We start from the raw sequence: 57,671 nt of genomic DNA, 5'->3' as shown, positions 1-57,671 counted from the left end.
GAGCAGCGCGGTGCCTCCACCGGGCGCGCGAAGGAGATTGCTTCGCGGACGGTCAACAAGGAGCGGGCCAGGTCGGGGGAGTCGAAGACGGCCAGCAAGACGTCCACTCAGGACAAGAAGTCCGCATCCCAACGCGGCGGCGAGCGTTCCCACAGCGGCGCGCAAGGACCCACAAGGGACCAGCTATACGAGGAGGCAAAGAAGCGCAACATCGACGGACGCTCCTCGATGAACAAGCAGCAGCTGCGCAAAGCCCTGGGCCGCTGACCTCCGGCGTGCCAGCGGCTGCGAGGCCGCGGCAGTAGGAACGCACATCAGCTCGCAGCCGGCGAGGGCTGTCAGCCCTGCGAACCCGTGCGCTGGCCTCGCTCGCCGGTCTCACACAGAACCGGGATGAGCCGCTCCAGGCGCTCAGCCTCCATTCTTCGAGATCTGCCTTGAGCATCCAGGTAGGGCGGGCCGAGACCGCTTGACCATCACCCAGGCGGTCCGCGGGCCGGGCACGGAGCCCCTGGACTCCGTGCCCTTGTCCTTCATCCCACCGCGGCCGCTCAGCCGCACCCCGCGGGTGGTTCCCTTGGCGCCTGGGACGAAACGTGTCAGCAGTCGAAGCCGGGTCCCGCACCGGCGCTGTGGCGTTTCACTGGTTGGGTTCGGCCGAGCTGATGTCGCCCAGCGCGGAGCCGGGGTCGCGCTCGATGGCCAGGTCTCCGAGGGAGACGATGCCCACCGGGTGCCCGTTTTCGACGACCGGCAGCCGGCGCACCGCTTGTTCCCTCATCAGCTGCACCGCGCGGTCAATTTCGTCGTCGGGGGAGACGGCGGCCAGGTCGGCGCTGCATGCCTCCGACACGGTGGTGGCCTCGACGCTCTTGCCCTCGGCAAGGACCCGCACCACCAGGTCCCGGTCAGTGACCAGACCGCGCAGCTGATCGTCCTCGACGACCAGGACCGCTCCGATGTCTTCCTCACGCATACGCCGGGCCACCTCGGCCACCGACGTCTGCGGTCCCACCGCGGCAGGAGTACCTGTCATGATCTCGCGAACCTGCTGAGCCATCACTCCTCCTTCGTAGGGCAAGGCAATCCAGCCCGCGCGAGCGAGCCCACTGGTTCATGTACTCCCACCACGCAATCCACGCGTTCCGGTATGAATCCCGGACTCAGCGAGAGGAGCCCAGCATGAAGTGCCGCGGCGAGCGGAGGAAGGAGACGGGCCCCGCTCCCGATGGAGGGAGACGGGGCCTTCAGCACGGGAGAGAACGAGGGGAGCTACCGCTCCCGTGCCCGGCAGCTGGCACATTGTGGCGTACGCCGAATGGCTGATTCGCAAAATCAGCGGTTCGGACAAACAATGGTGCTGCGAGGCGAGGGCACCTTTTCTGTGTGCCCGGTCATCCGCCCCCTCTCCTCACCGTTTCCGTCCTGGGCACCGTACTGCGGGACGCCACTGGACTCGAAGGGGAGCAGCAGGTCCGACTGGGCGTCGAGTTCGAAGACCCCCGTGGCGCCGACCGGGGACGTCAGGGCCACCACCGAGGAGTCGTGGCGCACGGTGATGTCGCGGAAGGTGCCGTCGCGCCCGGTGGTGACCCGGGAGATGCCGCCTGAGCGGAGCGTGGCGCGGATGCCCCGGTCCGGCGCCACGAGGGCAACGACGCTGGTGTGCACCTGACGGATCAGGCGCAGGTAGTGGCCCGGGAAGGCGGCGTCGAAGAGGGACATGGGGGTGGCGAAGGTGAGGGTGCCGCTCTCGCGGAGGCCAAGGAACTCCACCGGCATCAGGCGGGCCAGGGAGAACGTCTGGGAGAGGTTGAGGCGGCGCCGCTCGGAGCTGAGGGCGTAGCTGTCGAGGCGGGTCAGGTCTTCGGCGAGCTGCTCGGCGCCCGCGAGGCCGCGCCGGTCGGGGCCGGTGGCCTGCGCGGGGGACTGCCAGTAGTCGCCGCGGATCAGCGCCTGTGCCGGTTCGGCGCGCTCGAAGGCGAGCTGGGCCTGGGCGAGGCGGGCGGTGGCGGTGGCCTGTTGCAGGAAGTAGCGGTAGACGCCGCCGAGTGTGGTGCTCAGCCACAGGTACAGGTCGGCGTTGGTGAACTGGTTGCCCAGGAAGGTGAGGGTCGCCACCGCCTGCTTGTGCTGGAGCGTGGCGATGGCCTCTTCCTGCACGGCGATGGTCACGTGGTCCTGGGCGGTCACCACCTGCGCGGCGGCGACCAGGGAGTGCTGACCGGTGGCGACCAGCTGGCGCCGCCACTCGTCGCGGCGCTGCTCGATCCCGGCGTTCAGCTGGTTGGCCTGCAGCTGTGACTCGACGTCGTTCTGCCACGCCTGCAGGCCGCCCTTGGCGATCACGCCCGCCGAAATGCCGATGGCCAGGCTGCCGCCCCCGCTGAAGAAGATGTCCGAGAGGCTGGCGGCGTTGGAGGCAGCCTGGGCGATGCTGATGGCGGTGTCCACCGCGGCGATGCCGTCCCTGATCTTGCGCGCCGTCGGCAGGTTGACCAGCAAACTTCGAAGCGCAGGAGGCGTCATGGCGCCGGGCCATCCGGCTGGGCGAGTACTTGGAGGCGGCCCGAGCGCACGCGGCCGCCCTCCCCGCCGGAACCGAAAGGATCCAGGCTGAGGAATGGATCCAATGGGCTATGGGGCACTTGGCCCGCGTCAGCCTTCTCGCTCAAGAACTCCGGCTTCCGCAGGTCCCGGAGCCACGCTCGGAGGACTTGAAACCGTTCCTCCGAGGATGGAGCCCCTACGGACCCAATGGCTACTGACGTGCATCATCTGCTGACATAGGGCTGCGGCCCCGAACCCAGGTGCACCTGGGTTCGGGGCCGCAGCTGTTGAAGGCAGGGTCACGAGGTCGCTGGAGCGGCCGAGGGCTTGGTGGTGGCGGCGGGCAACGGAGGTGCTGCCGAGGAGGAGGCCAGCGGGGGTGAAGTGGGGCGGGGGGGAGGTGGCGCTCCAGGGCGGGGAGGTAGTTCCAGCGCAGGCCAGGGTGGGCGGAGTGCGCGTAATGGTAGAGATCGCCGTAGGGCAGCCAGGTTGCCGTGGGGGTAGAGGCGTAGGCAGCGTCTGGCCTCGACCCAGGCGGGTGGGCCGCTGCGGGGGTCGGGGTCGAACCAGGTGCGCTCGTTGATCAGGCTGAGCCAGGCGAGCTGCGGGTGGAGCGCCAGGCGGGAGATGAGGGCGCCGAAGATCAGGGCGGGCCAGCCGCCGACCAGGTAGGCGGCGCCCAGTAGGAGAACGACCGCGCTCGTTCTGTGCCAGGTGCTGGAGTGTTCGCGCAGGTTGGCGATGATGCTGATCACCGTCTCCTTGATGCCGCGCGGGGTGAGCGGGTGGACCAGAGCGGTGGTGAACTGGCGGCGTGTGGCGCCGGGGCGGATTCCGGCTTGGTGCAGCTCGTCGAGGTTGGGGTCGGTGCGCGAGGAGCGGTCGCGCGCTCGGCCCGGGTGACGTGGTGGCGGTAGGTGTAGACATCGCCGCCGAGGTCCGAACAAGGTCCACGCAGCACTCCGCGCCCCCATCGAGCGCACGATCTCGCGGATCAAGCAGTGGCGGATCCTCCGCCATGCCCGGATCAGCCCGAACAGAGTCTCGTCAGTCTCCGCTGCCCTTCTCATCCTCATGATCTACACGCGAAAAAGGCTCCCGGACCGCGCCTGGGGAAACTGCTCTTGTAAAAAAGTGGCGGTGTTTCCTTACGAGGGGGGTATGGAGTTCGCCTCGTAAGGGGGGTCATCATACGACGCACGTAATGACGGACTTGGAGATTCCACGAAGCCAGGTGTGGACGCCGCCGAAGCTAAGGTTCGGCAATGCGAGAGCTGGATTGACCGCATCCTCTCGCTCGACGTAGCCGTGGTATGCATCAAAGGCCCGGCATTCTCACTTTGGAGGAGATGGGTATGCGTCGCATTACCGCCGTTGCAAACGTAGTGGCCGCTACTTCGGTCTTGATGGCCGGGAGTGTGGCTCCAGCAAGTGCAATAGACGATTCCGTTGCCGCTTATGATCGTTACGTCCTGGACTCACACCAGGACGGGTACGGCGGTATCTACGCGGGATTTCCTGATGTTCCCGGCGATGGCCTTATTAAGGGGGCGACGGTGACCGACTACTGCAACAGGGTCGGGTTCAGTAGCGGCGCGGGTCAGTGCCATCTGGAGTCATTCCACGAGACGGAACGCACTCACTGGGAGGAAGACTACAGGCAAATCGCCAGCGGAAAGCCGCTAACAAACTGCAATGAAAAGGCTGTGGACAATCCCTCCGTCTCATGGTCGCACACGCAGACGGCCACCCATACCGCCGGGGGGAGTATCTCCCTCGCCAAGTCCATCGGATTCACATCCGGTATCCCCCTCTTCAGCGTTTCGTCATCCATGACCCTGACGGTCACTGCGACGTACAGTTACGCCTGGGGAGAGTCAACCACGAAGAGCGACACGTACCCCGTGCAAATCAGCCCAGGATATGAAGGCTGGTTGGATTACGCCGGGTTCCACGGCACCGCACACGGAGTGGCGACCGTGACGATCGAACCCAATGGAGACCCGAACAATCCGGCGACCGAGCTCGGCCACGGGAGCACCTTCAAGGTGATCACGGACATCACGGGTGATCTCCCTAAACCGCCGAAGAACCAAGAGGAGGCGGTGAATGCCCAGCCGGTTTACGACAGGCTTGTCACAGGGCACAGGCGCCTGAGCAATGATGAGCTCAGGGTGGCGTGCCCCGACTGGCAAAAGGATCTCTCCGGTAATCTTCTGGAGTGGGACGAGCCCGCTAATTCCTGGGTACGGCGCTACGACAATCCCGTCCACGTCGACTTCATCGTCTGAAGCAGTCAGACGCGGGCCATCGTTCCACGATGGCCCGCGTCGCGTTGTGGTCGGCGGCTCGATTCTCACGAAGAAACCATGCAGCAATAGGCTCTGCCACAAATCCGTCCCTACGTCATTCAATCGTCCCCTCGACCCACCCCATAGCCTTTTCGATCTTCTTGTTGTTCAGCTCCTCGTGCCCATCGATGCAGCCCTCGTAGCGCCGGTGAATGACCTCCGGCGAGTTCCCCGCGCGGCGGGCGCCGGCCAGGTGTCCACGCTGGGCATCAGGTCAGCGAGGGCGTGCGAGCGGGATTTGAGACGCGGGCCACGCACGAACAGGGTGACGGTGCCGGGCAGCATGAGCGCCTGATGCACCATCGGGTGCCCGAGCGTGTAGCTGGCCCCGGGCCGCTCTATGGCGACGATGCTGGGCAGAAGGTCGGCCTGGCCGAACTCGCCCTCACCGCAGTCCGTACGGCGGCGCACGACGTGCACGTAGCCGCCCGTCAGGATCCGTGTGACGAAGTTGTACGAGTGGTTGTGCGGGACCTCTTGGTTGACGCGGCGCGGGTTCATGTTCAGCCGAACTTCGAAGCCCCGCTTGGGCGCCTGGTAGTGCGCGAGGCGGTCGAGAAGCAGGGTGACCCGGCTTCCCGCGAGCCGGGCAGGGTCGTGTTCAATCTCGTGGACCAGGCGGGTGAGCAGTCCCCGGTCGGCGTCCAGTCCCTGCAGCAAGGCGCTGCCCTCCCGGTGTGTGCTGCGCACATCGGGGACGTTCATCGGCGGCCACGCATCCAGCCATGCCGGCCAGTCACTCGTGCCGCGGCCGCGGACCTCGGTGCTCTCCAATGCGTGGGCGAGCCTCTTGCGTGTGTCTCGTACTGCTGACCGACGCTCCTCCGCACTCGGCAGTACGCCCGTGTCCTTGAGGCGGCCGTCGGTCACGATCAGCTGGACACCGTCCGCGCTGCTCTGCAGCGTGCACAGCGTCCCGGCATGGGCAGCGAACGCGGTCTCGGGCGGGAAGCTGCGCACGTACTGCGGGCTTCGGCTGTCGACGTCCTGCTGATGCCGGTACGCCTCGAGCTCGATGCTCCCGGCCAGAGTGAGGACCACCGCGGTGTCCAACATCGGTCGGGGCCCGGCATGACCACGCCCGGCCAGACGGGCATAGAGGGTCAGCCCGTCGGAGGTGGGTCCTTCGACCTGCAGATACGTGTGGCCGTCCGCGGCGGAGGACGTCGTGGAGCCGTCAGCAGTGCTGGGGCTGTCGAGCAGGTCGAGGATGCGTTTGGCCAACGACCGTGCCCATCCGTCAATGTCTGCCGCCGCGATCGTAGGGACGTCGCGCGGGTCAGTTCCCTGGCGCAACAGCGCGGGGACGAAATCGGGGATCACAACTTCTCTTCGGTAGGGCGCCATTCGTGTGCGGCGCAGCAGTTCGACGGAAGGCCCCTCGCACGCCGAGGGGATAGACGACGCGCGAGGGGGTCGTACGCCGTCGGGCGGGCCGGCCGAGGCAACGGCCCACCCGAGGCTGTCTTCAGGTCCCGCGGGCTATCGCCATTGGGCAGCCGTGATAACGGTTGCGACGGTGAGGGCAAAGACGGTCATGCGCAGGATGTTTTGGGCTGACATCAGGCCTCCGGGGGCAGGGGTTCGGCGTCAGGCTGGCCGGAGAGGGTGCCTGTGGTCACCGTGGGATCCGCGAAAGGGTGAGGCACGCTGGGGCTGCCGTACCCGTAGAAGCGGGCGCTTGCTTCTCGAGACGGCCGGGCGGGAGGGCACTCGCCCCATTCGACGATCCACCGCTCGGATACGAGACGGATGCGCAGGAGAGGGAAGCCGGGCCGAGCGAGGAGCAGGTCACGTACTGCCAGCGCGACAGGCGCGGTGCCAGCGTCGAAATATCCGCCCCGTCGGGGGCCGCCGACAGGAACGGCAAGGAGCGGGGCCCGGTGGATGCGCACCGCCACGCTGCGGTCGAGCAGACTGGCGTCCGACAGGCGAGAGGCAACGAATTCGAAGTCGTACGCCTCGCCTGGGGGCAGCAACGCAATGCTCAGGGGCGTTGTCGCGGCGCTCACTGCTCGTCGTCCTCGTCGAGGGCTTCAAGCACGTCTTGCGTGACCAGGGCGAGGCGTCGAAGGTGCCCTCGGGCCTGCGCCCCGTCCGTGGGCGGTTCCTCTGCCCGTAACGCTTGCGCACGCGCAACGAGGGCCGTGACGTCCTCGCTGGGCGGGTCGTCGCGTCGTTCGAGCGCAAGGTCGACCAGCTGCTGAATGATGCCGCGTAGCTTCTGCGTCTGCGCTTCGACCTCGGGCGCGTCCGGTCGCGCGCGCTCGCCGAGGACATCCTCGAGGGCGTCGTAGGCATCATCGAGGGGCAGCCCAGCACGGAGCAGTTCCACGATGCGCTCAAGAACGGCGTCGTCACGGGACCACACGCGGGCGGGCTTCCTGCTGGTCCCGTCGAGTGTGCGCCGGACAGAGGGCTCCTGAGCCGTGGTGGGGGGCATGCGGGGGGTCTCCATGAGTGGGTGGGCTGCGATGGGGAGGCGGCGCTAGCGAGTCGGTGACTCGACGTTCTCCGGCGGCTGAATGAGGGAGACCCACACGTCCTTGCCGGTTGGGTTGGGCGAGACACCGAAGCCGTCGGCGACAGCGCGCACCAGGAGCAAGCCACGACCGCTCTCGTCGATGTCCTCGGGGCTGAGTAGGGCCGGCTGTCGAGGGTCGTTGTCACGAACGTTGATGCAGATGCCGTCAGGGATCCGCTGTACGAGCAGGCCTGCGCTCCGTCGGCCGCTCCGATCCCCTGCGGTGTGCTCGCAGACGTTGGCCAGCAACTCGTTCACGGCAAGGAGGGCCCGGTCGGTGAGCGTGTCCAAGCCGTCGCCCCACAGCTGAAGGTGTCTGGCCACGATGTGCCGAACCGGGGCGATGGCGCTCGGCGTCGCGTCGAGAGTCATCTCCAACTGCCCCGGAATACTGACCGTTAGTGCATGGGCGGCAGCCGCGGGGGCTTCGGCGAGTTGATTCATCGCAGTTCCGTTCGTTCGTCCAGAACCCCGTGTACGAGGCCTAGTTGCGGTGTGTACTGGTCCCTTCCCGTTCAGCAACTATTGAGGCAGTGCGGAGAGCGAACGTGCAGTGTCTGATGCCGACATCTCCACTAATCGGCATCATGGAGTCAAAGAGGGGCGAAGGAATGCCGCAGCCGGAGAAGCAGCTCAACCCGGGGGAATCCCCCGGAGCCTGGTTCGGCAGCGAGCTGCGTCATCGCCGGAAGCTGGACGGCCTGTCAGCTCGGCAGCTGGGCCGGTTAGTTCAGGTCAGCGACGATGTGATCCTGGCGATCGAGAAGGGGAAGTATCCGAGCTGTCAGCAGCCGCTCGCCGCACAGCTCGACGAGGTCTTGGATACGGGCGGCGTCTTCGCGCGGGCCTGGCCGATGGTGTTTGGCGATGCCGATAAGAAGCGGCGCGATGCCGATAAGCCGGCTGCTCCACCGGAGGAACGAAGTGTTCAGGTCACTCAAGGCCGCATCCTGGGAGGAGATGCACCGCCACCTCTGACCGGGAGTCCTGCGCCCGTGGACCGTCGCCAATTCCTCCAGGCCAGCAGCCTCGCTGCCTTCGTCCCCATAGACCTTGTCCAACTCGTTTCACCGTCCACTCCCGCTCAGCAGCCCGACACGATCAGGCCGCTCGACATAGACCAGGTCCTCGGTGTCGCGTCGAGCATCAGCCGCTGGGACAACTCGTACGGCGGCGGCGGGATGGTCCGGGACGTCTCCAGCCGCGCCATGCAGTGGGCCGCCGGCCTGCTGTATGCGGACTGCCCCGACGTCCTGCGCCCAGACCTGTTCGCGGCCGTCTCCCGCCTCGGGATCGTCGTCGGCGCAAGCGCGTTCGACGCGTACGCCCACGATGACGCCCGGCGGACGTGGAAGTTCGCTGCCGAGTGCGCGGAGGAGGCAGGCGACTGGCACCTCCGCGCCAAGACGTACTCCTTCCTGGCGCGACAGGCCGTGTGGGTGGGCGAGCCGGACGAGGGCCTGACCCACGCGGAGAAGGGCTTGGTCCGTTCCGACCGGCTGACGCCCACCGAGCGGGCGATGCTCCACACTGCGCGTGCCCGGGCGTTCGCCAGGATGAGGAACGTGCGGGACACCTTGGCCGCCGTGGGGCAGGCGGACGAAGCGTTCGCCGATCGAAACGCTGCCGAAGACCCGCAGTGGATGGCCTACTACGACGACGCGCAGCATGCCGGCGATACCGCTCACGCCCTCTTTGATCTGGCGGTCTTTGCCGGCCAGGACCCCGGGAAGGCGGGAGAGCGATTCTGGGCGGCCGTTCAGGGGCACGACCCGGCATTCGCGCGATCTCGTGCGATCTCAAGGACCAAGTTGGCGTCCCTGATGATGGCCACGGGGGATCCGCGTCAGGCCGCCGTGATCGGCCATGACGCCCTGGACGAGGTGGGGCGCCTGACCTCGCGGCGCGCGGTTGATGACCTGCGCCAGCTCGGGCGGTTCGCCGGCGCCCACGCCAAGCTCAGCGACGCCATTGACCTGCGGGAGCGGATCGCCGCTACCGTGCGGGCATGACGACGTCTGCAACCGCACCCGCTCTCCTCGCTCTACAGCAGGCGTGTGCCACCGTCGGCCTCGACCCGAGTACGGCCGTCCCCGTTCGGATCGCCGAGAACCAGATATGGCGCCTGCCGGGAGGTGTGATCGTACGCATTGCCCGGCCGGGCCAAGCTGCGGCGGCCCGCCGCGAAGTCCGGGTAGCTCAGTGGCTCGCCGCAAGTGGCGTCCGCGCCGTACGGCCGATCGATGTACAGCAGCCAGTTGAGGCTGACGGGCGACCGGTCACGTTCTGGGGAGAGCTGCCCGCGCACGAGCACGGCACCGAAACTGACGTGGCACTGCTGCTCAGGCAGCTCCACGCCCTGCCGAAACCGGACTTCGACCTCGGGTACCTCGATCCTTTCGTCCGCGTCGGTGAGCGTCTGCAGGCGGCCACGACGCTGAACGAGGACGATCGACGCTGGCTCCACGAGCTTCACCAAGGCCTCGCAGTGGCATGGGAGAAGCGGCCGGCTGGGCTGCCGGAGTGCGTGATCCACGGCGACGGATGGCCTGGGAACCTGGTCCGCACGGCCACCGGCCGGGTGATGATGGACCTCGAGCGGATGTCCGTCGGCCCGCCGGAATGGGACCTGGTCTCGACCGCCGTGCGCATGACGACGACAGGCGCCGTCCCCCGGGAGCAGTACGCCACGTTCTGCGACGCTTACGGCATCGACGTCACCACATGGCCCGGCTACCGCACCCTCGCCGGAGCCCGGGAACTACGCATGGTCACCTACGCTGCTCAGCACGCCGCGAGCAACCCGGAGTGGGCAGCACAGGCCCAACACCGAGTGGACTGCTTGCGCGGCCGCCGCGGTCCCCGACCTTGGAACTGGAAAGGGATCATGTAGTCCGGCGCGAGCCTTCTCGTCAAACGCGCGGACGTACGGGCCGCGAGCGACGCCCCAGCGGCGCCAGGCGCCCGGCGGCAGGGTTCGGCGTCGGCGATGTACCGGTCGAGGATGGGTTGCATCAACTTGCGGCCCGCCCGCAGGTGGTTTCGGCGCGATGCATGCGGCTTCCTCGGCGGTCTGTCCTTGAAGGGCGGCGGCGGAGGTTAGATTGAGGTCCGCAGGTCTCGCGAGCCATCGCCTTCCAGGCGGTGCTCTCATCCCGCAGCAGCGTGCGGCGTCGCATCACAGCGGCCGGTGCTCCGCATCGAACAGTTCTCCATCGGACCCGCGGTGCGGCAGCATCTGCGCCGGGTCGGCCTCGTCCGCCTCGACCATGCGCCACGGCTAATACTCCAGCCGGACTTCTTCATTCGTGCTGGTCAACGGCTTGGGCGTGGGGCGGTCTTTGCCGGGCCGTCCCACGAACGTGTGGCCGCGCTGCGTGTAGTGGCAACGCGTACTGGATGAGACCGCGTTCCTCAAGAAGGGGAAGATGTCGGCCGGGGTCGCCGCGCAGACGCCGGGATAACGGGAACACGGAGAACTGCCAGGTAGCAGTGTTCGCGTGTACGCGAACGAGCATGGACGGGCCTTGATCGACCGCGAGTTGTACCTCGGTAAGCACAGGGCCGGCGACATTGCGCGCTGTGAGAGTGCCGGGGTGTCCGCCGACCGCCGCAAAGAAGTGGTCACCAAGCCCGAGCTGGGCAGACGCATGGTCGAGCGGGCGCGCGGGCGAAGGTGCCGTTCGGGTGGGTGGCCGCCGACAGTGTCTACGGGCAAGACCGCAAGCTGCGGGCCGCACTCGAACGCCGCCGGGCCGGCTACTGATGGCGGTGGGCTGCGACGAGACCGTGCAGACCCCGGACACCAAGCCAAGCCCATGAGGGTTGACCTGCTGGTCTCCCGGTTGCCGCTGCTCTTTGAGCGCCGCTCGTGCGGCCACGGCGCGAAGGGCGAGCGGTACTACGACTGGGCCATGGCCGAGGTGGCCTGGCCGTCCGAGGCCGGGGTCCGCGTCGGGGTTGGACGCACCTGATGCTGGTCCGCCGCTCCATCAGCGACCGAGCAAGTTGGCCTACTGCGCCGTGCATGCCCGCCCCTCCACCATGTTGACCACGTTGGTGCAGGTCGCAGGGCTGCAGTGGTCGGTCGAAGACTGTTTTGAGACCGCGAAAACCGACTGCGGCCTGGACCAGTACGAGGTCCGCGGCTGGGACCAGTGGCATCGCCATGTCACCTCGTCCGTAGCGGCTTTAGCGTTCCTGTCGGTCACCGCCGCCCGAACCGCACACGCAGCCGAGGTGCGTGAGCAGGATGCCCCGGACCTGGATGCCCACCCCGTCATAGCGGCGCCGTCCCCGCAGCTGTCGGGGTGACCGGGCGTCTGATCGACTACACCGCCGAGAGGATCCGCCGACTCCTCCGCGAGGCCGCCTGGCACGTTCACCACACTCCTGCTCTCGTCTTCGCCCAGTCCGCATGGCGCAGAATCCACCAAACCATCAGCAAACGGACCTGCTACGAGCAACGCCGCCAGCAAGCTCTCGCATCACCCCTGTAGTACATGTGGCGAGCCGTACGGGTTGGGAAAGTTGTGAAGCGACCCTTGGCCCGTATGGCTCTCGCGCATCGTTTCTGCACGGGCGTCTCATGGGATCAACTCGGCAGGATCATCGCAGAATTGGCGGGACCATCGCCCTCGCTCAGACCCACCAGGGCTTCACGCAGACCCGGTGCACAGGCGGCCGGGACATCGACGGTCTCGTCGATGTAGCGCCAAGCAGTCGTGGCGGACACGCCGAAGCCCGCCGCCAGGTGGGGCGCGGCGTCTCGTTCTTACGCGGATCGGGAGGTGGCCTGTAAGCCTCCGTGCGGAGGACCAGCCCGGTCCTCTTGAGCGCGTTGAGCGCGCCGGTGTGGTTGGCGTGCGCCGGCAATTTCCTGCCGAACGGGCCGTTCGGGGTGTTCGGCTGAGCACGGGTCCTGGTAGCAGGACTCACGCCCGCTCAGTCTTTGGGAGCGGTTGTACACACCGGGACACGGTGCTGGTTATGGCGTTGGCCCGCCGTGACCACGGGCTGTCGGCAGCCTGGTTGCATCGATAGTCTCATTCGAGCGGTGTCAGAGGTGGTTGGGCGTAGTCGCGCTTCATGAGCGCGGTGGGGCCGTCTTCCAGTACACACTGGTCGATGATGGGGAGGCACCCTGATTCAGGGTTGCCCCAGCGGCTGGTGATGTTGAGCCAGGATAGAGATCCCTTGTACGAGCCGAGCGGCTGCCACTGGTATGGAACGAGCGCCGCTGCTGTGTCCCACATCATGCCTTGGTCGGTGTCGTCGGCAAGGTCTCCGCCTTGGGGCAGTTCGTGGTAGACGTGCCTGCCCGGCGTTGCGTATAGCTCGTGGGATCCGCGGCCTGCGTATGCGACCGGCTGCCAGTTGTGGAGCTCGACGTTCTTGTCTCCATAGAAGTACTGCGTGCCTCCCGAGTGTGAGCTCAGGAAGAGCTGGTGGGGCAGGTTGTCGACGAATCGGATGGCGGCGTGGCCCCAGTCGCCGACATGGTTACCGAATCTCTTGGTTCCGCCGATGCAGCCCGCCGGTGAATCCCATCCGACACACACTTCCTTGCCCTGGTTGTAGGGGTAGAACATCCAGTAGAAGATGTCTGTGATGGTGGTGGGGGCACCGTCCTGGGTGCGGTTGAGGATCTGTGCGTAGGCGGGGACGTCGCGCTCGTAGGGGCGCTGTCCGTAAAGGAACCTGGGGTCAGTGCACGAGTCGCATCCGAGCGGCTGTTTGGTGACCAGGTAGCCGTCTTCCTCCCGGACGTGAGGGAGGAAGTCCTCGACGTCAGCAGGAAAGTACTGCTCGTCGGAGTCCAGCCATATGCGGGGGGCCATGGCGCGGGCAGTCTTGGGGGTGACAGGGGTCGCGGAGAATGCCGGTATGTCGGTCATGGTCTTGTTGAGGACCCGGTACAGGCCGGCGTTTCCGGGCTGTTCGTGCGAAGTGCGCGCGACGAAGCCGGAGACGATCAGACCGTGGGCATCGATGGGAGCGGCCTCCCAGATGCTGACGTCCATCTCCGCTCCCGAGCCTTCATCGTCCCACACCTTTCGAGGCGTTCCCGGCGCGGTATAGACCGTCTTGATGCAGCGGACCACGTCGGTGGACGGCTTGCTGTAGCCGTGGGCCGCAACGCCGCCTAGGCATGTGTAGCCGGGAGGCGCAATCGGTTGCCACAGCGATCCGTCCTGGTCTCCGCCTGAGCCGTGGTCGCTCCATATCAGTTGGTAGTCGGTCGGGGGCTCCAATGCGTCTTTGGGACCCTTGACGACGAACGCGTTCGCGGGCGCTCGGTCGTGGACGTTCATAGCGACGTCGCCCAGGGAGTGGTAGCCGGGCATGTTGCCCAGGTCCGGCCGCCAGACGGCGACATCATCGTCGGCGCCGGTTCCCGAGTCGTCATAGATCTTCGTGAAGGAGCCGATGGTGCGGACGCTCAAGGGTTCGGGAGCAGGTGAAGGCTTCGCCGGAGCCGGTGAAGGGTTTCTCATGTTTGCCGAGGTTGCTACCGGGGCCGTCACGGCGAGGGTGCCCACTGACACCAGAGTGCCCGTCACTGCCGTGAGAAGGAGGCGGGTTGACCATTTGGACACGTATTTGACCTCTCGTTCGCACTATGGACGACGTCCGGCCGCTGGTCGCAGACTCGTTGATACGCCGGATGCTTGGGCGGTAGAGCGCGGACCGCTTTCTGTCGCACCGTCAGGGTCAGCCATACTTCGGCCCAGGTGTATGGCCCTGTGAGGTTGGGCCCGGCCCTGCGGCAGGCCAAGGCTTCCCATGGGCCGATTACATCCCCCCTTCATCTCCTCGCATATCGTGGTCAGGCGGTGACCCGGGCGCGGAGGATCATATTCCGGTCTAGCGGCGACGGGTATTTCAGTGGAGCCCGCGACGCGCCACGCACCACCTGCTGCGGCAGCACTCAACTACGCAGGCCGGAGGGGCACCTGAGGACAGAAGCATTCCCCTCAACTGCTCGGCCTGCACCTGCCGTTGCGTAAAGTTCCGCGGGAGTAATTTACGTCACGTAAAGCGGACTTCCCAGTTCCGCCCCGAGGGCTGCCCCTGTAAGGAACGAGCCGTATATGTTACACGCTCGCAGCATGATTCTGGGCTACGTTTCTGAGCCAATTCCCCATAGCGGAACGGATAGATGCACTCATGCCTGTTCGCTCTAACGTGTTTATCTCGGCACTTGGTGCGGTCGTCATCACGGTGACGACGGCCCCCTTCGCCGATGCGTCCTCGACGGCTCTCCCTTCCAGCCCCGATTCTTCGTCAGTTGACCTGCCGGGCAGGTCGGACGTTCCCTACGAGATCTGGCAGAAGGACGTTCAGGAGGTCGCGCATCGGGCAAGTGCCTATCTGCACGCGCGCACGCGGAGCCTCAAACCGAGTGAGCGTGCTGCGATAGTCCTGGACATTGACAACTCTGCCCTGGAGACCGCCTACGCGGACGAACTACCGATCCCGCCGGTCCAGGCTGTCTTGCAGGTCGTGGTGGCAGCCCGCTCGAACGGCGTCAAGATTTTCTTCGTCACGGCCCGTACGGAGATCGCGGATGCAGCGACGAAGGCTAATCTGCGGCATGCCGGATACCCTGTCGACGGCCTCTACAGCCGACCGGTTACGAAGGCTCTCGAGAGCCCGGCCGAGTTCAAGACGGCCAAACGCAAGGAGATTGAGCGGGACGGGTACACGATCGTCGCGAATATCGGAAACACGGTGACGGACCTAGTCGGCGGCCACGCGGAGCGGGCGTTCAAGCTGCCTGATTACGACGGCAAGCTCTGGTGACGCCGGTCACTGCAGAATCCGGCTCGGCACGGGAGTCGTCCGCTGCGAGCAGCCACGGCGGCAGGTGGAGCGGAGTTGCACCGGTGCCGGGGGTTTTCGCTTTCCGTGCACCCCCGTGCAGGTCATCATCGAAGCCGGCACCAACTCGTCGTGACCGCCGCGCGACCTGCTCCGGGCAACAAGGCCGCAGGTCGGGCGGAACTCCGGCCTGGCCGAGCAGTGTGAAGACTGTCACGTGCTTGGCGAATCTCGCCGGCTTCTTCACCGAGGGCGGGGACAGGTGCGGCCACCTCCCCGTAGGTGCGGGAGGAGCCCAGCGAGACCGACAATTTTCCGCCGTTACGTTCTTCGCGGTCCTGCAAGAGGGCCGCTGGCCTCCGGGCCCGGCATGACTGTGTCCCCCTCGCCAGCCGCTCCCGCGTCCATCCCCGCGCCTGACGAAAGGCGCGCTCCTGCTGTGCCAACGCCTGGGCGCGGGCACTTTCTTGACAGCTCGCTGCCGGTCGACCTGCCATTTGGCGGCGATCCTAACTTCCATTTGAATGGAACCGCGAATCGGCGTGATCTGAAACGAAGCAAGTTCCCCGCGCTGGCCGTCTATCCATCATCCGGATTGCACAACACCTGGCCGGCGCCCCGCCTCTGCCTGTGCCACGAAAGAAGCGATCGTGACGCTCTCCAGACAGGTAGCTACACGCCGCGCCGCACGGCCAGCAGCATCTGGCATGGGTCATGTCTGGCCGGCCACCGACCACACCTGTGATTCGTCCGGTGCCGGTGGCTCGTCGCCGAACCGCCACGGCATACAGGTCAGTTGCTCCAGATGCGTATCCGGCGGGGCGTCTTCGTGGGGGAGCGGGGTTGGAAGGCGGCGCGAACGGCCCTGGGATGGCCGCCCCAGCAGCCCTTCCTTCGGGATGCTGTCGCCGCCTGGCTGAACGTCCCGATCCCGGGCTGGCGCACGGACACCGGCCGCGGCAAGGACCGGATGGCCGGGCACTTCGTCCATGCCCGTAACCCCGTCGGCCGCTACCAGCGCGAGAACGGCGATGAGTATGTCGAGATCCGGTCGGTGGGGGAGTGGTTCGACACCACCGGCGCTACCCCTGCCGTCGTCCGCGACGCGTTCGTCCTGCTGTGGAAGGCGCTGCGCGCCCACTGGCCCGATGCGGTCCTGATGGGCTCGCCCTCGCAGACCGGCCGTGACCTGTGGACCCGCACGATCCCCCACCAAGGGCCAGTTCGCCGACGGCTACCTCGCCTCCCGCGCGGTGTGCGCCCTGCTCCTGTACGGCATCGGCTCCTTCGCCCAACGCCCCCGCATGGTCACCGGCACCACCCCCCGCACCATGGAGCGGGACGTTCCGCCCGACGCCGAAATCATCGGCTTCGACAACGACACCATCACCTGGCAGCGGCCCGCCGGCTTCACCCGCGACCCCAACGCCCACCCCGAATGGGCCGCCAGCATCTGGTCCGGCGCCCGCGCCGCCCTCCTCTCCCAGCGCATGCGCGAGGACACCACCCACGTCGGCGCCCTGCACGCCCCGCCCAAAACCGTCGTTGCTTTCCGCACCGACGCCGTCTACCTCACCCAGCCCCACAACTGGCCCTACCACGGCCAGCCCGGCGACTACCTCCGCAAAGGCCAGCTGAACGGGCCGGTACCCGCACCTACCACCGAAGACGAACTCCTCGCCCTGCGCGACAGGGGCCGCGCCGTCCTCCAATCCGCCCGCACCACCGGGCAGGCGTGATGCCGGCGTCCGCGCAACCGCCGCCCCGCAGCACGCCAGTTGAACGAGGCCGCACGCCTCGCCGACCAGCTCCAGGCCTCACGAAGCGGGACATCGCCCGCATCATCAACCGCGAAGCCTCGCTGGTCTCCCAGTTCTACACGCGCGGCAAAGGAAGCCGCGTTCGTCCCCGCCCTCACCCACGTCCTCGCCGCCGTACAGACCGCAGGCATCACCGACCCCGCCGAACTCGCCGCGATCGCCGCCCCACGCATCACCCGCCGCACCACCGCCTCCGGCGCCCGAGCACGCGTACGCACCAAAGCCGTCCTCATCACCCCCACGGGCACCGGCACCGGCACCGGTCGCGCCGGAGTCCAAGCCATCGCCTCCGGCTCCGCCCGCCTGCGGCCCCTGATCGCCGAAGCCGCCCGGCAAGGACTGCGCCTGGCGTTCACCCTCCGCATGCCGAAGACCGGCCGGCTACATTCTCGCCTCCGGCAGCCGCACTGACTCACCCGGCAGCCGCCGAGACGTCATCCAGCGCGCCGACCACACCGAGGAACGCTCTTACGGCTCCGCTGCCACCGGCGGCTTCGACGCAGCGGACTTTGCCCGCCGCGTCGACGCCGCAGGCGGCGACGTCACCGCCGCCGTCCAACAGTGGCTTGTCGAGACCGGCCGTAGTCCACCCTGGCGCCCACATCACCCATCTCGAGATCCGCACCTGGCGTCCGCGATAAGGGGGCCGGTTCCGCACCACCGTTCAATGTCGCGGCCTCCCACTGGCCGGGGCTCCGACCTGCGCGTCGGTCGGGACGCTGCGATGACTGCTACACCGTCGACCGCGCAGTGAGTCACCTCGGCGAACCGCTTCGCGCCGACATGTTCCGGGTGGCATTACTCGTGTACCTGGTTGTAATGCCCAGGCAGGTTGGTTGAGTTCGTGCGACGAAATGGTCTGAACCTGTGAGGTGACGAAGGCCTCCAGTTGTGGAGTGGAGCTGTCTAGGAACCGCTCCGCCAACCAAGAGGCCTTCGTGTCTCTCGACGGGGTGCTCGTGCTGGCCCACTCCGAGGAGCGGGACGCCGCCGCGACCTGGAAGAAGACGTTCGGGCACCACCCGCTGATGGCCTTCGTCGACCACGGCCGAGGCGGCAGCGGGGAGCCGGTCGCCGCTCTGCTGCGGCCGGCAACGCGGGCAGCAACACCGCCGTCGACCACATCACCACGGCCCAACTCGCCCTGGCCCAACTCGCCCTGGCCCAGCTGCCGAAGAAGTACCGGCGCGAGCGGCAGACACTGATCCGGACTGATTCCGGCGGCGGCACCCACGAGTTCGTGGCCTGGCCGGCCAGACGCGGCCGGTGGTTGTCGTACTCGGTCGGCATGACCATCACCGAGCAGATCCACCACGCCGTCCTGAAGGTTCCCGGCCCGGCCTGGAGGGCGGCCACCGAACCCGGCGCAGAGATCCGTGACGGCGCTTGGGCCGCCGAGCTCGACGGCGACGTAGTCAAGGGCCGGCCGCAGGGAATGCGGCTGATCGTCAGCAAAGAACGCCCGCACCCCGGCGCCCAGTTGCGCTTCACGGACGCCGACGGACTGCGGCCGACCTGCTTCGCCACCAACACTACCCACGCGGCGATCGCAACCGCCTCGAACTGCGCCACCGCCAGCGGGCAAGAGCCGAGGACCGCATTGGAGGAGCCCAATGCCACTGGCCTGCGCAACCTGCCCCTCCACGACACTGCGCAGAACCAGATCTGGCTGGAGATCGTCCAGCTCGCCCTGGACCTGCTCGCCTGGATGCCGATGCCGGCCCTGACAGGCTGGGCCCGGCTCTGGGAGCCCCGCCGCCTGCGGATCCCCTCTGTTCTCCGCCGCCGCCCAGCTCGTCACCACAGCCCGCCGCCGGCACCTGAAATTCGCGACGCACTGGACTTGGACCAACGTGATCACCGACGCGATCGAACGACTGCAGGCCCTTGCGAACCCCGGCTGACCAGCAGTCACAACCCACCCCTACGACCAGAACCCGCACGCCGGAGCCGCGGAACCCGGCGCCACCCGACGCGACAGTCGGGCCACTGAGCCCTTTCCAACTTCAGGTTGAGGCGTGGTGAAGGACGAGGACGGCCTTCATGATGTCGGTGATCCGGTTGGTGCTGCAGGGGAGCTTGCGTAGCAGGCGCCAGCCCTTCAGGAGGGCCATGGCCTGCTCGCCGAGGCACCGGGTTTCGGCGTGGGTGCTGTTGTGCCCTCGCTTCCAGCGCTTGAGCCGGCGGCCCCGGAAAGGTACGCGGACATGGCGGCCGGCCCCTTGGTACGCCTTGTCCGCCCAGCACTTTTGGCCCTGCTGTTGCGAGCGCGTCGATGATGCCGTGTTCGCGCGCGGTGGTCAGGTCGTGGGTGGAGCCGGGCAGGGCCGCGGAAGCCCACAGCAGTCGGCCGAAATGGATCCGTGAGGATCTGGACGTTCATGCCGTGGCGCTTGTGTTTCCCGGAGTAGTACGGGGTGTCGGCGGCGTTCCGGTCGATGGGCAGGAGGGTGCCGTCCAGGATCACGTACGCCTTCGTCCGGACGGTCGTCATTGCCTGGGCCAGGGTCTGAGCGTGGGCGCGGCCCGTACTTCGACGGCTTCGCATATGTAGCGATAGACGGTCGCGACGCCGATCTCGAACCCGGAGGCAAGCTGGGCGGACGTGTCGCCGCATCGCAGGTGGGCCAGGGCGAGCAGGGCCTGACGGCCGACGGGCAGGCGCCGCCATCGCGTGCCGATCTCCCGCCGGTGAGCGGCCAGTTGCCGGGTCAGGTGCCGCAGCGTGTGGCTGGACAGAGCGATCGACGACGGGTAGACAAGCACGCGAAGCTCCTGGCGGACACGGGTGATCTTGGTCGAGCACCCGTCTACCAGGAGCTTCGTCGTTCCGTACAGCCCATGCCCACCAACACCCCGACGCCACAGCCAGGTTGGAAAGGGCTCACTGGCTTGCCCGCACCCCGTCCAACAAGCCGAAACGGCCCACCAGATGAAGCGGCAAGCCGTCACGAAGGATCGAGGCTAGGGAATGAGGACGGCCCTGACTGTCTTTCCGCCGACTTCCTGAGGATGGAAATCGAGGCACTTGGACAATGAGGCGACAATTCCCAGTCCGTAACCACCGCAAGCTAGGGCCGCCTCGGAAGGCGGGGCGGTGGACAGGGAAGGCAGGGCGGGAATGTGCGGATCACTGTCCCATACTTCGACCACTGCTTCGTCTCCTGAGACTTCCAGACTCAGCCTGCAGGGACCCGATGAGTGGCGGTAGGCGTTGGTCACCAGCTCGGACACCACGAGAGTCAGGTCTCCCTGACTCTCAGGCGGCCATCCTGCGTTCCTGGTGAGCTGCTGGCAGGCGGTTCGGACTTGCGAGAGCGGCCCTTGTCCTCCTTTGATCCATATCTCGAACCTCTCCGATACCGTTTCTATGAGGGGGCCGTCCACCTGTGATCACCTCCTGAACCACTGCCACCGAGTACCAGGCGGTGTCAGGCTATGGAGCCCGGCGCATTTGCGGAATGGGGGTTGCCTGAACCGCACCGGGTTCGGGCGGGCGGGGTGACTTTCAACTCGACGTTGTGCCGTATAGCTGGTTCCAGTGTCCGGGGGTGGGGGCCGTGACGATCACGATGCTCTTTCGCGGGGTTTGAGATGTGTTGGCAGGGTTGGGTTCGCGGACCCCGGGGCCAGGCATGATGCAGCTCACTTAATTGGCCGCGATCAGCGGGCCGTCAGCCGCATCATGCAGTGCAGAAGCCGGCAATTCGTTCTTGAGTCGGTTGAGTTGGTATCTGCCGTCGCGCGGGAGCTCTTCTTGTTCCGCGTAGGGCTTGCTGCCTGCTGCGTTGTGGCGGCAGGCAGAGGCTGCCGCGGGGCGATGGCGCGGACAGGTCGGCGGGAGCTTCCATGCGGCTGCACGACGGCCAGTGGGGGAGTCGCTGGTGGCGAGCCGTTGTGAGGACTCCTGGACGGCCTGAGGGCTGTCCTCCGTCAGTGGGGGGCCGATCAGCGACAGAGAGGACTCCCTTCCCGGAGTGGCGGCCTCGATCCGTCCGGTGGCGTGCCGGGCCCGGTACGGCGAACGCTTGATCGGCCTTGGCGTTGCCCAGCCGGCCGGCTTAGATCCTGAAGCCTGCGGGCGAGGCGGCCAGCAGGCCCGAGCAGAATCGGTGTCTTACGGTAGCCGGACCGTTGCAGGAAGCGTTGACACCGAGTACCTGAGCGGCGTGTGCGGCGGGCTCCGGCCCGCCCTTTGGGTTGGAGCGTTTGCTGTGGCCGGCTGTCCAGTTAGCCGTTGCCAACGCTGTCGGGTCACCGGCCTCGGAATCCCGCGGTGTGGGGCTCTTGCTGCTGTGGCCCTGGTGGATGCATCTTCGCTGGATTTGGTGTTGCACCTGCGGCAACTGGGTTGGCTCGGAGAATCCCACCTCGTACGGTGGTGTGCCGAAGGCGTGCACCTGAGGGGAGGCACGGGGTGGCCATGACTGCCCGCGATCACGACTCCGCCAGACGCAGGGTGCAGATCGCATCCATCGATGCGATGCGATGGTGGCGGCGTCGGCCTTGCACTATCGTCCGGCCGCTCTGGCACGTGCAGGAACCGTCTTTGTCGATGGTTCGAAGGAACGGTCCACGCAACGCCGCGCCCCTCACACGTCGAAGGTCTGGTCGCCACAGTCGGCAATGAGATCGTTGCCGACCTCGCATACAGACCTACAAGCGATTGCACCCTCGCGGCCTCTTCGGCGGCGGCGGAGGCGAGAACGACAGTGAGGTTGCAGTGGCTTCCGATGTGTATCGAGGCACCCGAATAACCGCTGTCCCAGTGGCTCGCCGGCAGTCAGTTAACACCTCTTCTGGGCGTCGGCCTGTTGGGCACGTTCATCGGCGCTGCCGGCGGCAGAGCCTTCACGACCAGGATCGCAAGGTCATCCCCGACCGGCTCAGTACTGAAGTCGTACACGGCCTGCCGCACCCGGTTCGCCACGGCCGCGGCGCTCAGGCCGGTGCACCGGCGCAGCGTGTTCTGCAGACCGTCGTCGTCGTCGAGCTGCTGGGTGCCTCTGCGGCGTTCGGTAACGCCGTCGGTGACGCACAGCATTATCTCGCCGGGCATGAGGTCGAAGGAATCGGCACTGAACTGTGCGTTGCGATCGACACCCAGGAGGATCTGCGGCTCCGCCGCAGGCTCCACCGTGCCGTTCGTGAACAACCGCAGGGGCAGTGGGTGACCGGCACTGGCGAGCCTGCAATGCACGACGCCGGAAACCGTGTCCGGCTCCAGTTCCCCGTACAGCAGGGTGAGCAAGCGTCCATATGCATGCTCTCCGCCGCAGGCCGCGGTTTCGGCGCCGTCGTCCGTCAGGGCAACGTTCAGCCGTTGGAGAACGGTCTCGACGCTGTGACCCTCGCCGGCCAAGAAGCGCACCATGTGACGGGCCAACCCCGTGAGGGACATCGCTTCGGGGTCCTTGCCCTGTACATCGCCGAGAAGGAAGCACCAACGACCGTCCCCCTTGGGGAAGAGGTCGTAGAAGTCCCCACCGACGGTCTGTGCCTCCTCATGCGGCTCGTAGGTGACTGCCGTATCGAGCCCTGGCACGCACGGAAGCGAACCAGGCAGCTGCCTGCTCTGCAGTGCCCGACTGATGGTGGTCTGCCGAGAGTACTGGCGCGCTGTGACAACCGCCTGGGCGACGAGCCTGGCCATGCTTTCGACTTGATGAATCACACCGGCAGCCTGTCGGTGATTGGCGCTGCCGAGAACAATCACGCCTTGGCAGGAGCCGCCCGCCACCAGCGGGAGCGCAATTGCCCTTCCCCTGTCGGCATTGATGACGCCCGCCAGCGTGGGCAGGGGGAACCCCCCTGCCCGAAGCGTGTAAGGGGGCGGGTTCTTTTCGAGTAGTTCCCGCAACGGTTCGATGAGCTGTTCATCCGCGTGCCAGACACGCGATAGCCGCATCTGGCTCTTTATCCCGCTCAGCCATACTCCACACCAGTCGGCAACCCTGGGCACCAGGAGTTGCCCTGCGAGTGCGGCCACCAAATCTTCATCGAGTTGACCGGCGAGCAGTTCGCTTGCCTCCGCCAGGAATGAGTGACCGAGACCTTCGTGCTGAACATGCAGAGTAGAGCCATCCGGCGCTGCTGTAGTTACGTCCGGAGCCATGGTGGGCGGGCTGTGCTCGCGAGCATCCGTATGGGTACTGAGCGTCTCCCCTTCATCTGCCGGTACTTTCAGGCGGAATCTCATTGAGTATTCAGCGGGTGCGTACGCCTGCCGGCCGGGGCTGCCTGTGCCGTAGCATGTCTCTTCAGTGGTCGCTGCCAGCTGGTGGGCGACCTCTGCGCCCCCTTCACCCGCATGTTGCTCCAGCTCTGGGAGGGCGGCACTTTCCTCTTTCTGACGCGAGGAACCCCCTGTGACCAGCCAGGGCGTGAGCGGCCAGCGGCCGTCGTCGATCCGGCAGATGACCTCGACTTCGGTACCTGTGTCGCGGCCTTCTTCAATGCGGCAGATGACCTCGACATCGCTTTCGGCGTGCACGACAGCGTTGCTGACCAACTCGTCGACTCGAAGAACGACGGCGTCAATCAGCCGCTCATCATGGGCTTGTACCAAAGAATCTGAAGTGACCGGCCGTTCGGCCAGCAGAGTACGCATGAACATGCATGCGCCGACAACTGCACTGTCTGTTGGCAGTAGCCTGATTCGGGATATCGATACTTTCAGGCGAGGGGACGACGGATTCATGGGCCACCTCGGTTGAGGTCCCTGGGCCTGGCTTGGTTCCCAGATTTAGTGTGAAGCTACCTTACTTGAGATCCCCGCGGCTGCCTATACTACTATCCGTTCACAGGGGGGAAACGGTAGAGATTGGCTGCTGGCTATGACTTCCAAGCCCGACTCGCCCGACTCCATGGCCTCCGTGAGTCAGGAAACGGAGCCCCGGCACACGGGGATTCCGGACGCGCTCGGGAGCCAAGAAGTGAGTTTGGCTGAGCTGCGTCCGCTGCTCGCCGCAATGCATGCCTTGTGCGATGGCAACTTCACGGTCCACGTTCCTGGTCCGGACCGCGGGATTGCCGCCGAGATGGCCGGCGTGTTCAACCAGATCGTGGCCCGCAACCACCATCTTGCCGTCGAGTTGCAGCGTGTACGTCGCGAGTTTGTGCGGGAAGGCAGGGTGGACGCGAGGCTCACCGCCAGCCCTGGCCCAGGGGCATGGGCCACGAGTGTGGACGCAGCCAACACCCTGCTCGAAGCTCTCGTGGTGCCGATGGTGAACGCAACGCGCGTCCTGGAGGCAGTCGCCGATGGTGATCTGACGCAGCACGTGGATCTCTACGACGCAAACCGTCAGCTTCGAGGTGACCTGCGCCGCCTGGGGTGTGGTGTGAACCGTATGGTCGACCAGCTGTCCAAGTTCACCGCCGAGGTGACCCGGGTCGCCCGCGAGGTCGGCACCGAGGGCCGACTCGGCGGACGGGCGAAGGTGCAAGGGCTGTCCGGAGACTGGCGCTACGTGACAGAAGCTGTCAACACCATGGCATCGCGGCTCACAGCGCAGGTACGCGACATCGCAGTCGTCACCACAGCGGTGGCACGGGGTGATCTTACCCAGCAGGTGACGGTGGAGGCGACGGGCGAACTGCTTGAGCTGAAGCTCACGGTGAACACCATGGTTGACCAGCTCTCGGCGTTCGCTGATGAGGTGACCCGTGTGGCCCGCGAGGTCGGCACCGAGGGCCAGTTGGGAGGGCGCGCCCAGGTCCGCGGCGTCTCGGGCGTCTGGAAGGACCTCACCGACAATGTCAACTTCATGGCGTCGAACCTTACCTCCCAGGTCCGCAACATTGCCCAGGTCACCACCGCCGTCGCCAACGGCGATCTCAGCCAGAAGATCACCGTGGATGCCGAGGGCGAGATCCTCCAGCTGAAGCTCACGGTGAACACCATGGTTGACCAGCTCTCGGCGTTCGCTGATGAGGTGACCCGTGTGGCCCGCGAGGTCGGCACCGAGGGCCAGTTGGGAGGGCGCGCCCAGGTCCGCGGCGTCTCGGGCGTCTGGAAGGACCTGACGACGAACGTCAACTTCATGGCCGACAATCTCACTTCCCAGGTCCGCAATATCGCCCAGGTCGCCACCGCCGTCGCAGAAGGAGACCTGGGGAAGAAGATCGCCGTCGAGGCGAAGGGCGAGATTCTCGAGCTGAAATCCACGATCAACACCATGGTTGACCAGCTCTCGGCGTTCGCTGATGAGGTGACACGCGTCGCGCGCGAAGTTGGTACCGAAGGAAACCTTGGCGGGCAAGCCCAGGTCCGCGGTGTGTCGGGCGTCTGGAAGGACCTCACCGACAACGTCAACTTCATGGCACTGAACCTGACATCCCAGGTCCGTAACATTGCCCAGGTGACCACCGCCGTCGCCGACGGCGACCTCTCCAAGAAGATCACAGTGGACGCGCGCGGCGAAATCCAGCAGCTGAAGGACACCGTCAACACCATGGTTGACCAGCTGAGGGGCTTCGCTGATGAGGTGACCCGTGTGGCCCGCGAGGTCGGCACCGAAGGACGCCTGGGCGGGCAAGCCCAGGTCCGCGGTGTGTCGGGCGTCTGGAAGGACCTCACCGACAACGTCAACTTCATGGCCGACAACCTCACTTCCCAGGTCCGCAACATCGCCCAGGTCGCCACCGCCGTCGCTCAGGGCGACCTGTCCAAAAAGATCGACGTCGATGCGCGAGGTGAGATTCTGGAGCTGAAGACCACCATCAACACCATGGTCGACACACTCGTCTCCTTCTCCTCCGAGGTGACCCGCGTGGCCCGCGAGGTCGGCAGCGAGGGCCAGCTGGGCGGCCAGGCCCGCGTCGAGGGCGTCTACGGCACGTGGAAGCGTCTCACTACGAGCGTTAACGAACTGGCATCGAACCTCACGACCCAGGTCCGAGCCATCGCAGAGGTCGCCAGCGCTGTCGCCCAGGGCGACATGTCTGGAGCAGTCTCAGTCGAGGCGAAGGGTGAGGTTGCCGAACTGCAGCACAACGTCAACCTCATGGTGGCCAATCTCCGCGAGACCACTCGCGCAAAGGACTGGCTCGAGTCCAACCTCACCCGAATTGCCGGCCTCATGCAGGGCCACCGCGATCTGGTCGAAGTCGCGGACCTGATCCTGCGTGAGCTGACCCCGTTGGTCAATGCGCAACTGGGAGCATTCTTCCTTGCAGAAGAAGGCGCCGAGCAAGGCGAAGGGCTGCAGTTCATCGCCGGTTACGGCACCCACGTCAGCAGTGGCAGCAGCGTCAAGACCAGCTCAGCGAGTCTGGGCGGTGGGCTGATCGCCCAGGCCGCACTGGAGAGGAAACGCATACTCATCACTGATGTTCCGCAAGATTACATGAACATCAACTCCGGTCTCGGCACCGCAACTCCCGTAAGTATTGTCATCTTGCCCATCCTCTTCGAAGACCGCGTGCTCGGTGTGATCGAGCTTGCGTCGCTGAGCAAGTTCAGCGAAGTCCATCTCGCTTTCATCGACCAGTTTGTCAACACCATCGGTGTCTCGATCAACACCATTATCGCCAACGCCCGCACCGAATCGCTCCTCTCGGAGTCCCAGCGCCTCACCACTGAACTGCGGAAGCGCAGCAACGAGCTGCAGAGTTCCAACGCCGAACTCGAGGAGAAGGCAGCCTTGCTCGCCTCGTCCTCCCAGTACAAGTCCGAGTTCCTGGCGAACATGTCGCACGAACTGCGCACCCCCCTCAACTCCCTCCTGATCCTCGCCCGCCTGCTTGGCGACAATCCGGACGGACGGCTCTCCGAGCAGGAGGAGCAGTTCGCCTCCACCATCCACCGCTCCGGCTCCGACCTTCTGCAGCTGATCAATGACATCCTGGACCTGTCCAAGATCGAGGCCGGCCGGATGGACGTTCACCCCAAGAAACTGCCGCTCACCAAGCTGCTCGACTACGTCCACGCGACGTTCCGGCCACTGACCATCGACCGGAACCTGTCATTCAACGTGTCGGTCGCTGACGACGTGCCCCGCGAGCTGTTCTCCGACGAGCAACGGCTCCAGCAGGTGCTGCGCAACTTGCTCTCCAACGCCGTCAAATTCACCGCCACGGGCGGTGTCGAGCTACATGTCTCACGAGCGGCAGGAGCTGCGTTCGACGAGGAGGCGCTGCGCAACGCCGACGCAGTCCTCGCCTTCTCCGTGACGGACACAGGAATCGGCATCGCGCCTGACAAGCTGTCGGTGATCTTCGATGCGTTCCAGCAATCCGACGGCACAACCAGCCGCAAGTACGGGGGAACCGGACTGGGTCTGTCCATCAGCAGGGAAGTTGCGGGGCTTCTCGGAGGCCGAATCGTTGCAGAGAGCACACTAGGCGTCGGATCCCGGTTCACACTCTATGTACCCTCACGCCACCTCGCCGCCCCCACCCCTGCAGACCCCGCTGACTCCAAAGCCGCTGCCCTCACCCCGACTCCGAGCGAGACGGGGCATGAGCCGGGAGAAGCGCAGACCCGGGCCTACGCCCCGCGGCCGATCGCCCTCATGCCGAGTAGCCATGGCGGTGAACTCGCCGGCCAGAATGCGTGGGCCGGGGATGGTCAGGACGACAGCTGGCCCGAAAGCACACGGCTTGCGGAGTGGCAGAGCGGGCGTTGCGGGCAGTTGCTGTCCGGACGCCAGGTCCTCATTGTCGATGATGACATCCGGAATGTCTTCGCACTCACGCATGTGCTCGGCCGAGTGAGTATCACGGTCAACTACGCCGAGAACGGCCGTGAGGGGCTTGAAGTACTGGACCGACACCCGGACGTGTCCTTGGTCCTGATGGATATCATGATGCCCGAGATGGACGGGTACGAGACAATCCGCGCCATCCGGAACATGCCGCAGCACACCGCTCTGCCGATCATCGCACTCACGGCCAAGGCCATGCCGGGAGACCGTGAGAAAGCCATCGAGAGCGGTGCCTCGGACTACGTGCCCAAACCAGTGGACGTGGACCGCTTGCTGTCCGTGATGTGCGGGCTGCTCGCACCGGATGACGATCTCTGCACCGACGATGAGGCAGAAGCCGATCCTCAGCGACTTACCCCGGAAAAGGACCTCGCTACGACAACCACCGACAAGAGGAGACCCATGAGCACCGATGAAACCGGCAAGTCATGATTCTCATCGTCGATGACATGGAAGAGAACCTGGTCGCGCTCGAAGCCGTACTCGGTTCGCTCGATCAGGTCGTGCGCGCACGCTCTGGAGAAGAGGCTCTCAAAGCGATGCTCCGCCAAGATTTCGCAGTAGTGCTGCTCGACGTGTATATGCCTGGCATGGACGGGTTCGAAACAGCCTCCAACATCAAGCACCTCGACCAGACAAAAGATGTTCCCATCATCTTGCTGACCGGCGCCGATACCGATGCCGACTACGCCTATCGGGGGTACGCCGTCGGTGCCGCCGATTTCCTGACCAAACCGTTCGACCCCTGGCTGCTCCGTACCAAGGTCAACGTTTTTCTGGAGCTTCACCGAAAGAACCGCCAGCTTGCCGACCAGGCAGAGCAGTTGCGGCGACTGCTGGTCGGTGAAAACAGCTCCCCGGAGACGTCGAAGACGTCAGCCGGAGGGGACATGGAGGAGCACAGGAGCCGGGAAGGGACGGGGACTGACACCGTGGGAACTGCAGCGGGCGACGAGGATTCCACGGCTGGCTCGTCGAGAGGCTGACCGGATCGAACTACTCTTGCGCGAGACCGGGGGAAAGCAAGGAGCCCGGCTCGCAGACCATATAGCCGACCGGGGAACGAGTCGTAGAGAAACCGCACGGCGGTCGGCATACGTGATCCCGTTCTCTTGAGCGCAGACTCCCTGCTTTGGCAGGGGGCCGTTTCGTTTGAGTACGGCGACTGTTGGGGCGGAAACGCGAAAGTGCCTTCCTGACCTGGGACGATGGACCTTGCTGAGGGGTTCTGTCGGTCCAGGCGGAGGGCACTTTCTACGTGCAGGCTATCGGGTTGCGTCCCAAGGTCCATGTCAGTGCCGATGGTTCGGGGGTGGTCGGTCATGCCGGGGCACGGTTACTGGCTGATCTCGCTGATGCCACCGGACTGAGTGCCGCGTACTCCACTGCGCTCAGGCGGCTTCGGACGCGCGGGACTGGGCATGATCCGGGCCGGGTCGCCACCGACCTGGCGGTGATGCTCGCCGACGGCGGCGAGGCCATCGCGGACCTGGCCGTACTGCGGGACCAGGCAGGGGTGTTCGGTTCGGTCGCCTCGACACCGACGGCCTGGCGGCTGCTCGCCGACACCGATGAGAGGGCACTGGCTTCTCTGCGCTCGGCGCGTGCCCCGGCAACTACACTTCCCCAAGCCGCATAACCCCGTGTCCAAGATCAGGGGTCGGGGCCCAAGGCCGGGTAGTTAGCGTTTTCGCAGGTCATGCAAGTGGGGCTGGGGACCACGGTGTTGCGGCGTAGAGGCCGGGGCCGAGCTTGTGGATGAGTCGACTGGCGGCCCACCGATTCAGTTGTCTGTACATGGTCTCCAGGGTGACGTCGCCGAAGTGGGCGGCGATTTCACGGGGCTGCCAAAGACGCGTGGGGTCTTCCTGGAGCAGGGCCAGGATGCGGTGTCGGCGCCGCGCGGCTGGGGTGGCGTTCCGGTCGTCCCGAGAGACCGTGGGCAGCGCGGGTGACTGATCCACGGGTTCGAGAACAGTGACGTCGAGGCGGGTTACGGTGCGGCTGGTGCCGGGCGGCCGCCTGCGTGGCGCTCGCTGTAGCGGGACATCGGTGACTTGACCTTGCGGGTGCTGACGCGTTGCCGGCGGGGCGGGGGCAGGCCGGTCAGGATCCGGCGGCCGAGCGTCCCGAGAGCCGTGTCCCGATCGGTGTCCGCGGGGATGATGCCGGTGGCCTGGATTACCTGGTCGCGGGCGGTGTGGAGCGCGATGCTGAAACAGCAGCGGTCCGGGCCGGTGCCGGGGACGGACTCGGCGGCACCGACCATCACGGTGCGTAGTGCCTGGTAGAGCGTGAGCAGGGAGCACATCTCCTGCTCGATGCCTGCCGGGTCGCCCGAGCGGAGGTTGCGCCCGTTCATGATCGTGTGGCGGAGCGCGTAGTACGCCGATTCGTGTTCCCACCGCTGGTGGTAGAGACCCACCAGTACGGTAGCGGGGTGGCGGCGGGCGTCGGTCAGGGTCGTGACCAGTCGGTAGGACCCGGTGAAAGACGCGTCCCGTCCGCGCAGGTCACGGCGATCTGTGCGTCGATGATCCGCACTTTCACGGCGCCGATCGCCGACAGGTAGGAGCCGTCGACGAGGCGGGTGAGGACCGGCCCAGGACCTGGACGCCGGTGTCGGTGACTACCGCGAGGAAGGCGTTGCTGTCGAATCCCTTGTCCCACAGCACCAGCATGTCCGGCCGCAGCAGATGCAGCAGCCGGCCGGCGTAGCTGGTCTCGCCCTCGGCGGTGGGCCGAACACCGCGCCGACCAGAGCCCGGGTGCCGGTCTCGACCAGAGTCATCAACTCCAGACTCCAGCGTCGGATAGCCATGATGCGAAGTCCTGCCCAGCCAAGCCCGGTTCCGCTCGGAATCGGGAACCCTCAGCGAACTGCAGCCGTCGAACGACACCATCCGCCAGGGGCCGAACCGCGCCCCTGGCGTCGTCGGCCGGGCCAGCAACCCGGCCAGCACCTCGAACAATGCCCGCACCGGCGCGCTGCCGATCCGCCGGCGCAGGTCACGCAACGCCTTCGCCGACGGACAGACCACCGGCATCCCGGACAGACCCGCGGTCAGCTTGTCCCAGACCAGCCGGTAGCCGACCTCGGGAAAGAGGCACATCGCCAGCAGGAAGTAGACCCCGACCCGCGATGGCAGATCACGCAGCCGACGCTGTACCGCCCTCGTCTCCGCAAGGATCGCGTCCACCAGCTCGAACGGCACCACGGCAGTCAACTCGCCCAGATGCCCGGGAGCGAACCGGCCCGCGGCCACAGTGACCGTACGGGTGATGGCCGTCAGCGCAGACGGCAGGACACAATGACGGGGCAACGGAGCTCCTTCGGGACAAGCTGTCTTGGTCGACTGCCTGTACCAACGAGCTCCGTTGCTCTGTGTCAGAAATCCGTCAACTCCCTTGCGTGACCTGCAAAAACGCTAACTACCCGGCCTTGGGGAAACGCCCCTCCGTTGGAAAATCCGCAAACTGGCTGGTGTGGTCCTTTTGTTAGACGCCACCCGCTTATCGAGTCGAACAGGGTTCCTGATGGGGTGATCGCGCGAGGGTGACGCATGACAGCAGGGCCTCTTGGTAGTTCGGGTGGTGCGAACCGAACCGAGTACCAGGAGGCCCCTCCGCCCGCGACGATCGCGGCATGCCGCCGGGGCTCCCCAGGACTGGCCTGGCCCATGCGCCGCGCTGGATGTCGAATAGCCGCGGATGGCGGCGAAGCACAGGCTGGGACCAGGCACCGTCTCTTCATCGGCGACGAGACGAGGGAACTGCCTCCTGGTGCATCGTCGCCTGGTCTGGTCAGTTCATCGCGAGGTGCGGTGGGCTGGTGGTGTCCGATACCTGCGTTCCGTCGCAGTGTCGCCTGGAGTGCCTTCAGCTGATGCGCTGATGTGTCCCAGGGCGTGGGAGAGCTGCGTCGCGTATCGGATCGTGAGCTTGCCGGCGGCGTCGAGCCTGTCCTTGAGGCGGTGGCGAGGAGCACTTACATTGACTGCGGCTATCACGTGGCCCCGAAAGTCGCGTACGGGCGCCGAGACGCCGACCAGGCCCTCTTCCAGCTCGCCGTCGACCTTGGCGTAGCCGGCACTGCGGATCGCACGCAGTTCCTCGATCAGGGCATCCACACTTCGCACCCGCTGTGTCTGGGGTGCTTGCCGAAGGGTTTCGTCGGTGAAGGAGGCGCGTACTACGGCATCCTCCCAATCGGAGATGAGTACACGTCCGGCGGAAGTCTGCGCTACGGGTACCGTCAAGCCCTCCCATCCCATGCTGCGGAACGCGTGAGGCGCGGATTCGGTCAACAAGGTCATCACGCTGTGGCCGCGCAGGGCGCACAGGTATGCCGTCTCGCGTATCTGCGCGACGAGACGGCGCAGGCAAGGGGAAGCGGTGTATACGAGGCGGCTCTCGCGCGTGGATGCTGCGAGCGCGTAGAGCCGCCACCCGCACCGGTATGCCAGTGTGTCGGCGTCTCTGTCGACCAGTCCTTCTTCCTTCATACTGGCCAAGGCGCGAGAGATCTGGCTCTTCTCGCGGCCTGTCAACTGGGCGATTCGCATGACGCCCAGCCCGGCTCCCCGGATGGCCTCCGGGCTGCAGAGCACTTCCAGGATTTCCAGATCACGGCGAAGGCCGATAGCCGTGCGTGCACTCATGAGACTCACCCCTTGTCGCAACCGCAGGAACCTTCGGAAAGCCGAGCCGACTGCGCTTTCAGCGGGGCGGATTCCGCCTCTTGAGGCCGCAAAGCCGTTGGGGTTCTGGTTGAAGGGCCTGAGAACCCAACGCAGCGCCTTTTGTATCTTTGGGGGCTTCGTGAAGAGGGCCTGTCATGGTGCCCACTCCGATCTGCTGCCGTGGACGGGCGGCACAACACCGTCGGACTACATGCCGTGGACCACTGGGAGACCGCATGCCTACGGTGCAAGTCGCGATACACCTCACTAGCCCCTTTAATCGGGTCCACAAGGGGTAGCAGCGACACAGCTCCACTGTGGCGCTCGCGTGCACGAATCTCCATGCTTATCGGAGCCCGGCCGGAGCGGATCCGCTCGAAAAGGGCTCAGAAGTATATTGATCCCTAATTTATCGGATGCTAGAATTCCGAGATTTTGTCCTGAATGTAGCGGATCCGCTACAAGTTGCCGGTTCGGCCTCTTGACAACCGAAGGAACGGTTCTTTAGGAGTGAGAGGTCCGCAGAAGGGGCGGCTGCACAGCAGCTGTTGCTGCGCGGGAATACGGTTCTATGGTGGGTGCGAGCAGGGGCAGCGCCGTTGGCACTTTTAGAGGAAGTGCCGAAGGATACGGAAATGCCGTCCCCGCATTTATTCATGGTCCCGGCGCAGACCTGATATAGGCAGAACGGCTGCGACGAGGACTCTGAGTAACGCCTTGGAGATCGCGTTCGTTTGGGACAGTAACCGTGCCGACCGTCGCAGGAGGTAGTGCTGTGAACAGACAGCGTGTCACCGGATGCCCACCTTCTCGTGTGCAGGCTGCCGCAGTGTCCAATCATCTTCACGCCAGACCGCACCATCGGTTGCTGGTCGTGGGCGGAGGGCCTGCGGGCGTGGCTGCCGCGACAGCCGCAGCACGAGCTGGCTGCCGAGTGCTGCTCGCAGAACGCGCCCGGCATCTGGGAGGACAGCTGGCATTGGCCGGCCGGGCAATGGCCCATCGTGAAATCTGGCAGCGTTGGCTGGCGTGGGCTGAGGCTGAACTGGCCGAAGTGGCGGTCGAGGTCACGACGAACACCCGGATCGTCAAGGAAGACTGCGCGTCCTGGGACAGGGTGGTGGTGGCAACCGGCGCCAGGCCGGCAGGGCCGCTTCCCGAGCTTCCCGGACGGATTGCTGTGGTGGACGCATGGTCAGCCATCATCCGTCCGGCTCCATTGCGCGGCTCCCTCGTGGTCCTTGACCGGGAGGGAGGCTGGTCGGCACTGGACGCAGCGGAAGTGCTTGCCACGCACGGACACGCGGTTTGTATGGTGACGGAGGAGTCTGCTCCAGGGCACCTGCTGCGGCAGCACGAGCAGAGCGCGTATCTGAGTAGGCTCGATGCCCTTGCTGTCCGGGTTCTGCCACACAGCAAGCTGATCATTGACAGGAACGGGGACCCGAGGGCAGTCCTCCACGACCTCCACTCTGGAGCAAGTTCGCCACTCGCAGATCATGTGGGGGCAGTCGTCGTAGCTTCTGGACGTACATCAGAGTGCAGGCTGTGGTCCGAGCTGACCTCAATGCCTAACGTCCAGCGGGTGGGGGATGCGGTGGAGCCTCGCTGTCTGGAAGACGCCATCATCGAGGGAACCCGAGCCCTCCAGCCGCTCCATCCCCCCGGGGGACCCGCGGCTGTTCGCCGGCACGGCTGCGGGCGGCGTACTGGTATAGGAGGGGATGCCGACGCGCGGCCGCGGCCGCAGCAAGCTACAAGCATGTGGCAGCAGAGGGCGTGCGAAGGCTGCAGGTAGGGTCGGTGGCTCAGATATCACCAAGTACCGGCGCAGGGCCTTCACCGACGCCATGCTCACCAGGCGTGAAGAGATTATGAAAGAGGTCTGCGCCGACTTCGATGCCGAACTGAAACAGTTCAACGGCGAAGAGGACCACGTCCCCTGCTTGTGCACTGAGTCTTTGCCAACCAACCGTGCTCCGCCAGCAGCGCGGCTTTGTCGGCACTGCGGGCAGGGCAGATTCCGACGAGGGCATTGCCGACGATGGCGTGCATGAAGTGACCGTCCAGCCGCAGGACGACGGTGCGTCCGGCGAGAGCGAAGCCGATCTGGTACCCGTTGCCCGCGATCGAGACGCGGCCATCGCGTTGGACCTTCCGCTCGACTTCGACGGCCTGGCCGGCAGCCAGTGACGTCTTGCCTTCACCCGTGGCAGCGCCACAGGGGCCGGCCGGGCGGGCCCTGTGGCGCTGCCAGGAAGGCCAGGTCGTCGGGCAGCAGTCTGGAGCCGATGGTCCGCACGAGGTACCCGTCGAGCAGGATGTGGACGCTGCGTAGGCCAGCCAGATCGTCAGGGTGCGGCCGGCGAGGGCCTGGTTGACCCCGACCCGCTGCTTTCCCGGGCCCAGTGAGATCTCGCCGCTAGGGGAACCCGCATCTCGACTGCTGCCTCGCCGGGTGCGTCCGCCGACGGTTCGATGACATCGGGCGCTGTTGGCCCCGTCGGTCGCCTGGTGGCCGATGATGGCGGACCGTCCCCGCGGGCTGGTCCGTGTGGGCGGAACAGCGTGGCCGGACGGCCATGTCCAGTGGCTGGTGGGGACGTTGGTGGTTGTAGGCGCGTGCCCCAGCTGTTGATGGCCTGCGGGATGGGGCCAGCGACTCGAGCGAATATTTCCTGGGAGCGGCCATGGTCGATGTTCCTCTCATGAGAACCATCTGACCCTCTGTCAGCATCCTCCGCATCTCGGGGGAACCTCACTTGGGCTTTCAGTTTTTCTTCGGGCCCGCCCGCAGTGCCTTTGGCACCTGAACTGCGGCGGTCGGTTCAGGGATCGTGGCCAACCGCTTCGCGGAGAATTTGCGGTTGGCGACCGTCTGCTTGCGATGAGCCTCGGGAAGGTCGGGCATCGCCAGAAGGCGGTCGCACGCCTGGAGCGAGCCGGCGTAGTCGCCCACCCAGTAGGCAGTGATCGAGAACTCGAACAGCAGCCCGTAGCGGTACACCCACGGCTGGATGAACAGCAGGTCGTCCGGCGGCTCCTGGCCCAGCACGGCACGGACGATCGCATTCGCGGCATGATTGCGGCCCAGTTTGCGCAGCCGCGCGGAGAGTTCGTAACACGCTTCGAGCCGCTGTGGACGCGACTCCCAGGCGCGGAAGAGGGCGTCCATCGCTCCCGGCCAGTCGTCGGAATCGGCCCTGAGAATCCCGGCCTGCAACAGCGAGTAGTACACCTCTTCGACCCAGCCCCCCATCTCGGCGCAGCGTTCGTACAGGGTGATCGCCTCGTCGGTGTTGCCCATGTCGCGCATGGTCTGTGCCAGGTAGAAGACCGTGCGGGCATTGGCGGGGTCGCGCTCCATCTCGGCGCTCAGCAGGCGCGCGTCGCGCTCGAACTTGTCGTGCCGTGAGCCTCCGTCGTGGTAGTCCTCGATGACGAGCGCGTCGAGATTCTCCTGGTCGTGCCGCTGGTCGGCGGTGAGGTACTCGTGGGTGACGCCCTCGTACCGCCAGGCGATGTCGCCGCGGACCAGGCGCTTGATGCGGTACTCGGTCGTGCCCTCGTGCCGGAGCATGTAGGAATCGGCGGTCAGCCGGGGCAGCGGGCCGTCCCGCCTGATCACGAGGTCGGCGTCGAGGAGGAGCAGATAGTCGGCCTTGCCGCGGGCGTGCCTGATGTTCAGGGTCCGGTTGTGACCGAAGTTGACCCAGGGCTCCTCGTGCAACTCGCCCGGGATGCCGTGCATTGCCGCACGGATCAGCTCCTGGGTTCCGTCGGTCGAACCGGTGTCCGAGATCACCCAGGTGTCCACCAGGTCACGCACGGAGGCGAGGCATCGCTCGATGACTTTCGACTCGTTCTTGACAATCATGCACAGGCATACGGACGGCTTCACAGCATCACCACTTCCGGCGGGTCGGTCCGGCGGCGACCCTATGCAGCGGACTCAGCGGCGCTGGTGATGGCACGCCGACGGCCCGTGCCGGTTCGCTGCCGCGTACGCACCCATTGGTGTGATCTCATAGGCCATTGCGTTGATAGCTTCGCGAGGCTCTCAAGGCGTTGTGTCCGCGATCCGATGATCCCGTAGGAAGCTCGAACTCGCTTCTGAAGCATCACTCGAACTCGTTCAAAAAGGAGCAGCGCATGAGTCCTGAACACAGGACCAAGTCCCCGCTGGGCCCGCTTCCCAGGCGGCGTGCCTGGATGAACGGCGCCGCGATCGCGTCACTCGGGCTCGTGCTTACGGGACTGGCGAGTCCCGCGATTGCCGTGGCGCAGACTGCCCAGGCGAACGCCGTTGTCGCGGCCGGCTCATCGACCAGAGACAAGTGCAACAGCAGGCCGAAGACGCAGCTCAAGGTGGCGGCCTCGCCGCAGGCAGTGGGCGGCAACGACAGGTGCAAGGGTGCCACGGGTGCCACCGGAGCGACGGGTGCCACGGGTGCCACCGGGCCGGCCGGCACCGGTGCCACGGGTGCCACGGGTGCCACCGGAGCGACGGGTGCCACGGGTGGCACCGGGCCGGCCGGCACCGGTGCCACGGGTGCCACCGGAGCGACGGGTGCCACCGGAGCGACGGGTGCCACCGGAGCGACGGGTGCCACGGGTGCCACCGGTGCCACGGGTGACACCGGCGACAGCGGGGAGTGCAACAGCTTCAGCACCTACAACCCCCTCGTTGTCGACGCGGTCGCCACCCACCAGATCAGCGCCGCGCTCTTCGACCCGGACGGCGCGGGCCCGCTCCCGGTTGAGGCCCACGCGGGCGCCCGGACGGTCCCGATCCTGGGCGGCGTCCTCCCCAACCCCGGCGTCTACACCTGGACGGAAATCAGCGACGACACCACCTTCCCGCTGGACGCCTGTTCCATCTCGGTGGCCAGTAACGGGCTGTCGGTAATCGTGCCGGATGGCGTCTCGGTCCAGGTGCTGACCAGGCCCGGGGTCGTGTATCAGACCGAGTGCACCTTGCTCCCCTTGGTCCCGCTGATCTCCCCCCCAAGCCTTGCGTGCGACGACAACTGGACACTGGTAACGGCGCAGCCGTAGCCTCCTCCGGGCGCTCGACTCGGCTAGCGGTTCTGGTCAGGTTGCAGTACTGACCTGGTCCGGATCGTGGCACGGCCCCCCTCTCACGCTGGCGGTTTCTAGGGATCGTCGCAACACCTGGTTGGTTTGATCAGGTGGTGAGCAGTTTATGCAGGCGCTCGGCTGGGGTTTCCCAGCCGAGCGTTTTGCGTGGGCGGCCGTTGAGTTCGGTGGCGACTGCGTTGAGGTGGTCGCGGGTGTGGACGGCAAGGTCGGTGCCCTTGGGTGCCTCTGTGTTTGTCAACCTCGTTGGCGCAGGGGCGTAGGCTCGGCTTTGGCGGGTCTGGGAAGTGACTTGTCCGAAGAGCTGAACTGGCGCATCCGCACCCCGGTGAACGTCTCCACCCACAACGGCTCAGCCCTCAACACCCCACGCATACAAGTGAAATGCCCTGAACACGACCTTCTGCAACACGCTTTAGGGTCTGTTGCGAAAGTGGATCTTGATCGGTGATGATCACATGCTGTGGCGCGTGGCGATCTGACAGATGAACAGTGGTCCCGGCTCGAGCCGTTGTTGCCGAAGGGCAAGAAGGCCGGGCTGCCGCCGGTATGGACAAGGCGGCAGCTCATAGACGGCATACGGTGGCGGACCCGGGCGGGGACGCCGTGGCGTGACGTGCCCGACCGGTACGGCCCGTGGGACCGGGTGTACGACCTGTTCCGCAATTGGCAGCGCAACGGCACATGGCATCGGATTCTGGAACAGTTGCAGGCCGATGCTGATGCGAAAGGCCTGATCACCTGGGACGTCAGCGTGGACTCCACGGTCTGCCGCGCTCACCAGCACGCCGCAGGGGCCCGTAAAAAGGGGATCTGCAAAAGGAGCCACCCGGCGGTGTCTTCACCGAGCCCGACGACCACGGACTCGGACGCTCCCGGGGCGGCCTGACCACGAAAATCCACCTCGCCACCGAGCAGGGACAGAAACTGCTGTCGCTGCACATCACTGCCGGCCACCGGCACGACAGCCCCTACTTCCGACCCGTGCTCGAGAAGATCCGGGTGCCTCGCCCCGGACCTGGTCGACCGCGCACCAGACCCGGCAGGGTCCGGGGCGACAAGGCCTACGGTTCCCGCGCGAACCGCGCTTACCTGCGCAGACGCCGGATCGCCTGCACGATCCCGGAGAAGGCGGACCAGATCCGCAACCGAAAGAACCTTGGCTCCCGCGGAGGCAGGCCACCGAAGTTCGACCGGGAGGACTACAAACAACGACACGCGGTCGAGTGCGGCATCAACCGCCTCAAGAGACACCGTGCAGTGGCGACAAGGTACGACAAACTCGCCGTCCGCTACGAGGCAACCGTGCTGGTCGCAGCCCTCAACGAATGGCTTTGACCAGCACTTTCGCAACAGGCCCTAGTCGCCAGGCCGTGGGCGTGGATGCCACCGGGCCGAACACCTCGGCCTGGTCCCGCAGGACGGCCAGATCCGTGATGGTCTCGCCGCCGTCGGCGAGCATCACCGCCAGGTCGGTCATGATCCGGCCCGCGTCGTGGCCGGTTCCGCGCGGGCGCAACAGCCGCCGCGCGGTGGAGTACGCATGGGTCAGCCCGGTCGCATCGGCGAGATCCGCCAGCAGCCTGGCTCCGGCATGCCCGACCACCCCCGAGCCGTCGCGGACACCACAACCCTGGGACGCGAACCGTAGCCTGCACGCAGAAAGTGCCTTCCGCTTGGAACGAAAAAACCCCCTAGACAAGGTTCATCGCCCCAGCTCAGGAAGGCACTTTCGCGTTCGCGGCACCAACCGGCCCCGCGCCAACCGAAACGGCGAGGTTAGGGCGCCGAAGTCATCGAGGCTGACCGGCTTCCGCCGGCTCAACCACCGCTACGAACGCCAACCCCGCAACTACCTGGCTTTCCTCGGCCTCACCGCCGCCCTCTGCTGCTACAAACGACTCCTTCGCCTCACCGCATGGGGGACACCTGTCTTACTGATCGTTTCAGAATGAATTTCGGTGTGGGGCTTGGCGGTTGGGTGTTGTGTCGGCAGGATTTGGTAGGTGTCTGTTGACCTTGTGCCTGATGACCTGTGGGAACGTGTCGCGCCGCTGTTGCCGGCCCGTGCGCCTCGGCGGCATCGGTATCCCGGGCGGTTGCCGGTGGATGACCGGGCTGCATTGCGGGGCATCGTTTACGTGCTGTGCAAGAGCGTGAGCTGGCGGGACGTTCCCGCGGAGCAGGTCGGTTGCAGCGGGGTGACGGCCTGGCGGCGTCTGCGGGACTGGACGGAAGCCGGCGCCTGGCCCCGGCTGCACGAGTTGCTGCTGGCCGAGTTACGAGCTGCCGGCTTGCTGGACATGGACGACGCCGCGATCGACGGCTCGCACGTCCGCGCCCTCAAGGGGGGGCTCACACCGGACCTTCGCCGGTCGACCGGGCCCGGCCCGGAAGCAAGCACCACCTGATCGTCGACCGACACGGCACCCCCCTCGCCGTTTCTTTGACCAGCGGAAACCGTCACGATGTCACCCAGCTCATGCCACTGCTGGACGCCATACCCCGCATCCGTGGCCTACGCGGCCGGCCCCGCCACCGGCCCCGGCGGCTCTTCGCCGACCGTGGCTACGACTACGACAAGTACCGGCGTCTCGTCCGGGCTCGTGGGATCACACCCAAGATCGCCCGCCGCGGTGTCCCGCACGGCTCCGGCCTGGGCAAGACCCGCTGGGTCGTCGAGCGCACCTTCGCATGGCTCCACCAGTTCAAACGACTCCGCATCCGCTACGAGATACGCGCCGACCTCCACCTCGGCCTGCTTCAACTCGCCTGCAGCATCATCTGTTTGAGACGACTCCGAACCTCATTCTGAAACGATCAGTTAATCGCCGCGACTTTCCGACTTCTCGAAAGCCATAAACTAAAAAGTCAAGCGGTCGTGCCCGGATTTTTAGCGGATCCGCTAAATTTGGGGCGGGTAAGGGTGCGGGAATATAGCGCTGCAACGTGATGAGAGTCAAGGGGGGTTCTGGCTCCTTTTGGTCAGATCCGCTGCTGCGGGGCCTCGACAAGTGTGGTGATTCCTGTACGCGCCCGCCACAGTGGAGCTGTGTCGTTGTTTCCCGTGTTGAATTAGGCGCTCCGGTAATGCACATCGCGACAGCACCGTGAGGACACGGGAACCCTAGTATCCATCCACACGCAGTCCCGTACAGCGTTTGCTTCCCGGGCCACCCGACCCGAGCACAACGGAGTAGGCATCATGACCGTTCAAGAAATTCCCTCACTGTCTTGCGGGAAGAGAGACGAGTCTCGCGCACCGTGTTGGGAACTCGGATGTTCAGCGGCAGCGTCAGGTCAAGCGCGGAGACTGGTGCGCGAGTGGCTCCTGAAGTGGGAACTCACTGAGCTCACCGACACGGCGCTGCTTATTACATCCGAGCTGGTTACCAACGCTATTGTCCATGCGGCCAGCCCTGACGGCGTGGCCCTCTCACTACGGCTGGTGGGGTGCCCGACCGGTGGCTGCTGCGTATGGGTTCTTGTTCGAGACCATGGCTCAGGGACCGCACAGGCCGAACGCGCTGGCCGCTCTGGCAGCTTCGATGACCCCATGGCCTGCTCAGGCAGAGGACTGGACCTGGTTGATCACCTGGCGGAGGCATGGGGAGATGCCACCGACAATTGCTGCCACACCGTATGGGCATGCCTGCGCTGCGATTGTGGATTCCACGGGCATGCACTGTGAAGGCAAACCAGAGGGCGGCCGCCCGTTATGCCAGTGCGATCACACTCCCTCGGCTTGCACCGATGGGCTGCGTTGTGTACGCAGCGCTGTCGTATTAGCTCCGCACACGGGGGTCCATCCCGCTTGAAGAAGGAAACCACGATGACTGCTCGGCAGGTCCTGGTCGACCTGAAGCAGGGGCCGGACACCGTGACTGAGGCGCGGCACGCAGCCTACGATGCCCTGCACGACTGGGGATTGGGCACCTCCGCCGTACCAGTCGTCACCGCTGTTGGCGAGTTGGTATCCCATGCCATCCGCCACGCCCCCGGCGCGCTGAGACTTCAGATCCACCGCTTCGAATGCCACGTGCTAGTAGAGCTCTTCGACACCTCTCCCGCCCCGCCATACATGTTCAGGAGCGGGCTTGACGGTGCGGTGGGGGAGGGCTCGAACCTACGAGGCATCGCGGCCCATTGGGGCTGGGCAGAAGTCAACAGGCCGGACTGGCAAGGAAAGCGCGTGTGGTTTATGCATACGCTGCCTCCCGCCGCCGGCGGGTCGCCGTCGAGGCGCCTTTCTATGCCGCGTCCTCGTACCCCTGCCAGTGGAGACTGCTCTTACCGCAGGCCACCAGTTACACGGCTACCTTTGGTCGCGGTGCTTGTGCCGTTCATCGGGCGCTGGTACTTCAGCTCTGTGCTCGCTGCAGTAGCCCGGGAACTGCAGGAATCAGGTGTGCAATGGACAGTGCACGACCTGTCCGGCAGTTCGGCATCGTGTCAGGACACAGTCGACCTGAACATGCTGAGAGGCCGAGCGGATGCTGTGCTGGTGATTGGCATCGACCTGGATTCCAGTGAGCTCGGCCCCCTGGAGCACGCACGTGCGCCGGTGGCCCTTATCGGGGCCAAGGCCCCCGGCTGCAGCAGCGTGAGGATCGATGACTGCGCCAGCGCGCAACGTGCGGTGAACTATTTGGCGAACCTGGGTCACGAACGGATCGCCCTGATCGGCGGCAGCCACGCAGAGCCCCTGCATGTCACGGCCCCGATGGACCGGCGCATCGGCTACCGGCAAGCCTTGCGAGCGCACAACCTGCCCTGTGATCCGACGCTGGAGATACAAAGCGACTTCTCCGTAAGCGGAGGCGAGCGAGCGATGGCCACCCTCCTGGGCCTTCCCACGCCCCCTACAGCCGTGTTCGCCGCGTGCGACGAGATGGCCTTCGGCGCTATGCGCGTCCTTCGCGACTCCGGCGTCCGAACCCCTGAGAGCATGTCGGTTGTCGGCTTCGACGACCACGACATGAGTGACCTCCTCGGCCTGACCACCGTGGCTCAACCCGTAGCCGAGCAGGGCCGGATAGCCGCACGGGCGCTGCTCACTGCACTGAAGGAACCCAACCAGGCCCCTCAGGACATTTTGCTGCCGACCCATCTGGCCATACGGGCCACCGCAGGCCCACCCCTGCAAGGGGCGGACTGGTAGCACAGGGCGCGGTCCGCCGCGCCCTGCCCACAACCGTGCGGTTCGCTCCGCACGCTGTGCGTCCGTCAGCAGTGCTGAGAGTCCGGCGTCAGAAGCCCCTTCTCGTACGCCCGGGCGACCAGATGCGCCCTGTTTGTCGCGCCGAGGCGGCGCCTCAGGCTGGTCAGCCGCAACCGCACCGTGGACTCTCCCATCTGCAGGAGCCGGGCCGCCTGGCTGTCACTCGCGCCGCTTGCCACCGCGGTGAGCAGCTTTAGATCGCTCTGCTCCCATAGGCTGGGTTTATGCCGGGGTGCGGGAACTTTGCACTGCTTTGCGTTGATCATGACGAGGACCGCGCACGGTGTCCCTTTGGCGCCGCGGACCATAGTCAGCAGAGCGGATATGGTCACAGGTGCTCCGTCGGGCCGGGCCATGCCCTTGTCCAGACGGTACTGCGACCGGCGGCCCTTGAGGAATTCGCTCATGCGCACGCGTTCCTGCTCCGTCTCGGCGAGCGGCACGATCTCCGCGAGGTTCCGGCCCCGCAGGCTGGATCTGCTCGCTGCCAGCAGATCCGCGAAGGCACCGTTGGTGTCAGTGATGACGAGATTCAGGTCAGTGATGACGTGTGCGGTCGGGGAGTGATCGAAGATCGCGCTCCAGAAAGCGTCGCGTTCGGCTAGGAGGCCCCGCGTCCGCGTCTCCTCGCTTTTGTCGATGAAGACTGCTCCTACAGCTTTCTTATCTGATTCATGGACAGGAAACTGGTATCCGACGCAGCGTCCAGGAGACCCGTCCTCGCGCAGGAAGAACCTGTCGAATGCCCGGCCCTGCTGCTCGGCCAGGACCTGGGCGTCGTACTGGCCATCAAGCTCGGGCAGTGCCGTGGTGTCAATCTCGGCGTAGGTCCGGCCGACCACCTGCTCCAATGTCAGTCCCGTTTCGCGTAGGACGGCCGGACTGACCCAGGTAAAACGCAGTTCAGCATCCTTGATGTAGGCGTAGATGGGCAGAGCCATCAAGCACTGCGCGAAGCAGCTGTCTGCAGGCGCCGGTGTGGGCGACTGCTCGCCGTGGCTTGTTTCTTCGAGGATTCCGCCGGTCAGAACGGCGCCTGTTCGCCGGCGCACAGGGAACAGATAGCCGCTCAGTTCCTCTCCGTCCGGCGTGGGGAGGCTTATGCGTTGGCTTGCCAGTTCTGGACTCCGCTGGACCGTGCGCGGGCCGAGCTCGTCGAGCAGGCTTCCGGAGGAGCTGCTCGTGCCTCGGCTGTCGAGATAAGTCAGCATGGTGCGGTTGCCCCAAGCGAAGCGGCCCTGCGTGTCTGCAAGAAACGCCAACTGCGTGCTCTGTTGCGCAGAGAGCTTGAACTCTGCTTCGCTGCGGATGAACAGGGTCACGTCCATGGCGTAGCCAAACGACGAGGAGGCTTTCCCCTCCAGGTCCTGTCGGATACCTGTGTGGACCTGCAGCAGCCTACCGGCCTTGTGGACAAAGTGGGATGACTGCATGTCGAGTGGGACTGTCTCCGGGGGCAGGCCGAAGAACTCTGCGACAGTACACCCTTGTGCAAGAGCCGACTTTGCTTCGGAAGGTTCGAAGATGGCACCGAGTGACATGGTGATGCGTGACTCGGAATCTGTCACCCACATGTTCAAAGGAGTCTGGGAAAGATCCTGGAAGGAAGGCGTAAAACATCTTCCTTCATTTTCATCGCTGTATGGGCGAATCGCCCTGCATTCACTGTCCATGCTTCTCAGACCAAAAGGTCGAAGCGGTGCGGAGGGAGCCGAGGGCTATGCCATTGAGGTGCATGGCTCCCGCCCGCAGATATAGCTTGGGTCTGCTAACCCCGAGCCTGGAAGACGAACGTCGCTAATTCCTCCGGACCCCGCGACTGCTTCTGTCCGTTTTGCGACTTGTCTCGACAGTGCGTGACTGGATTGGCGGGCGGCCTCCGTGAGGCGGCCGCGCGCCTTACGTGAAGAAAAGGATGATCATGATGCCTCACACTCCTGCTGCCAGTTGAGTTACGGACCGGTGGTCCGGTTGTCACTCCGGCTGACCTGCCGGTCCGTGCTCGCCTGCAGGCCAGTCTAGTGCCTAGGCAACAGTTGTCAAGACATTTATTGCTATGACATTAAAATGTTGGGCGTCCGGAGGTGGAGGGCTCATGCTGCCCGCGGGAGAGCTGCTGCTAGGAGGAAAGTGCTAGTGGTGCAGTGAGCTTTGATCGGAGGTGCTGGGTGGGCGGTTTGTGGAGCTGGTGCCGCGGAGTAGTACGTCCGGGAGCTGCTGGGCCGGTGGAGCGGAATAGCTGGCAAGCGGTGGCACCGTGAACGGCCTGGCCAGGCGCTGCCGCCGGGTGGCAAGGAGGGCGACACTGAGCGCCGCCCTGACGCCTGCTGGCCCGGCATCGATCCCGCCGCCCTCGCTTGCCTGCGCTCGGCCAGAACGTGACCGGCTTGGTCGTGGACATCCAAGCCGTATTCGTCCCCTGCCACTCGGAGAAGGACCGCCCGCTGCTGTGCTTCCTGGACAAACCGGGGCAGACCTGGCCGGAGTGCTGCGGCCGGAGCCAACACCGCCGCCGACCACAACACCGTCCTGCACACGGCCCTGCTCCAAATTCCCTACGCCCACCGCCATGGCACCTCGATCCTCATCCGCGCCGACAGCGCCGGAGACGCGAAAGCGTTCCTCGCCCACGTCCGAGCCCCTACGCGACCAGGCATCCACGCCTCCTTCTCCGTCGGATGCGCCGTTACCGACCCAGTCCGCCCCGCGATCCGAGCCCTGTCCGAGCATCTCCGGCACCCCGTGCTGGAGCAGGACGGCACCCTGCGGAGCCCCGCGCCGACCGGCATGGTGATCCTGGCCGACCACACGGACGACACCCGGATCATCGTGCGGCGCGAGCGCCCGCACCCCGGCGCCCAGCTGTCCTTGTTCGACCCGTAGGAGGGCATGCGCCACCAGGTCTTCCTCAGGGACACCCCCTACGGCGCAGGCTCCCCGCAGCGGCGGGAGGTCAGCCACCGGGCGCACGCCCGCGCCGAGGACCGCATCCGCTGCGGCAAGATCACCGGCCTCGGCCGTTTCCCCTCCCGCAACTTCGCCCTCAACACCGTCTGGCTCGAGTTCGCGCTGACCGCCATCGACCTGCTCGCCTGGGCCCACTCCCTCCTGCTGGAAGCCGAGTTGGCCACCGCCGAGCCAAAGAAGCTCATCTCCCGTCGTGGGGGCCGCCCCCTCCACCTGCGGATCGCCGCAACGTGGGTGGAGGCATGAACTGGCGAACCCCTTCGCCTGCCCGGGTCGGCCGCCTGACCAGCGGCACCGCCCCCGCCCACCCACGACCGAGGACACCCGGAGAACCCGTCCCCAGCGTCGGGCCCCCAGCCATCCCCGAGGCTGCTATGTCGTGTCAAGCGGCCTGAGTAAGTTCCTCGATGCTCCCGGTCTTGGTTCGGTCAGTCCGTTCGAGGGCCTTGAAGATCTGACGGCAGATGACGCGCTTGAGGCATCGCTGCGCGTCGCGGGAGGTCTTCCCCTCGGTGATTCTGCGGGCGACGTACGCCTTCGTGGCGGGGTCAAGCCGCATACGGATCAGGGTGACGGTGTGCATTGCCCGGTTGAGCTGCCGGTCTCCGCTCCGGTTGAGCCGGTGCCGGTTGGTGAGCCCGGAGGAGGCGGGGATCGGCGAGACGCCGGCGAAGGACGAGAAGGCAGCTTCTGAGCGGAACCGACCCTGGTGGGACCAGCTGACCAGGATCTGGGCTGCGGTGATCGGCCCGACGCCGAGCAAGCCGAGGAGCTCTGGGGCGACCCCCCTGACCAGGGTGAGGATCTCTTTTTCGAGTTCTTTGGCCTCGACTTGCAGGGCCTGGACGCGTTGGGCGGTGGACCGAAGGGCCCGTGCTGTCATCCGGTGCTCAAGATCCTGAGCTGGGCGGTCCCGGAGCTGGGCACAGTAGGTGACCTGGACCGGACGCTTGAGTTTCCGCAGCTCGGCGCGGAGGCCGTCAGGCGCGGAGACGATCAGGGCTTTGAGCTGGTTGATCGCAGCCGTGGAGGCGAGGACCGCGCCGTGGCGGGTGGCGAGAAGTACACGCAGTGCCTCGCGCTCCCCGCGGAGCCGGGGCTGGATCAGGTGCTCGGTGGCCAGGGCCTCCTTCGCGGCCCGGATAGCGTCGAGCATGTCGGTCTTGCGTCCGCCCCGGTTGGTGGCCCGCTTGGGCCGGCAGACCTCGACGACGTGCTCGCCGGCCTGGCTGAGGAAGGACGCGAGTCCGGCGCCGTAACTGCCGATGCCTTCCAGAGCCCAGCAGCGGCGTCCTGGGACATGCTCACGGGCGAAGTCCAGCAGACGACGGTAACCGCGGGCGTTGGCCGGGGAGTCGGTACTGGCCAGGACGGCGCCGATGGGACTGACCGCCGCTGCCGCGAGGGTGTCCCGGTGGGTATCGACGCCGATGACGCCGTCGACCTGTTCTGCGAGGATGGCCACGCGGTTGTTCTCCTTGATGGGCGGACGGCTGTAGTCGGCGTCGGCCTGGATGGAGTCACCGCGTGGCAGAACTGTGATGAGTCACGCCGCAAGGCGGACAAGCTGCTGATCAAGCCAACGGGTGGGCCAGGCCGACGCCGATGTCCGGCAGACATCTCGGGGGAACGGCAGCCCCTGACAGGGCGCCAGTTATCTTGCGAGTCATGCCGGATCACCGGCGCCGAGCCTGGCAGCAACCCATCCCGGGCCGCAGAAGAACTCTCACAGTTATCTTCTTGGCGGTCCTGCAAGAGGGCCGCTGGCCTCCGGGCCCGGCATGACTGTGTCCCCCTGTCCGAGATGACCTGGGGGGTGGTGTTCACCGGGCCCGGGAGGTGCCGTCGGAGACGCTGAGGAGAGGTCCGGCCACCGTCCGGTCCGGCGCAATGCCGGACAGTCGCGGGCGACAGGTCTGCATAACGTGGATGCGCGTGTACGACACCGATGCCGAGGCCAGCACCGCCAACCCCCTGGGAATGGGTGCGATGTTCGACACCGGCGACGTGGGCGTTTTCCTCGGCCTGGACGTCGGCAAGACTGCTCACCACGGCCACGGGCTGACGCCGGCCGGGAAGAAGGTCTTCGACAAGCCGCTGCCCAACAGCGAGCCCAAGCTGCGGACCGTGTTCGACAAGCTGGCCGCGAAGTTCGGCACGGTGCTGTTGATCGTGGACCAGCCTGCCTCGATCGGCGCCCTGCCGCTGACCGTCGCACGGGATGCGGGCTGCAAGGTCGCCTACCTGCCCGGACTGGCGATGCGGCGAATCGCCGATCTCTACCCAGGCGAGGCAAAGATGGACGCGAAGGACGCCGCGGTCATCGCGGACGCCGCCCGCACCATGCCGCACACCCTGCGCTCGCTGGAGCTGACCGACGAGATCACCGCCGAACTCACCGTTCTCGTGGGCTTCGACCAGGACCTCGCGGCCGAGGCCACCCGCACCTCCAACCGGATACGCGGCCTGCTCACCCAGTTCCATCCCAGCCTCGAACGTGTTCTTGGGCCCCGGCTCGATCACCAGGCCGTGACCTGGCTGCTGGAACGCTACGGATCCCCGCAGGCTCTGCGGAAGGCCGGCCGCCGCAGGCTGGTCGAGGTGATCCGGCCCAAGGCCCCGCGCATGGCCGCCCGCCTGATCGACGAGGTCTTCGACGCGCTCGACGAGCAGACCGTCGTCGTCCCCGGCACCGGCACGCTCGACATCGTGGTCCCGTCCCTGGCCCGCCAGCTCGCGGCCGTCCACGAACAACGCCGGGCTCTGGAAGCCCAGATCAACACCCTGCTGGAGGCACACCCTCTTTCCCAGGTCCTGATCTCGATGCCGGGGGTCGCGGTCAGGACCGCTGCAGTGCTGCTGGTGACCGTCGGCGACGGCACCAGCTTCCCCAGCGCCGGACACCTCGCCTCCTATGCCGGCCTCGCCCCGACCACGAAGTCGTCGGGCACCTCGATCCACGGCGAACACGCACCCCGCGGCGGCAACCGCCAGCTCAAACGGGCGATGTTCCTCTCCGCGTTCGCCGCCCTGCACGACCCCACCTCCCGCACCTACTACGACGGCCCGCGGAAAGACCCATACACAAGCCCTCCTCCGCCTCGCCCGACACCGCATCAGCGTGCTCTTCGCGATGCTCCGCGACGGCACCTTCTACGAACACCGAACCCCACGCCTCGCTTGACGAAAGACATAGAGGCACCCCCACGACACGCAGCCGACGACCACTGTCAATCCCCTCGAGTCGTGGAGATCCTTTAAGCGGCCAGCTCCAAGGAGGAGTTGGCCCGGTGGTCGTGTTCGTAGTCGATCGGGCTGTGGTATCCACACACGCTGTGTAGCCGGCGGGCGTTGTAGAACCCGGTGATCCACGTCGCGACCCGGATGCGGGCCTCGGCGCGGGTGGCGAAGGTGTGCCGGTGGACGTACTCGACCTTGAGTACGCTGTTGAACGCCTCGCTGACGGCGTTGTCGAAGCAAGCCGACCCGGCCCATGGACTGGGTCACGCCCAGGCGGCGGCAGGCCCGCTTGAACCGCCGGGACACGTACTCCGACCCCCTGTCGCTGTGAAAGATCACGCCCTTGACGTCGCCACCACGGGTCGCGGCGGCCATATGCAGGGAGGCGACGACGAGTTCGGCATCGTGGCGCTCGCCCATGGCGTAGCCGAGCAGGCGGCGCGAGAACAGATCGATCACCGTGGCCAGGTAGAGCTTGCCCTCGCTCGTGACGATCTCCGTCATGTCTCCGGCCCAGACCTGGTCGGGGGCATCCGCGCTGAAGTCACGGCGCACGAAGTCCGGGGCCGCGGCCCGCCTGCCGGGTCGTGTGAGCCCGCGGCGTCGGCGGATCTTCCGTCCGGCCAGGCCGAGTTCGGCCATGGCCCTGGCAACGGTGTTCACCGAGACGCGCCACCCCTGTCTTACGAGCGTGATCCAGATCTTCGGCGAACCGTAGGTGCCGCCCGACTCGTCGAAGATGTGCTGGATCGCGTCGGCCAGCTTCCCGCGCCGCATCTCCCGGGCGGTGGCAGGTCTGTCGCGCCACTTGTAGAACCACGACTCGCTCACGCCCAGGACACGGCATGTCACGGTGTGCGGAATGTTCTGCTCGGCCTTGCAGTCGCTGATCACCCCGACCATGGCGGCCGGGTTCGCGGCAGCTACTTCACCCACAAGGCCATGCAGCGTTTGAAGACATCGCGCTCCATCTCCAGCTCGCGGATGCGCTTGTTCTTCTCGCTCATCTCGCGCCGCAGCCGCTCCAGCTCCGTACGCTCGCCGTCCCGCAGCCGGCCGCCCGAGGCGGCAGGCGCCGGCCGGTCGGAGGAGGCCGAACCGTTCCTCCTCCAGCGTGAAACCCAGCTGTGCAGCGTGCCCGGATGAACCCCGAGGCCCTCGGCGACCTCCGGAATCGGCTTCCCCGTCTCGATCACGATGCGTACAGCACCCTCACGAAACTCGGCGTCGTACTTCTGTTGCTTGGACCCCATGAACCTCAACTTCCCCTGATATCACGGACTCCACGCTACGAGGGGACCCTCACACGGACTCCACGCATGTTCTGGCCGCAGTGCGCTCTTTGAACCGGATGGAGTTCGTCGGCGAGACACTGCGGGCGGCGCTGGAGGCCCTGGCCGCCGCGGCCCCTGACTGGCTGGCGCCGTTGATCGACTCGTCCTGGGTGGAACGCTACGGGGCCAAAGTCGACAGCTACCGGTTCCCGAAGGGCCAGAACGTCCGCCAGGAATGGGCCGAGCAGGTCGGCCGGGACGGCTTCACACTCCTGGACACCGCTGACCAGGCCACGGCCCCGCTCTGGCTGCGCGAGATCCCAGCAATGAAGGTTCTGCGCCGAGCCTGGGACCAGCAGTATCACCGGGATGCAGAGGAGGTGCGTTGGCGGGAGGGCAAGGACCTCCCGCCGGGCGGAAGGCGCCTGGCCTCCCCTTATGACCTCGATGCTCGCTACGGCATCAAGCGCGGTTCGGGCTGGACCGGCTTCAAGACTCACCTGACCGAGACGTGCGAGCCCGACTCGCTCCATGTGATCACCAACGTGGAGACCACCAGCGCAACCGTCGACGACACCGAGATGACCGAAGTCATCCATCAACACCTGGACAAGCGTCAGTTGCTGCCCGACGAGCACGTCGTGGACGCCGGCTACGTCACCGCGGCCCACATCCTGACCGCCCGCGACGACCACAGCATTACCTTGCTCGGACCCGTCGGCGCCGACACGCACCATGCCCAACGCGGTAACGGCGAGCAGGCCCCCGACCTGACCCAGGCCGCCTTCCAAGTGAACTGGGACGCCAAGCAGGTCACCTGCCCCGAAGGATCGGTCAGCATCAGCTGGTCCGACCAGCGCAAACCCAGCGGAACCCCGATCGCCCGCATCCACTTCGCGCTCAAGGACTGCGGCCCATGCCCGCTGCGGCCTCGGTGCACCAAAGCCACGAACGGGAAGTGGGGCCGCAGTCTGACGCTCCTGCCGCGCGAGCAACAGGAAGTCCTGGCCCGGCAACGCGCCGAGCAGCAGACCGAGGAATGGAAGACCCGATACAACATCCGGGCTGGCGTCGAAGGCACGATCGCCCAGGCCGCCCGCCGCACCCACCGGCGACGCACCCCTTACCACGGGCAGGCCAAAACCCATCTCGCGAACCTCCTCTCCGCCACCGCCATCAACCTCATCCGCCTCGACGCCTGGGCGAACGGCACTCCGCTGGGGGAGACCCGCACCTCACACCTCGTCCGCCTCGACCTCGCCGCATGAACGGATCGAATAGCCCTGTCTGCGGATTCCCCAACGAAGTCCTCCAGGTGGGAGCGGAAGTCAAGGAAACACCGTCACTTGATCACAGACGCCTACCAGTAGTCACACCCTGAGGTGAGGATCTTGGACGAGCCGCGCAGTTGCGCCTCTTCCTGTCGAGGCTCCTGCCGGGCTCGGGCTTTGCCGTTAAAAACACGCCTGAGGCTTTACGGCGGCGGTACTGCAATCTGCAGCACGCCGAGAGCAGGCTTCGGGTACTGAGAATGGACTCGGGTGGAGTCCGCCGTGGGCGCCTTGCGGGTTCGTGGTTGAGAGGGAAACTATGAGGCTTAGGCGATGGGGGCGAACAGCGGCGTTCACGGCATGTGGAGTGACAGTTGCGGCAGCAGTGACGATCTTGCCGTTGTCGTATGCCGAGGCTGTTGTTGTTACCGGACTGACCTCAGACGACAATTGGATTCTTGACACTCACGACAACAGAACTCTTGCGGACGGCGGGAGCGCTTCCGGCCGCGTAGCCACGGAATACTGCGAGAAAGTGGGGATCGGTACCGCTTTCGGGCAGTGCCGCCTTCTGGGCTATACGGAAGAGTACCGGAAAGATTACAAGCCGAATTACAGAGTCAGAATCTCCGATCCCGTTCGGAAAAACTGTTCCACGGGGGTCGGACCCCCTGCTTCTTATGCCGTAACAAGATCTAGAACATATCAGGCGACCAATACGACAGGTTGGGATATCAACGTCACTTCAACCGTCAACTTTGATATCAAGCCAGAGGGTATTGGAGTCGGAGGGTCGGTGTCGATCGGCGTAGGGATAAACGGCTCATACTCGTGGGGTACGTCGACCACGGTGACTCAGGCCGATAGCATTCCTGTCCCGGGCGGACACAAGGGCTGGATCGAGGATTTTTCCTATTACGCCACCGCCCACGTAGTGGCTGCAGTGAGCATCCCGGAAGTGGACCCAAGTAAGGCGCCAGCCGGCATGACGCCAGGCCGGTATTGGATCGTCACCGATATTCGCGGTGATCTGCCCGTGCCACACGCCAAGGATAGTGCATCGCGCAACGCACAGCCGTCGGGCGTGGCCCGGGTGTACAAGACCTTTCCTATGACACGGGACGAGCTGAAAGCTACCTGCGGCACCTCGGTTGGATACCCCGACGCCTACGACGGGCCTCCTGAGGAGGAGCCGCCCTATGTCGAGCCCCCCATTGACGGCAGCTCGTCCGTCGGGCAGATCAGATCTGCACTTGGCCCCTGCTTGGATGTGCGCCTCGCAGGCACCGAGGATGGGACGCCAGTGCAGGTGCATGAGTGCAACGGTACCTCGGCCCAAAGATGGACCATGGTCTTCAACGACAACAATAAGGGTCTCACCATTCAAGCCCTCGGGAAGTGCCTTGATGTGGCCGGGGGCCGTACCGGCGACCACACACCAGTCCAACTCTGGCACTGCAACGAAAGCACCGCCCAAACGTGGCAATACACAGCCGCCACCGGGGTCATCATGAACCCCGCTTCCGGCAGATGCCTGGATGTTCCTCAGGGCTGGAACGATTTCCAACTGATTATCTACGAATGCAATAACGAAGACAACCAGAAATGGAACGCTCCTGGGCACATCACTAACGACCCCACGGCGGGGGAAAACAACCCCCAGCTCCCCTCTGATCCCGATCCGTCACCCGCGCCGCCGCCGCCCCCACCCCCTACGGGTGACGGCGTCTTCACGGTGGGCGGGAGCACCACGATCGTATTCGTGGGGACCGGCGCCTGCCTGGATGTTCCCCAATCGAACACCGCTAACGGCACGGGCGTGCAGCTGTATCCCTGCCATGGTGGCAAAAACCAGCAATGGACACCTGGGCCGATGTCGAGAATTGAAGCCCTCGGTAAGTGCCTTGATATCCGCGACGGCTCTACCTCCGACGGCACCGAAGTCGTGCTCAACGACTGCAACGCAAGCGCCTCCCAGATGTGGTCCTACAATGACGTCCAACTCATAAACAGCCAGGCCATCGGCAAGTGCCTGGAAACTCCCACCGGCGCTAACGGACGCCCCCTGATCATCCGCACCTGCAACCGAAACGTAACCAACCAGAAATGGCAGGCTGACAGGGACGCGGGTTTCAACAGAATCAGATGAGTCAGGAACTCTGTTCTGAAGTTCCCCCGAGATGTCGGACACTCGATGTCTACGCTGCGAGAGTGTGACCTTGCTCGTGCCGTTGGTCCCTGAGCTCACACGTCCCAGTGTCCAGGAGTCCACATCAACGGGGAATTTCAGTCGCTGCGCGGCTGGTACAAGCGGGGCCGAGGCGGGCGCGGGTCTCGGGGACGGTTCGGGCTTCGGCTTCGGGTTGATGTGACGGAGTGGGTGGCGCGTGGCCGGCCGGTCAGCCGGCAGGCCGCCGTGGTCCCCAACTGGCCCTGGACACCAACGAACGCCTCGTCGATCACCGGCGCGGCAGCATCGGTCGGTCGCGCTCTCGGAGAGCAGTTCCGAGAGCGCGTTGGCTTTCCCATGACTTCCAGGCCGCGTCCCGGCGAGCCAGGTCCTTCTCCAGTGGGCGACCTTCTTGCGCAGCCGTTCCAGTTCAGCCTGCTCGGCGGCCTTCTTCGGCCGGGCGAGAGAGGCCCGCTGGTCGGTCAGGGCGTCCAGGCCACCGGCATCGCGGGCCTGACACCATTCGATCACGTGTGAGCGGTACAGCCGCTCACGCCGCAGGATCGCGCCCATCTCTCCAGTCGGAGCGGCATCGTACTCAGTGCACCTGGCCGCTCCCGGCTGTCCGACAGCCAAATTGCCAAGCTCGAAAGGGAGTTGGAGCGCGGTCCACTCGCGCACGGCTGGGCTGATCAGCGGTGGACATTGGCCCGTCTGAAGACCCTGATCGTGCCGGATGTTCCACGTCTCCTACACCGCAGAGGGCAGGTGGCGATTGTTGAAGCAGCACGGCTGGTCGTGACAGCGGCCAACACGTCGAGGGATCGAACGCGACGACGATGCCCCGTGGACCTGTGGAAGAAGGAGGTCTGGCAGCGGGTAAAAGCATCGCGGCGGCCTGCGACGGATTGATCGTCTTCGAGGACGAGGCCGGTCAGTCGCTGACGCCGCCGCGAGCCAGAACCTGGGGCCGCAGGAGCTGCACCCCGGTGGTCCGCGTTCGCGGCCGGGCTCGGGCCGGGTATCGATGGCGGGCATCACCTGCTACAAGCCCGGTGAGCGGTCCCGGCTCATCTACTCCGTCCGCGCGTACACCGGACGCAAGGACCAGCCCAAGGGCTTCGGCTGATGCGGCTTCCGCGACCTGCTGATCCGCGCCCGCATCCAGCTCGGCGGCCCGATCGTCCTGGTTGGGGACAACGTCCGCTTGCACCTGACCAAGCCCCTGCGGCAGTTCATCGAAACCAACGCGGACTGACTCACGGTCTTCCAGCTGCCCACCTCCGCGCCCGACCTGAACCCGCAAGAAGGTATCTGGTCACTGGTCAAGCGCGACATCGGCAACCTCGCCGCCGCTGACCCCAGCCAGATCAACCGCGCCGTGAAGCGCAAGCTCAAGATGCTGCAGTACCGACCACAGGTCATCGACGGCTGCCTCGCTGGGTCCACCCTGGTCCTGGACGCGTGAGCTGGTCGGCCGAACGGCGATAGGCCGGGCACGGTCAGAACCCAAAGCAGCTGGCCAGATACGGTAACGGGAGGACCGAGAGCCTGCCTGCCGCTTGCGCTGGTCCTGAACGCGGACGATCCGGTTCATGTCGCGCTCCGAAGGCAGGTTCCGTACCTCAGCGTGCGAGCGCGCTGCACATGCGGGTGCGGTACCGCCTACTTCGAACTCCACACCAGCGAGGTGGAGCCCGCGCCCGCCGGCCCAGCACCGTCGTGGCGGCCGAAGCGCAGCTGGTCACCGAGGCTGGCGAGTGCCCGGTGAGGTCCTGGTCCTCACGCAGGACGGCTACCTGTCGTGGCTGGAAGTCTGTTCATGGAGCCACGACATCGAGGTGACACCCGTCGCACGTCACTGGCTGCAGCCACGCCCTTGACCCCGAACGGCAAGCGTCCAGCGGTCTCCGATCGGCACGACACCACGAGCCGACCGACATCACGAGTTCACGTTCAGTGGCTACATGGGAATGTGCCACTTCTGGTTGGCACCACTATTGCAATCATAGATCTGCAGGCGAGTACTGTTGGTCGTGTTGTAGGCGGGGACGTCCAGGCACTTGGCGGAGCTGGTGTTCACCACTTCATTGGTTGATAGGTTGTAGGACCAATGTTGGATGTCGGTTCCATTACAGTCATAAAGTTGGACGGAAGCGCCAGTGGAGCCGGAGGCCACGTTGAGGCATTTGCCGAGGGCTCGAATGCTGCCATCACCTGCCATCGTCCAGTGCTGGGCAGCGCTGCCATTGCAGTCAAACAGCTGAACCTGAGTGAAGTTAGCGGTACTTGCCTTGGCCACATCCACGCACTTTCCGGCAAGGCCAGTGATTTGTCCGGATGGGCCGCCGGCGGGAGCGGCTTGAGCGGGGGGCGCATCCGTTTCACTGTCGTGCTGGCTCGTGGATTCACCAGAAGAATCTGCCCGCTCAGCGTCCGCAGCCAGGGGAGGAAATTTGGCCTTAGCTGGTTCGCGATTGACCAGGTTGCCTACCTCATCTGCGACAACGTCCTCTGAACTGTCCTCAGACGGCGCAGAGCGTGTGGGCAGCGATGTTCCAGCCGGGCTGGATGGTACAGAAGCGACCGGGGAAGGGGCCATCTTGGGCCAGGCGTCGCTAGGGAAAGGGGCGGGTGCGGCACTCTCCCTGACCCACTGCCTGGTTGATAGGGAGTCCGAGTTCCCCTTTCCGGTAGGGGAGTCGGACCAAAAAAACACACCCGTACATCCAGCTATCGCGGCCACGATCATAAGGAAAGGACTGATTCGCCAGAAGAAGCCTCGCCGTCGGTGCCGTCCGCCGGCCGACGGACTGGATGGCGCTCTACGGCCGGTCATGCATCCTCCCCGGAGCAGTACACGGACCGGCCGGTCTGGCGCAAGCCCGCGATGGGCGATTGTAGGTAGTGCTCCCAGCGCCGGGAAAGACTTGTTGCCCACGCTGCACTGGCTACTTCATAGTGGAGCAGTGTCGGCTTTGTCAGTTGAGCTTTGGGGGCAGAGTCTGCTGAGTCCCTGATGATCTTCGGCTGACGGCCTGGTAACGCATAGTCCGCTCCTGCCAGCGCGGCCGCCGCGGCGGCGAAGCTTCGGATGTCGTAGCGGCTGGGTGCCGGGCAGATGGCCCAGGCTCCTGTGCCGATATCCCGCCCCGGCACCAGAGGCGGGCGCCAGTCCATGAGCGCAGTGGGCAGCAGCGCGGACAACGCGCTTGCGGAATCGTTCAACGCGACGTTCAAACGGGAGACGCTCCAGGGCCGAAAGAGCTGGTCCAGCGCGCGTGAGGCCCGTCTCGACGCGTTCCGCCGGCTCCACCGCTACAACACCAGACGCCGGCTCCACCGCTACAACACCAGACGCCGTCACTCCCGCCTCGGACAACGCAGCCCCATCACCTACGAAACGGCACTCAAGACAGCACCAACTACACTGACCCAAGCCGCATAACCCGTGTCCAGGATTCGGGGTCAAGGCCCCAGTGGCTGTGCGACTGCGTCAACGCCAGGGCGGGCGTACCGGTCCAGCGAACGTACGGAGGCGTACCGGGAGCGGGCCAGCAGCATCGGCGTGCTGGTGCCGTTCTCGGCATCGTGGGTGAGCGCGCTGTGCCGCAAGCGGTGCAGCGTCCAGCCCTGCAGATCCTCCCACGGCTCGGGGCGAGTCAGCGGGTTGGCCAACAGTCGGGTGCTCTCCTCGCAGATCTCCTGGGCCCGGCGGTAGGACAGCCGAACCCGGCCGGTCACGGGGCAGGCGTCCAGCGTTGGGGCTCCGGCGCCCGCGCGGCGCTCGGTGAGAAGCAGTGGCCCCCGGTCACGCCCCGCGATCAGTTGCGGGGCAGTAGCTGAGTGGCGCCGGACTGCCAGTGGATACACTGAGGTCTTTCAGCGTGGCTACCGATCGGGTGATGCCGACGGGGTGCGCAACGCACGAGGTTCCCGTGCCGTTGGGGGAGGTGTTCGAAGTCTCA

42 protein-coding genes and 12 pseudogenes (1 of these 54 running past the window's edge) are annotated in these 57,671 nt (G+C 65.8%); 29 read left to right on the top strand and 25 right to left on the bottom strand.

The window, feature by feature from the left end:
- A protein-coding gene (locus tag AB0D12_RS36205) for a plasmid stabilization protein (protein WP_362692828.1) crosses the window boundary here: on the top strand, positions 1-267 show its 3' portion. It extends 60 nt beyond the left edge of the window; only the last 267 of its 327 coding nucleotides appear in the window; its start codon lies beyond the left edge, outside the window; its stop codon occupies positions 265-267.
- Between the two features lie 373 nt (positions 268-640).
- On the opposite strand, the gene AB0D12_RS36200 is transcribed toward AB0D12_RS36205, so the two are convergent.
- Positions 641-1,060, bottom strand: a complete 420-nt coding sequence (locus AB0D12_RS36200; protein ID WP_362692825.1) for a CBS domain-containing protein — start codon at positions 1,058-1,060, stop codon at positions 641-643.
- A 275-nt stretch (positions 1,061-1,335) separates the two neighbouring features.
- Complete coding sequence (locus AB0D12_RS36195; RefSeq protein ID WP_362692822.1) at positions 1,336-2,505, bottom strand: hypothetical protein; 1,170 nt, start codon at positions 2,503-2,505, stop codon at positions 1,336-1,338.
- A gap of 1,400 nt (positions 2,506-3,905) precedes the next feature.
- Here AB0D12_RS36195 and AB0D12_RS36190 point away from each other — a divergent pair.
- Positions 3,906-4,841, top strand: a complete 936-nt coding sequence (locus AB0D12_RS36190; RefSeq protein ID WP_362692819.1) for a hypothetical protein — start codon at positions 3,906-3,908, stop codon at positions 4,839-4,841.
- A 168-nt stretch (positions 4,842-5,009) separates the two neighbouring features.
- Here AB0D12_RS36190 and AB0D12_RS36185 read toward each other — a convergent pair whose 3' ends face one another.
- From AB0D12_RS36185 to AB0D12_RS36170, 4 genes are all read right to left on the bottom strand, one after another.
- The gene (locus tag AB0D12_RS36185; protein WP_362692816.1) at positions 5,010-6,125 is read right to left on the bottom strand and encodes a hypothetical protein; all 1,116 of its coding nucleotides are present in this window, start codon (positions 6,123-6,125) and stop codon (positions 5,010-5,012) included.
- Between the two features lie 338 nt (positions 6,126-6,463).
- The gene (locus tag AB0D12_RS36180; RefSeq protein ID WP_362692813.1) at positions 6,464-6,913 is read right to left on the bottom strand and encodes a DUF6302 family protein; all 450 of its coding nucleotides are present in this window, start codon (positions 6,911-6,913) and stop codon (positions 6,464-6,466) included.
- Positions 6,910-7,344 carry a DUF6415 family natural product biosynthesis protein gene (locus AB0D12_RS36175; protein ID WP_362692810.1) on the bottom strand — a complete coding sequence of 145 codons (435 nt, stop codon included), beginning with the start codon at positions 7,342-7,344 and terminating at the stop codon, positions 6,910-6,912. Before AB0D12_RS36175 ends, AB0D12_RS36180 begins: the two co-directional genes overlap by 4 nt.
- Before the next feature lie 45 nt (positions 7,345-7,389).
- On the bottom strand, positions 7,390-7,869 hold the full coding sequence (locus AB0D12_RS36170; protein WP_362692807.1) for an ATP-binding protein: 480 nt from the start codon (positions 7,867-7,869) through the stop codon (positions 7,390-7,392).
- 167 nt (positions 7,870-8,036) lie between these two features.
- On the opposite strand from AB0D12_RS36170, the gene AB0D12_RS36165 reads away from it, so the two are divergent.
- The 4 genes from AB0D12_RS36165 to AB0D12_RS36150 all read left to right on the top strand — a co-directional run bounded on the left by AB0D12_RS36165 (position 8,037) and on the right by AB0D12_RS36150 (position 11,739).
- The gene (locus tag AB0D12_RS36165; protein WP_362692804.1) at positions 8,037-9,437 is read left to right on the top strand and encodes a helix-turn-helix transcriptional regulator; all 1,401 of its coding nucleotides are present in this window, start codon (positions 8,037-8,039) and stop codon (positions 9,435-9,437) included.
- Complete coding sequence (locus AB0D12_RS36160) at positions 9,434-10,318, top strand: aminoglycoside phosphotransferase family protein (protein ID WP_362692801.1); 885 nt, start codon at positions 9,434-9,436, stop codon at positions 10,316-10,318. Before AB0D12_RS36165 ends, AB0D12_RS36160 begins: the two co-directional genes overlap by 4 nt.
- Positions 10,319-11,243: 925 nt before the next feature.
- The gene (locus tag AB0D12_RS36155; RefSeq protein ID WP_362692798.1) at positions 11,244-11,399 is read left to right on the top strand and encodes a hypothetical protein; all 156 of its coding nucleotides are present in this window, start codon (positions 11,244-11,246) and stop codon (positions 11,397-11,399) included.
- Between the two features lie 70 nt (positions 11,400-11,469).
- The gene (locus tag AB0D12_RS36150; RefSeq protein ID WP_362692795.1) at positions 11,470-11,739 is read left to right on the top strand and encodes a hypothetical protein; all 270 of its coding nucleotides are present in this window, start codon (positions 11,470-11,472) and stop codon (positions 11,737-11,739) included.
- Positions 11,740-12,076: 337 nt separating this feature from the next.
- Here the strand turns inward: AB0D12_RS36150 and AB0D12_RS36145 are convergent.
- Together AB0D12_RS36145 and AB0D12_RS36140 are read right to left on the bottom strand one after the other, a co-directional pair.
- Positions 12,077-12,178 (bottom strand): annotated as a pseudogene (locus AB0D12_RS36145) (transposase family protein); the annotation flags it as partial.
- 292 nt (positions 12,179-12,470) lie between these two features.
- Positions 12,471-13,871, bottom strand: coding sequence for a Vps62-related protein (locus tag AB0D12_RS36140; protein ID WP_362692792.1), 1,401 nt, complete (start codon positions 13,869-13,871; stop codon positions 12,471-12,473).
- 724 nt (positions 13,872-14,595) lie between these two features.
- Between AB0D12_RS36140 and AB0D12_RS36135 the strand changes: the two genes are divergently transcribed.
- The 3 genes from AB0D12_RS36135 (at position 14,596) to AB0D12_RS36125 (ending at position 17,480) form a co-directional block, all read left to right on the top strand.
- Complete coding sequence (locus AB0D12_RS36135; RefSeq protein WP_362692789.1) at positions 14,596-15,231, top strand: HAD family acid phosphatase; 636 nt, start codon at positions 14,596-14,598, stop codon at positions 15,229-15,231.
- Positions 15,232-16,433: 1,202 nt separating this feature from the next.
- Positions 16,434-16,988: a hypothetical protein gene (locus tag AB0D12_RS36130; protein WP_362692786.1), complete on the top strand. Its 555-nt coding sequence runs from the start codon at positions 16,434-16,436 to the stop codon at positions 16,986-16,988.
- Positions 16,989-17,027: 39 nt separating this feature from the next.
- On the top strand, positions 17,028-17,480 hold the full coding sequence (locus AB0D12_RS36125; RefSeq protein ID WP_362692783.1) for a hypothetical protein: 453 nt from the start codon (positions 17,028-17,030) through the stop codon (positions 17,478-17,480).
- A 1-nt stretch (position 17,481) separates the two neighbouring features.
- Here AB0D12_RS36125 and AB0D12_RS36120 read toward each other — a convergent pair whose 3' ends face one another.
- Positions 17,482-17,694, bottom strand: coding sequence for a hypothetical protein (locus AB0D12_RS36120; RefSeq protein ID WP_362692781.1), 213 nt, complete (start codon positions 17,692-17,694; stop codon positions 17,482-17,484).
- 271 nt (positions 17,695-17,965) lie between these two features.
- Between AB0D12_RS36120 and AB0D12_RS36115 the strand changes: the two genes are divergently transcribed.
- The gene (locus tag AB0D12_RS36115) at positions 17,966-18,274 is read left to right on the top strand and encodes a hypothetical protein (protein WP_362692778.1); all 309 of its coding nucleotides are present in this window, start codon (positions 17,966-17,968) and stop codon (positions 18,272-18,274) included.
- On the top strand, positions 18,193-19,062 hold the full coding sequence (locus tag AB0D12_RS36110) for a transposase (RefSeq protein WP_362692842.1): 870 nt from the start codon (positions 18,193-18,195) through the stop codon (positions 19,060-19,062). Before AB0D12_RS36115 ends, AB0D12_RS36110 begins: the two co-directional genes overlap by 82 nt.
- Before the next feature lie 13 nt (positions 19,063-19,075).
- On the opposite strand, the pseudogene AB0D12_RS36105 reads toward AB0D12_RS36110, so the two are convergent.
- The 3 genes and pseudogenes from AB0D12_RS36105 to AB0D12_RS36095 all read right to left on the bottom strand — a co-directional run bounded on the left by AB0D12_RS36105 (position 19,076) and on the right by AB0D12_RS36095 (position 23,769).
- Positions 19,076-19,835 (bottom strand): annotated as a pseudogene (locus AB0D12_RS36105) (transposase family protein).
- A gap of 198 nt (positions 19,836-20,033) precedes the next feature.
- Complete coding sequence (locus AB0D12_RS36100; RefSeq protein ID WP_362692775.1) at positions 20,034-20,456, bottom strand: ATP-binding protein; 423 nt, start codon at positions 20,454-20,456, stop codon at positions 20,034-20,036.
- A gap of 1,396 nt (positions 20,457-21,852) precedes the next feature.
- A complete protein-coding gene (locus AB0D12_RS36095; RefSeq protein WP_362692772.1) occupies positions 21,853-23,769 on the bottom strand; it encodes a PP2C family protein-serine/threonine phosphatase in 1,917 nt (638 codons plus the stop codon).
- Between the two features lie 271 nt (positions 23,770-24,040).
- On the opposite strand from AB0D12_RS36095, the gene AB0D12_RS36090 reads away from it, so the two are divergent.
- The 3 genes and pseudogenes from AB0D12_RS36090 to AB0D12_RS36080 form a co-directional block, all read left to right on the top strand.
- Entirely contained in the window at positions 24,041-28,210 is a 4,170-nt protein-coding gene (locus AB0D12_RS36090) for a HAMP domain-containing protein (RefSeq protein WP_362692839.1), read from the top strand.
- Positions 28,207-28,764, top strand: a complete 558-nt coding sequence (locus tag AB0D12_RS36085) for a response regulator (protein WP_362692769.1) — start codon at positions 28,207-28,209, stop codon at positions 28,762-28,764. The genes AB0D12_RS36090 and AB0D12_RS36085 overlap by 4 nt, the downstream gene beginning before the upstream one ends.
- Before the next feature lie 242 nt (positions 28,765-29,006).
- Positions 29,007-29,393: pseudogene (locus AB0D12_RS36080) on the top strand (transposase); the annotation flags it as partial.
- A gap of 378 nt (positions 29,394-29,771) precedes the next feature.
- Here the strand turns inward: AB0D12_RS36080 and AB0D12_RS36075 are convergent.
- The 3 genes from AB0D12_RS36075 to AB0D12_RS36065 form a co-directional block, all read right to left on the bottom strand.
- Complete coding sequence (locus AB0D12_RS36075) at positions 29,772-30,203, bottom strand: hypothetical protein (protein ID WP_362692766.1); 432 nt, start codon at positions 30,201-30,203, stop codon at positions 29,772-29,774.
- A 121-nt stretch (positions 30,204-30,324) separates the two neighbouring features.
- Positions 30,325-31,101 (bottom strand): transposase domain-containing protein, encoded by a 777-nt coding sequence (locus tag AB0D12_RS36070; protein ID WP_362692763.1) that lies wholly within the window; start codon positions 31,099-31,101, stop codon positions 30,325-30,327.
- A gap of 486 nt (positions 31,102-31,587) precedes the next feature.
- Positions 31,588-32,439, bottom strand: a complete 852-nt coding sequence (locus AB0D12_RS36065) for an IclR family transcriptional regulator (protein WP_362692760.1) — start codon at positions 32,437-32,439, stop codon at positions 31,588-31,590.
- Positions 32,440-33,208: 769 nt separating this feature from the next.
- Here AB0D12_RS36065 and AB0D12_RS36060 point away from each other — a divergent pair.
- The 3 genes and pseudogenes from AB0D12_RS36060 (at position 33,209) to AB0D12_RS36050 (ending at position 34,653) form a co-directional block, all read left to right on the top strand.
- Positions 33,209-34,258, top strand: a complete 1,050-nt coding sequence (locus tag AB0D12_RS36060) for an FAD-dependent oxidoreductase (RefSeq protein WP_362692757.1) — start codon at positions 33,209-33,211, stop codon at positions 34,256-34,258.
- A gap of 16 nt (positions 34,259-34,274) precedes the next feature.
- Positions 34,275-34,400, top strand: a pseudogene (locus AB0D12_RS36055) (transposase); the annotation flags it as partial.
- 34 nt (positions 34,401-34,434) lie between these two features.
- Complete coding sequence (locus AB0D12_RS36050) at positions 34,435-34,653, top strand: hypothetical protein (protein ID WP_362692848.1); 219 nt, start codon at positions 34,435-34,437, stop codon at positions 34,651-34,653.
- A 577-nt stretch (positions 34,654-35,230) separates the two neighbouring features.
- On the opposite strand, the gene AB0D12_RS36045 is transcribed toward AB0D12_RS36050, so the two are convergent.
- Positions 35,231-36,337 (bottom strand): glycosyltransferase, encoded by a 1,107-nt coding sequence (locus AB0D12_RS36045; RefSeq protein WP_362692754.1) that lies wholly within the window; start codon positions 36,335-36,337, stop codon positions 35,231-35,233.
- Positions 36,338-36,612: 275 nt separating this feature from the next.
- Between AB0D12_RS36045 and AB0D12_RS36040 the strand changes: the two genes are divergently transcribed.
- The gene (locus AB0D12_RS36040; protein ID WP_362692751.1) at positions 36,613-37,518 is read left to right on the top strand and encodes a hypothetical protein; all 906 of its coding nucleotides are present in this window, start codon (positions 36,613-36,615) and stop codon (positions 37,516-37,518) included.
- 130 nt (positions 37,519-37,648) lie between these two features.
- Here the strand turns inward: AB0D12_RS36040 and AB0D12_RS36035 are convergent.
- Positions 37,649-37,783: pseudogene (locus AB0D12_RS36035) on the bottom strand (IS30 family transposase); the annotation flags it as partial.
- 240 nt (positions 37,784-38,023) lie between these two features.
- Between AB0D12_RS36035 and AB0D12_RS36030 the strand changes: the two are divergent.
- Positions 38,024-38,898 (top strand): annotated as a pseudogene (locus tag AB0D12_RS36030) (IS5 family transposase).
- A gap of 22 nt (positions 38,899-38,920) precedes the next feature.
- On the opposite strand, the pseudogene AB0D12_RS36025 reads toward AB0D12_RS36030, so the two are convergent.
- Positions 38,921-39,166: pseudogene (locus AB0D12_RS36025) on the bottom strand (IS1380 family transposase); the annotation flags it as partial.
- Between the two features lie 400 nt (positions 39,167-39,566).
- Here AB0D12_RS36025 and AB0D12_RS36020 point away from each other — a divergent pair.
- The 3 genes from AB0D12_RS36020 (at position 39,567) to AB0D12_RS36010 (ending at position 42,721) form a co-directional block, all read left to right on the top strand.
- Positions 39,567-40,375, top strand: a protein-coding gene (locus tag AB0D12_RS36020) for an IS5 family transposase (RefSeq protein WP_362692746.1) whose coding sequence is annotated in 2 segments (ribosomal slippage) — positions 39,567-39,909 and positions 39,909-40,375 — 810 coding nt in all. Because the reading frame shifts where the segments join, the coding sequence is not laid out codon by codon here.
- A 390-nt stretch (positions 40,376-40,765) separates the two neighbouring features.
- Positions 40,766-41,251: an ATP-binding protein gene (locus AB0D12_RS36015; RefSeq protein ID WP_362692743.1), complete on the top strand. Its 486-nt coding sequence runs from the start codon at positions 40,766-40,768 to the stop codon at positions 41,249-41,251.
- A gap of 639 nt (positions 41,252-41,890) precedes the next feature.
- Entirely contained in the window at positions 41,891-42,721 is an 831-nt protein-coding gene (locus AB0D12_RS36010; protein WP_362692740.1) for a substrate-binding domain-containing protein, read from the top strand.
- 65 nt (positions 42,722-42,786) lie between these two features.
- On the opposite strand, the gene AB0D12_RS36005 is transcribed toward AB0D12_RS36010, so the two are convergent.
- Positions 42,787-44,103, bottom strand: coding sequence for a PAS domain-containing protein (locus AB0D12_RS36005; RefSeq protein WP_362692737.1), 1,317 nt, complete (start codon positions 44,101-44,103; stop codon positions 42,787-42,789).
- 1,420 nt (positions 44,104-45,523) lie between these two features.
- Between AB0D12_RS36005 and AB0D12_RS36000 the strand changes: the two genes are divergently transcribed.
- Complete coding sequence (locus AB0D12_RS36000; protein ID WP_362692734.1) at positions 45,524-45,664, top strand: hypothetical protein; 141 nt, start codon at positions 45,524-45,526, stop codon at positions 45,662-45,664.
- Positions 45,665-45,670: 6 nt separating this feature from the next.
- Entirely contained in the window at positions 45,671-45,994 is a 324-nt protein-coding gene (locus AB0D12_RS35995) for a hypothetical protein (protein WP_362692731.1), read from the top strand.
- A gap of 136 nt (positions 45,995-46,130) precedes the next feature.
- Here AB0D12_RS35995 and AB0D12_RS35990 read toward each other — a convergent pair whose 3' ends face one another.
- The gene (locus AB0D12_RS35990) at positions 46,131-47,213 is read right to left on the bottom strand and encodes an IS110 family transposase (RefSeq protein WP_362692728.1); all 1,083 of its coding nucleotides are present in this window, start codon (positions 47,211-47,213) and stop codon (positions 46,131-46,133) included.
- A gap of 524 nt (positions 47,214-47,737) precedes the next feature.
- Between AB0D12_RS35990 and AB0D12_RS35985 the strand changes: the two are divergent.
- Positions 47,738-48,932: pseudogene (locus tag AB0D12_RS35985) on the top strand (IS110 family transposase).
- A 73-nt stretch (positions 48,933-49,005) separates the two neighbouring features.
- Here AB0D12_RS35985 and AB0D12_RS35980 read toward each other — a convergent pair.
- The 3 genes and pseudogenes from AB0D12_RS35980 to AB0D12_RS35970 all read right to left on the bottom strand — a co-directional run.
- Positions 49,006-49,170: pseudogene (locus AB0D12_RS35980) on the bottom strand (IS3 family transposase); the annotation flags it as partial.
- 70 nt (positions 49,171-49,240) lie between these two features.
- Positions 49,241-49,891: pseudogene (locus AB0D12_RS35975) on the bottom strand (IS3 family transposase); the annotation flags it as partial.
- Between the two features lie 20 nt (positions 49,892-49,911).
- Positions 49,912-50,241 carry a transposase gene (locus tag AB0D12_RS35970; RefSeq protein ID WP_362692726.1) on the bottom strand — a complete coding sequence of 110 codons (330 nt, stop codon included), beginning with the start codon at positions 50,239-50,241 and terminating at the stop codon, positions 49,912-49,914.
- Between the two features lie 80 nt (positions 50,242-50,321).
- On the opposite strand from AB0D12_RS35970, the gene AB0D12_RS35965 reads away from it, so the two are divergent.
- The 3 genes and pseudogenes from AB0D12_RS35965 to AB0D12_RS35955 all read left to right on the top strand — a co-directional run bounded on the left by AB0D12_RS35965 (position 50,322) and on the right by AB0D12_RS35955 (position 55,171).
- Positions 50,322-51,530 carry a transposase gene (locus AB0D12_RS35965; RefSeq protein WP_362692724.1) on the top strand — a complete coding sequence of 403 codons (1,209 nt, stop codon included), beginning with the start codon at positions 50,322-50,324 and terminating at the stop codon, positions 51,528-51,530.
- Positions 51,531-51,900: 370 nt separating this feature from the next.
- Positions 51,901-53,682, top strand: coding sequence for a ricin-type beta-trefoil lectin domain protein (locus tag AB0D12_RS35960; protein WP_362692722.1), 1,782 nt, complete (start codon positions 51,901-51,903; stop codon positions 53,680-53,682).
- 962 nt (positions 53,683-54,644) lie between these two features.
- Positions 54,645-55,171, top strand: a pseudogene (locus tag AB0D12_RS35955) (transposase).
- A gap of 495 nt (positions 55,172-55,666) precedes the next feature.
- Here the strand turns inward: AB0D12_RS35955 and AB0D12_RS35950 are convergent.
- Entirely contained in the window at positions 55,667-56,305 is a 639-nt protein-coding gene (locus AB0D12_RS35950; RefSeq protein WP_362692719.1) for an RICIN domain-containing protein, read from the bottom strand.
- Between the two features lie 570 nt (positions 56,306-56,875).
- Between AB0D12_RS35950 and AB0D12_RS35945 the strand changes: the two are divergent.
- Positions 56,876-57,151, top strand: a pseudogene (locus AB0D12_RS35945) (integrase core domain-containing protein); the annotation flags it as partial.
- A 20-nt stretch (positions 57,152-57,171) separates the two neighbouring features.
- Here AB0D12_RS35945 and AB0D12_RS35940 read toward each other — a convergent pair.
- Positions 57,172-57,447: a hypothetical protein gene (locus AB0D12_RS35940; RefSeq protein ID WP_362692716.1), complete on the bottom strand. Its 276-nt coding sequence runs from the start codon at positions 57,445-57,447 to the stop codon at positions 57,172-57,174.
- Positions 57,448-57,671 lie beyond the last annotated feature (224 nt).

It is taken from the genome of Streptomyces sp. NPDC048479 (assembly GCF_040651435.1).
In the GTDB taxonomy this organism is placed as follows: Bacteria; Actinomycetota; Actinomycetes; order Streptomycetales; family Streptomycetaceae; genus Streptomyces.
Note: the sequence above shows the minus strand (reverse complement) of the source record. Positions and strands in the feature narration are given on the sequence as shown.

Coding starts and splice junctions, on each gene's coding strand:
- AB0D12_RS36175 (WP_362692810.1), bottom strand. CDS start 7,344: ATGCCCCCCACCACGGCTCAGGAGCCCTCTGTCCGGCGCACACTCGAC.
- AB0D12_RS36150 (WP_362692795.1), top strand. CDS start 11,470: ATGTTGACCACGTTGGTGCAGGTCGCAGGGCTGCAGTGGTCGGTCGAA.
- AB0D12_RS36165 (WP_362692804.1), top strand. CDS start 8,037: ATGCCGCAGCCGGAGAAGCAGCTCAACCCGGGGGAATCCCCCGGAGCC.
- AB0D12_RS36135 (WP_362692789.1), top strand. CDS start 14,596: ATGCCTGTTCGCTCTAACGTGTTTATCTCGGCACTTGGTGCGGTCGTC.
- AB0D12_RS35950 (WP_362692719.1), bottom strand. CDS start 56,305: ATGGCCCCTTCCCCGGTCGCTTCTGTACCATCCAGCCCGGCTGGAACA.
- AB0D12_RS35970 (WP_362692726.1), bottom strand. CDS start 50,241: ATGGGGTCCAAGCAACAGAAGTACGACGCCGAGTTTCGTGAGGGTGCT.
- AB0D12_RS36200 (WP_362692825.1), bottom strand. CDS start 1,060: ATGGCTCAGCAGGTTCGCGAGATCATGACAGGTACTCCTGCCGCGGTG.
- AB0D12_RS36095 (WP_362692772.1), bottom strand. CDS start 23,769: ATGAATCCGTCGTCCCCTCGCCTGAAAGTATCGATATCCCGAATCAGG.
- AB0D12_RS36015 (WP_362692743.1), top strand. CDS start 40,766: ATGACCGTTCAAGAAATTCCCTCACTGTCTTGCGGGAAGAGAGACGAG.
- AB0D12_RS35995 (WP_362692731.1), top strand. CDS start 45,671: ATGCGCCACCAGGTCTTCCTCAGGGACACCCCCTACGGCGCAGGCTCC.
- AB0D12_RS36160 (WP_362692801.1), top strand. CDS start 9,434: ATGACGACGTCTGCAACCGCACCCGCTCTCCTCGCTCTACAGCAGGCG.
- AB0D12_RS36085 (WP_362692769.1), top strand. CDS start 28,207: ATGATTCTCATCGTCGATGACATGGAAGAGAACCTGGTCGCGCTCGAA.
- AB0D12_RS36155 (WP_362692798.1), top strand. CDS start 11,244: ATGAGGGTTGACCTGCTGGTCTCCCGGTTGCCGCTGCTCTTTGAGCGC.
- AB0D12_RS36045 (WP_362692754.1), bottom strand. CDS start 36,337: ATGATTGTCAAGAACGAGTCGAAAGTCATCGAGCGATGCCTCGCCTCC.
- AB0D12_RS36065 (WP_362692760.1), bottom strand. CDS start 32,439: ATGAGTGCACGCACGGCTATCGGCCTTCGCCGTGATCTGGAAATCCTG.
- AB0D12_RS36170 (WP_362692807.1), bottom strand. CDS start 7,869: ATGAATCAACTCGCCGAAGCCCCCGCGGCTGCCGCCCATGCACTAACG.
- AB0D12_RS36040 (WP_362692751.1), top strand. CDS start 36,613: ATGAGTCCTGAACACAGGACCAAGTCCCCGCTGGGCCCGCTTCCCAGG.
- AB0D12_RS36190 (WP_362692819.1), top strand. CDS start 3,906: ATGCGTCGCATTACCGCCGTTGCAAACGTAGTGGCCGCTACTTCGGTC.
- AB0D12_RS36090 (WP_362692839.1), top strand. CDS start 24,041: ATGCATGCCTTGTGCGATGGCAACTTCACGGTCCACGTTCCTGGTCCG.